The organism is uncultured Arthrobacter sp. (assembly GCF_902805515.1).
Lineage (GTDB): Bacteria > Actinomycetota > Actinomycetes > Actinomycetales > Micrococcaceae > Arthrobacter_D.
On record NZ_CADCTE010000090.1, the window covers coordinates 1 to 42,402 of the forward strand.

General features: G+C 64.2%; 46 protein-coding genes and 1 pseudogene. 18 read left to right on the forward strand and 29 right to left on the reverse strand.

Annotation, left to right across the window (positions count from 1 at the left end; all coding sequences use genetic code 11):
* Positions 1 to 96: 96 nt before the first annotated feature.
* The 5 genes from QZX79_RS07745 to QZX79_RS07765 form a co-directional block, all read right to left on the reverse strand.
* Positions 97 to 333: a hypothetical protein gene (locus QZX79_RS07745; RefSeq protein WP_294567141.1), complete on the reverse strand. Its 237-nt coding sequence runs from the start codon at positions 331 to 333 to the stop codon at positions 97 to 99.
* A 9-nt stretch (positions 334 to 342) separates the two neighbouring features.
* Complete coding sequence (locus tag QZX79_RS07750; protein ID WP_294567147.1) at positions 343 to 1,740, reverse strand: FAD-binding oxidoreductase; 1,398 nt, start codon at positions 1,738 to 1,740, stop codon at positions 343 to 345.
* A 429-nt stretch (positions 1,741 to 2,169) separates the two neighbouring features.
* Positions 2,170 to 3,594, reverse strand: a complete 1,425-nt coding sequence (locus QZX79_RS07755; RefSeq protein ID WP_294567151.1) for an NAD(P)/FAD-dependent oxidoreductase — start codon at positions 3,592 to 3,594, stop codon at positions 2,170 to 2,172.
* Positions 3,595 to 3,696: 102 nt separating this feature from the next.
* Positions 3,697 to 4,209 (reverse strand): GNAT family N-acetyltransferase, encoded by a 513-nt coding sequence (locus QZX79_RS07760; protein WP_294567159.1) that lies wholly within the window; start codon positions 4,207 to 4,209, stop codon positions 3,697 to 3,699.
* A gap of 84 nt (positions 4,210 to 4,293) precedes the next feature.
* The gene (locus QZX79_RS07765; protein WP_294567168.1) at positions 4,294 to 4,710 is read right to left on the reverse strand and encodes a GNAT family N-acetyltransferase; all 417 of its coding nucleotides are present in this window, start codon (positions 4,708 to 4,710) and stop codon (positions 4,294 to 4,296) included.
* A gap of 144 nt (positions 4,711 to 4,854) precedes the next feature.
* On the opposite strand from QZX79_RS07765, the gene QZX79_RS07770 reads away from it, so the two are divergent.
* The 4 genes from QZX79_RS07770 (at position 4,855) to QZX79_RS07785 (ending at position 8,177) form a co-directional block, all read left to right on the forward strand.
* Positions 4,855 to 5,700: a bifunctional 2-polyprenyl-6-hydroxyphenol methylase/3-demethylubiquinol 3-O-methyltransferase UbiG gene (locus tag QZX79_RS07770; protein ID WP_294567172.1), complete on the forward strand. Its 846-nt coding sequence runs from the start codon at positions 4,855 to 4,857 to the stop codon at positions 5,698 to 5,700.
* Entirely contained in the window at positions 5,697 to 6,095 is a 399-nt protein-coding gene (locus tag QZX79_RS07775; protein WP_294567177.1) for a hypothetical protein, read from the forward strand. Before QZX79_RS07770 ends, QZX79_RS07775 begins: the two co-directional genes overlap by 4 nt.
* Before the next feature lie 122 nt (positions 6,096 to 6,217).
* The gene (locus QZX79_RS07780) at positions 6,218 to 6,931 is read left to right on the forward strand and encodes a VOC family protein (protein ID WP_294567183.1); all 714 of its coding nucleotides are present in this window, start codon (positions 6,218 to 6,220) and stop codon (positions 6,929 to 6,931) included.
* Positions 6,932 to 7,025: 94 nt separating this feature from the next.
* Entirely contained in the window at positions 7,026 to 8,177 is a 1,152-nt protein-coding gene (locus tag QZX79_RS07785; protein WP_294567195.1) for a sorbosone dehydrogenase family protein, read from the forward strand.
* A gap of 61 nt (positions 8,178 to 8,238) precedes the next feature.
* On the opposite strand, the gene QZX79_RS07790 is transcribed toward QZX79_RS07785, so the two are convergent.
* The 5 genes from QZX79_RS07790 to QZX79_RS07810 form a co-directional block, all read right to left on the reverse strand.
* Positions 8,239 to 8,694 carry a hypothetical protein gene (locus QZX79_RS07790; RefSeq protein ID WP_294567198.1) on the reverse strand — a complete coding sequence of 152 codons (456 nt, stop codon included), beginning with the start codon at positions 8,692 to 8,694 and terminating at the stop codon, positions 8,239 to 8,241.
* A 78-nt stretch (positions 8,695 to 8,772) separates the two neighbouring features.
* The gene (locus QZX79_RS07795; RefSeq protein WP_294567208.1) at positions 8,773 to 9,444 is read right to left on the reverse strand and encodes a DNA alkylation repair protein; all 672 of its coding nucleotides are present in this window, start codon (positions 9,442 to 9,444) and stop codon (positions 8,773 to 8,775) included.
* A 157-nt stretch (positions 9,445 to 9,601) separates the two neighbouring features.
* Positions 9,602 to 10,144, reverse strand: a complete 543-nt coding sequence (locus QZX79_RS07800) for a DUF1349 domain-containing protein (RefSeq protein ID WP_294567211.1) — start codon at positions 10,142 to 10,144, stop codon at positions 9,602 to 9,604.
* Between the two features lie 627 nt (positions 10,145 to 10,771).
* Positions 10,772 to 11,305, reverse strand: coding sequence for a GNAT family N-acetyltransferase (locus tag QZX79_RS07805; RefSeq protein ID WP_294567214.1), 534 nt, complete (start codon positions 11,303 to 11,305; stop codon positions 10,772 to 10,774).
* A gap of 37 nt (positions 11,306 to 11,342) precedes the next feature.
* A complete protein-coding gene (locus QZX79_RS07810) occupies positions 11,343 to 12,395 on the reverse strand; it encodes a S66 peptidase family protein (protein ID WP_294567217.1) in 1,053 nt (350 codons plus the stop codon).
* A gap of 120 nt (positions 12,396 to 12,515) precedes the next feature.
* Between QZX79_RS07810 and QZX79_RS07815 the strand changes: the two genes are divergently transcribed.
* Positions 12,516 to 12,947: a hypothetical protein gene (locus QZX79_RS07815; RefSeq protein WP_294567221.1), complete on the forward strand. Its 432-nt coding sequence runs from the start codon at positions 12,516 to 12,518 to the stop codon at positions 12,945 to 12,947.
* Positions 12,948 to 13,036: 89 nt separating this feature from the next.
* Here the strand turns inward: QZX79_RS07815 and QZX79_RS07820 are convergent, their stop codons facing one another.
* From QZX79_RS07820 to QZX79_RS07830, 3 genes are all read right to left on the reverse strand, one after another.
* The gene (locus QZX79_RS07820; protein ID WP_294567224.1) at positions 13,037 to 13,759 is read right to left on the reverse strand and encodes a hypothetical protein; all 723 of its coding nucleotides are present in this window, start codon (positions 13,757 to 13,759) and stop codon (positions 13,037 to 13,039) included.
* A gap of 55 nt (positions 13,760 to 13,814) precedes the next feature.
* On the reverse strand, positions 13,815 to 14,735 hold the full coding sequence (locus QZX79_RS07825; RefSeq protein WP_294567227.1) for an aminoglycoside phosphotransferase family protein: 921 nt from the start codon (positions 14,733 to 14,735) through the stop codon (positions 13,815 to 13,817).
* 117 nt (positions 14,736 to 14,852) lie between these two features.
* Positions 14,853 to 15,287, reverse strand: coding sequence for a hypothetical protein (locus QZX79_RS07830; protein ID WP_294567230.1), 435 nt, complete (start codon positions 15,285 to 15,287; stop codon positions 14,853 to 14,855).
* Positions 15,288 to 15,755: 468 nt separating this feature from the next.
* Between QZX79_RS07830 and QZX79_RS07835 the strand changes: the two genes are divergently transcribed.
* The 4 genes from QZX79_RS07835 to QZX79_RS07850 all read left to right on the forward strand — a co-directional run bounded on the left by QZX79_RS07835 (position 15,756) and on the right by QZX79_RS07850 (position 18,770).
* Positions 15,756 to 16,625: a hypothetical protein gene (locus QZX79_RS07835; protein ID WP_294567233.1), complete on the forward strand. Its 870-nt coding sequence runs from the start codon at positions 15,756 to 15,758 to the stop codon at positions 16,623 to 16,625.
* 255 nt (positions 16,626 to 16,880) lie between these two features.
* On the forward strand, positions 16,881 to 17,471 hold the full coding sequence (locus QZX79_RS07840; protein WP_294567236.1) for an RNA polymerase sigma factor: 591 nt from the start codon (positions 16,881 to 16,883) through the stop codon (positions 17,469 to 17,471).
* A complete protein-coding gene (locus tag QZX79_RS07845) occupies positions 17,468 to 18,253 on the forward strand; it encodes a peptidase M56 family protein (protein ID WP_294567239.1) in 786 nt (261 codons plus the stop codon). Before QZX79_RS07840 ends, QZX79_RS07845 begins: the two co-directional genes overlap by 4 nt.
* Before the next feature lie 157 nt (positions 18,254 to 18,410).
* The gene (locus QZX79_RS07850; protein ID WP_294567242.1) at positions 18,411 to 18,770 is read left to right on the forward strand and encodes a hypothetical protein; all 360 of its coding nucleotides are present in this window, start codon (positions 18,411 to 18,413) and stop codon (positions 18,768 to 18,770) included.
* A 103-nt stretch (positions 18,771 to 18,873) separates the two neighbouring features.
* Here the strand turns inward: QZX79_RS07850 and QZX79_RS07855 are convergent.
* A pseudogene (locus QZX79_RS07855) lies at positions 18,874 to 19,086 on the reverse strand (EamA family transporter); the annotation flags it as partial.
* Between the two features lie 17 nt (positions 19,087 to 19,103).
* Here QZX79_RS07855 and QZX79_RS07860 point away from each other — a divergent pair.
* Together QZX79_RS07860 and QZX79_RS07865 are read left to right on the forward strand one after the other, a co-directional pair.
* A complete protein-coding gene (locus QZX79_RS07860; protein ID WP_294567313.1) occupies positions 19,104 to 19,247 on the forward strand; it encodes a hypothetical protein in 144 nt (47 codons plus the stop codon).
* A gap of 396 nt (positions 19,248 to 19,643) precedes the next feature.
* Complete coding sequence (locus tag QZX79_RS07865; RefSeq protein WP_294567245.1) at positions 19,644 to 20,309, forward strand: DedA family protein; 666 nt, start codon at positions 19,644 to 19,646, stop codon at positions 20,307 to 20,309.
* 47 nt (positions 20,310 to 20,356) lie between these two features.
* Here the strand turns inward: QZX79_RS07865 and QZX79_RS07870 are convergent, their stop codons facing one another.
* Complete coding sequence (locus tag QZX79_RS07870) at positions 20,357 to 20,845, reverse strand: hypothetical protein (protein WP_294567248.1); 489 nt, start codon at positions 20,843 to 20,845, stop codon at positions 20,357 to 20,359.
* A gap of 703 nt (positions 20,846 to 21,548) precedes the next feature.
* Between QZX79_RS07870 and QZX79_RS07875 the strand changes: the two genes are divergently transcribed.
* A complete protein-coding gene (locus QZX79_RS07875) occupies positions 21,549 to 22,907 on the forward strand; it encodes a hypothetical protein (protein WP_294567252.1) in 1,359 nt (452 codons plus the stop codon).
* A 120-nt stretch (positions 22,908 to 23,027) separates the two neighbouring features.
* Here the strand turns inward: QZX79_RS07875 and QZX79_RS07880 are convergent, their stop codons facing one another.
* The 3 genes from QZX79_RS07880 to QZX79_RS07890 form a co-directional block, all read right to left on the reverse strand.
* Complete coding sequence (locus QZX79_RS07880; protein WP_294567258.1) at positions 23,028 to 23,633, reverse strand: GNAT family N-acetyltransferase; 606 nt, start codon at positions 23,631 to 23,633, stop codon at positions 23,028 to 23,030.
* An 84-nt stretch (positions 23,634 to 23,717) separates the two neighbouring features.
* Positions 23,718 to 23,993, reverse strand: coding sequence for a hypothetical protein (locus tag QZX79_RS07885; RefSeq protein ID WP_294567261.1), 276 nt, complete (start codon positions 23,991 to 23,993; stop codon positions 23,718 to 23,720).
* 523 nt (positions 23,994 to 24,516) lie between these two features.
* Positions 24,517 to 26,433, reverse strand: coding sequence for a primary-amine oxidase (locus QZX79_RS07890; RefSeq protein WP_294567264.1), 1,917 nt, complete (start codon positions 26,431 to 26,433; stop codon positions 24,517 to 24,519).
* Between the two features lie 89 nt (positions 26,434 to 26,522).
* Here QZX79_RS07890 and QZX79_RS07895 point away from each other — a divergent pair, with 89 nt between their 5' ends.
* The 3 genes from QZX79_RS07895 to QZX79_RS07905 all read left to right on the forward strand — a co-directional run bounded on the left by QZX79_RS07895 (position 26,523) and on the right by QZX79_RS07905 (position 30,395).
* Positions 26,523 to 27,107, forward strand: a complete 585-nt coding sequence (locus tag QZX79_RS07895) for a TetR/AcrR family transcriptional regulator (protein WP_294567267.1) — start codon at positions 26,523 to 26,525, stop codon at positions 27,105 to 27,107.
* 92 nt (positions 27,108 to 27,199) lie between these two features.
* Positions 27,200 to 28,609, forward strand: a complete 1,410-nt coding sequence (locus QZX79_RS07900; protein WP_294567270.1) for an aldehyde dehydrogenase family protein — start codon at positions 27,200 to 27,202, stop codon at positions 28,607 to 28,609.
* 250 nt (positions 28,610 to 28,859) lie between these two features.
* On the forward strand, positions 28,860 to 30,395 hold the full coding sequence (locus QZX79_RS07905) for an APC family permease (protein ID WP_294567272.1): 1,536 nt from the start codon (positions 28,860 to 28,862) through the stop codon (positions 30,393 to 30,395).
* Positions 30,396 to 30,457: 62 nt separating this feature from the next.
* Here QZX79_RS07905 and QZX79_RS07910 read toward each other — a convergent pair whose 3' ends face one another.
* Positions 30,458 to 30,949, reverse strand: coding sequence for a hypothetical protein (locus tag QZX79_RS07910; RefSeq protein WP_294567275.1), 492 nt, complete (start codon positions 30,947 to 30,949; stop codon positions 30,458 to 30,460).
* Between the two features lie 315 nt (positions 30,950 to 31,264).
* Between QZX79_RS07910 and QZX79_RS07915 the strand changes: the two genes are divergently transcribed.
* Complete coding sequence (locus QZX79_RS07915) at positions 31,265 to 31,693, forward strand: hypothetical protein (RefSeq protein WP_294567278.1); 429 nt, start codon at positions 31,265 to 31,267, stop codon at positions 31,691 to 31,693.
* A gap of 253 nt (positions 31,694 to 31,946) precedes the next feature.
* Positions 31,947 to 32,837 carry an alpha/beta fold hydrolase gene (locus QZX79_RS07920; protein WP_294567310.1) on the forward strand — a complete coding sequence of 297 codons (891 nt, stop codon included), beginning with the start codon at positions 31,947 to 31,949 and terminating at the stop codon, positions 32,835 to 32,837.
* An 85-nt stretch (positions 32,838 to 32,922) separates the two neighbouring features.
* Here QZX79_RS07920 and QZX79_RS07925 read toward each other — a convergent pair whose 3' ends face one another.
* From QZX79_RS07925 to QZX79_RS07940, 4 genes are all read right to left on the reverse strand, one after another.
* Complete coding sequence (locus QZX79_RS07925) at positions 32,923 to 33,357, reverse strand: hypothetical protein (protein WP_294567281.1); 435 nt, start codon at positions 33,355 to 33,357, stop codon at positions 32,923 to 32,925.
* 188 nt (positions 33,358 to 33,545) lie between these two features.
* Entirely contained in the window at positions 33,546 to 34,724 is a 1,179-nt protein-coding gene (locus tag QZX79_RS07930) for a hypothetical protein (RefSeq protein WP_294567283.1), read from the reverse strand.
* A gap of 132 nt (positions 34,725 to 34,856) precedes the next feature.
* The gene (locus QZX79_RS07935) at positions 34,857 to 35,468 is read right to left on the reverse strand and encodes a cyanamide hydratase (RefSeq protein ID WP_294567286.1); all 612 of its coding nucleotides are present in this window, start codon (positions 35,466 to 35,468) and stop codon (positions 34,857 to 34,859) included.
* A gap of 63 nt (positions 35,469 to 35,531) precedes the next feature.
* Positions 35,532 to 36,242, reverse strand: a complete 711-nt coding sequence (locus QZX79_RS07940; protein ID WP_294567289.1) for a TetR/AcrR family transcriptional regulator — start codon at positions 36,240 to 36,242, stop codon at positions 35,532 to 35,534.
* 235 nt (positions 36,243 to 36,477) lie between these two features.
* On the opposite strand from QZX79_RS07940, the gene QZX79_RS07945 reads away from it, so the two are divergent.
* Entirely contained in the window at positions 36,478 to 37,464 is a 987-nt protein-coding gene (locus tag QZX79_RS07945) for an NAD(P)-dependent alcohol dehydrogenase (protein ID WP_294567292.1), read from the forward strand.
* A gap of 75 nt (positions 37,465 to 37,539) precedes the next feature.
* Here the strand turns inward: QZX79_RS07945 and QZX79_RS07950 are convergent, their stop codons facing one another.
* The 6 genes from QZX79_RS07950 to QZX79_RS07975 form a co-directional block, all read right to left on the reverse strand.
* Positions 37,540 to 37,782: a hypothetical protein gene (locus QZX79_RS07950; protein WP_294567295.1), complete on the reverse strand. Its 243-nt coding sequence runs from the start codon at positions 37,780 to 37,782 to the stop codon at positions 37,540 to 37,542.
* A gap of 54 nt (positions 37,783 to 37,836) precedes the next feature.
* On the reverse strand, positions 37,837 to 38,166 hold the full coding sequence (locus QZX79_RS07955) for a DUF4190 domain-containing protein (protein WP_294567298.1): 330 nt from the start codon (positions 38,164 to 38,166) through the stop codon (positions 37,837 to 37,839).
* 711 nt (positions 38,167 to 38,877) lie between these two features.
* Positions 38,878 to 39,798: an alpha/beta hydrolase gene (locus QZX79_RS07960; protein ID WP_294567301.1), complete on the reverse strand. Its 921-nt coding sequence runs from the start codon at positions 39,796 to 39,798 to the stop codon at positions 38,878 to 38,880.
* A 64-nt stretch (positions 39,799 to 39,862) separates the two neighbouring features.
* Positions 39,863 to 40,690, reverse strand: a complete 828-nt coding sequence (locus QZX79_RS07965; protein WP_294567303.1) for a DUF6282 family protein — start codon at positions 40,688 to 40,690, stop codon at positions 39,863 to 39,865.
* 2 nt (positions 40,691 to 40,692) lie between these two features.
* The gene (locus QZX79_RS07970; protein WP_294567304.1) at positions 40,693 to 41,541 is read right to left on the reverse strand and encodes a nitrilase-related carbon-nitrogen hydrolase; all 849 of its coding nucleotides are present in this window, start codon (positions 41,539 to 41,541) and stop codon (positions 40,693 to 40,695) included.
* Positions 41,534 to 42,402: glycine betaine ABC transporter substrate-binding protein (locus tag QZX79_RS07975; protein WP_294567307.1), on the reverse strand; the 869-nt coding region annotated here is incomplete at its 5' end. The genes QZX79_RS07975 and QZX79_RS07970, both read right to left, overlap by 8 nt.

Consider the following 42,402-nt stretch of genomic DNA (forward strand, 5'->3'; position numbering starts at 1 on the left):
AACCCGGCCGCCGATGGGGTGCTGACGACTCGCGGTCCGGTGTGCTTCCGCTGAGGCCAGCGCAACCGCTTCCCTGGCGGGCCCGGTCACGGGCAATCAAGGATCTTCGGGGCCCCCGCGGTCACTGTCCCGGTCCTTTCTCGGAACAGTGACCACGAACCAAATGATGCCCAGGTAGAACAAGGTGCCCACAACCACGGCCGGTACCGGGCCGAAGACGGCGTCCACCAGCAGGGCGATCGGCGGAGGGAAAACCAGGAGAAGCAGGCGCCCTGTGCTCAGTTCACGGCCGGTGATGTTCCAGTTCCGCTTACGTCCGTTGGGCTCCCGCATCTCTGGAGACTACAGTCCGCCGGACCCGCCCGCTGCGACAGGGCCCGAGAAAACGCCGCGGGGATCGTACGCTGAGCTCACTCCGGCGAGTCGGGCGCGGATGTCGGCAGGCCAGGAGCGCACGGCTGCCTCGCCCGCAGGCTTCGCCTGGAAATTGATCATCGTCTCGTCCGACAGCCAGGGAGCGAGACGGCCGGTGATACCCTCCATCACCCGGGGAAGGACCGATTCGAACAGACCCGGATCGGGAACCCCGGCCAGCAGGAGCGAGTAATCCGAGCTGCGTCCGCCAACTGCGCTGCCCCCGGGTACGTCGCGGCGGGTGGCGCCGCCGAGATGGCGGACCTCGGCCGCTACCACCGGGACGTCCACATCGGGGCCAACGGTTGCGAGGAGCGCCGCAGCGAAACCGGCGTCGGCGTGGGTCAGCAACCGCTGGACATTGCCGTCCCAGAGGGGGATGGGGTCGGTCGGGTCGTTGTGGATCGAGCCGATGTCTGCGGCTGCCATCTCACCGACAGCGTCGATGAGCGCCGGTGCGACGCCACACAGCGGAGCGAGCAGGCGCTGGCCCTCCGACGAGTCGCCGACATACGCCACCCTGAGGTGCAGTGCGGTCTTCCCGCGAAGGGGTTCCGGGATGAACTCAAGCGGGGGGAATCTGACGATAGCCACAGATGACGTAAGGGCCTCCGGCACGGTCTTCGTCCATTCAAGCCACGCCGTGAACACCGTTCCGACATGCTCGGGGTCGAAAAACATCGAACCGCCATAGAGGGTTTCCAGAGGCACGAGTTCGAGTTCCATGGCAGTGACGACGCCGAGGCCGCCCTTGCCGCCGCGCAGCGCCCAGAAGAGGTCGGGGGAGTGTGTGGCATCGGCATGGACAAGGTCGCCCTCGGCCGTGATGACACGGAAGGAACGGACCCAGTCGGAGGACATTCCAAAGGTGCGGGCGAGGGGCCCGACGCCTCCGCCGAGGACGTAGCCGATTGCTCCGACGCCGGTTGACGATCCAACGACGGGAGCCAGTCCGTGCTTGGCCGCGGCGGTAACGACGTCGCTGACTCGGTGGCCGGCCGCGACCGTGGCTGTCCGCGCCTCGGCGTCCACAGCCACCTCGCCCGCCAGCCTGGAGGTCGTCAGCATGAGCCCTTCGGTCACATTGACATAGGATCCGTGGCCCGTGGCGAAGACGGTCAGGGGCAGGGAGTTCTCCGTGGCGAAGCGGACGGCGGCCGCCACGTCGGCCTCTGACTCGGCTCCGACGACGAGGTCCGGATCGTGTGTGACGAGCACATTGTAGGCGGCGACCTCCGCGGCCAGGGCGTCGTCACCGCGTGCGAATACCGGACCGGAGATGAGAGTTCGCAGTTCATTGAGCTGGTGGGCTGATACTTCTGCCATGGGGGGCCTTTCAGGGATACGGGGGAATCTTCGGGGTGGAGCGTTCGGATGAGCAACGGTCGCCGGCCACCTGAGTGGCCGTCCGTCCGCGGAAGTAGCTGGACCTGGACGGCGGGTCCGGATGTCCAGACGGGCCCCATCGGACGGCTGCCATGAGGCGCCATAACGGTTTTGGGTTTGGAGGGTCCTGCGGACCCGGCTTGGCTCGGGCGCAACGGTCCCGCAAATTTTTGGCTACATGTTCAATTATACGGATAGTTTCCATGGAAGGTTCAATGGAGCCGGAAGTCGCCCAGCCGAGCAGTGAAAGCCGGGAGCGGGGAGGATGCAGGAGCAGGGGATGGGGCACCTGTCCGCTGCGGCCCGAGCCGATGAGCGGCCAGTTTCGGGGCCCAGAATGCGGGCCCAGAACGGGAGTTTGGAGGGCGCCTACGCCGCCTGGGCCGCCGAGCTTTCCTGCGCGTCGCTGCGTACGATGACGCCAATCACGTCGTTGAAGGCCTCGGTGGAACTTGGATGCGTGAAGATCGACTCCTGCAGCTGCGTCGCCGTGGTTCCGCTGCGTATCGCGAGGGCGACTACGTTGATCATTTCCTGCGAGTCGACGCTAAGCAGTGCCGCGCCAAGGATGAGGTCGGTGTCGAGGTCGATGATGAACTTCATCACACCTCGAATTTCTTCGACGATGTAGGCACGCGGCATGGCGAAGATCTCACCCACGTTCTGGCTGCCCACCTTGATCCTGTGTCCGGCGGCGCGTGCTTCCCTCTCGGTGAGGCCGACGGTCGCGAGCGGCGGTGAAATGAAGAGGGTGCGGGGGATGGAATGGCGGTCGGCGGTGCTGCGTTTGCCCTCGCCGATCAGTTGGTCGAGCACAATGCGGGAGTCATCGAGCGAGACATAGGTGAACTGTGGTCCACCGTTGACGTCGCCCAGGGCGAAAATGTGGGACTGGCTGGTTCGCAGAAACTCATCCACAACGACGGCGCCCCGCGGCGTGGTGCTCACGCCGGCCGCTTCGAGGCCGAGGTCCTTCGTTGCAGGTGCGCGGCCGGTTGCAGGGAGGACCGCGTCCGCCTCGACCGTGAACTGCTCGCCGTTGCGCTCGTAGGTGACGACGGCGCCGCCGTCGGCGTCGCTGATTTCGAGCACGTTGGCGTTCGTGACGATGTTGATGCCCTCGTTTTCGAGGATGGTGATGGCGGTCCGGGCGACATCGTCGTCCTCACGCCGAAGGATCTGGGAGGTCATCTCGAGGATTGTGACTTCGGAGCCAAAGGTGCGATAGACGGAGCCCAGTTCGAGGCCAAGGTATCCGCCACCGATGATGACGAGGTGGGCGGGCAGATCCGTCCGGTGAATGAGGTCGGTACTCGTGATGACATGGGCGCTGTCCCGGATACCCTTTATGTCCGGGATGATCGGCTGGGATCCGGTGTTGATGAGGATTGTGTCTCCCGTGACGGTCACCTGGCGGCCGTTGACGTCGACGTTCACGGTGTGCGGGTCGACGAACGTTCCCTTTCCCGTGAGGATGGTGAGGGAATCGTGGGCGTCGAGCACCTGGTAGTTGACGTCACGGAACGTTGAGGTGAGCTGGTGCACGGTGGTGACCGAGCGGCGGTACCAGTCGTCGGGAGAGTCCTCCTCCCGGCGGTTGTGCGCGTGGTAGACCAGCGCCTTGGTCGGCACGCAGCCGACGTTGGGGCAGGTTCCGCCATACATCAGCGGGGATTGCTCGATCAGGACGACCCGTTTGCCGAGATGACCGAGCGTCGACGCGGCAGTTTTCCCGCCCTTGCCGAAACCGATCACGATGACGTCCGCGGCGATGGTGCTCGGTGTGGTGTCCATGCTTCAAGGATGATCCTGGGCGGGACGAGCTCACTAGCATAATGCAGCTTATTACTGCCCGGGCTGACGTGTCGGAGCTGAGGGTAGGGAGGGCCCTCGGGGTCATTGCACTTGGAATTTGAACCCGCGGTGCGATCCGACAAACCCGAGTCGTTCGTAGAAGCGGTGGGCACCCTCACGCTCCTGATCAGAGGTGAGCTGTACGAGGGAGGCCCCGGTTGCTGCTGCCGCGGTCGTGGTAACCCAGCGCATCATCGCCGAACCTATGCCGCTGGAGCGTTCGATGCTGCGGACGCGCACCGCTTCCACCAGGAGCCGGGTGGCGCCGCCGCGGGAGAGACCAGGAATGCGGGTGAGCTGCATAGTGGCGACGGCATCGCCGCGGTCGTCCACGACAAGGAGGACCTCGTTGGAGGAGTCAGCTGTAAGCTCCTTAAGCGCGGAGAGGTACGCCGCGCTGTCCAATTCCACGAAGCGGTCTCCCCGGGCTGCGCTGATCGGGTCGTCGGAGAGGAGAAACATGAGCGCGCCGAGGTCGCTCTCAGCAACCCGCCGGAGCCTGAACGTTCGATGGTTGGTGGAAAGGACGTCGGGAAGGGGCAAGGCTGCGATCACAGCTTCAGCATTTCATGGACAATGCATTTCATAGACGATGCAATGCCACCTCCCGGGCACCGCGCAGTGCGTGTAGGCCAAGCGCTATCGGGTACGGGCCATCAGTCTGGTCGGGTCGGCAAGCGCGGTAAAGCCGAACTGGGCGTAGAGCCCGTGAGCGTCACCAGTGGACAACAGGATCCGACTCAGTCCCAGCGCTTCAAGATCATTCACAACCCCGGCCGTCAGCATCTTGCCGATTCCTTGTCCCCGCACTTCCGCTGCGACAAACACGTCACAGAGCCAGGCGAACGTCACCCCGTCGGTGATGACGCGGCCGTACGCGACCTGCGCGCCGGTCCCGGCGTCGTACACCCCGTAGTTGCGGGAAGCATCTATAGCCTCATCTTGGGTGCGGCGCGACCGACCCGTGGCCCAATAGGACTGCTCACTGAGCCACCGGTGGACGCGGCCGCGGTCGATCCGGCTGGTTGCCGTGGAAAAGAAGTACCTATCGCTCATGACAACACCCTAGAGGGGAGTGGTGGGCCGGCGGCCAACGTAGGGGCCGGTGCCGGGCTGCGGGTCCATGAAGGAGTTGCTCACGGGGTGAAGGATGACTCGCATTTGCAGGGGTCCTGGCTGTCCTCTGCATAGACTCGCGGAATGGATACGAGCCGGATTGCGATCGACTGGGCCGCTGCACGGGAAAGCAACCGTGCCAACTGGGAGGACCGGGTGCCCCTGCACGAAGAGGCATACGGGATTGAGCAGCTGGATGATCCCAGCCATTTGACCCCGGTTGTGCGCACGGATCTGGCCGCGCTCGCACCCTTCCTCCCGGGTGGAACGGTCTCCGGCCTGGACGTGTGCCATCTGCAGTGCCATATCGGTACTGACTCGCTCTCTCTGGCAAGGGCAGGCGCCCGGGTCACCGGCGTGGATTTCTCCCCGGCAGCCCTGCAATCTGCAGCCCGCCTGGCGGATCGGCTCGGCATTGATGCGACGTGGGTCGAAAGTGATGTACTCGAGGCCCGTGCCGCTGTGGCCGGAGACTTCGACCTCGTCTACACCAGCATTGGAACCATCAACTGGTTGCCGGACCTGGACCGCTGGGCAAGCCAGGTGGCGGCGCTCCTACGGGATGGAGGCTTGTTCTACATTCGGGATGGGCACCCTGCTCTCTACTCCATCGACGAGCACGCCGAAGGATTGCAGCTTCGCTACCCGTACTTCGGCGACGGGCAGGCGCAGCTCTGGGACGACGCGACCACCTATGCCGGAGACGGCAAGGTGGACCACCAGCGGACGTATCAGTGGGCGCATCCCTTGTCCGAGATCATCAACTCCCTCATTGGGGTGGGCCTTCAGATTCTCCGTGTTGACGAGGGCACATCGCTGCCGTGGAAATTCTCTCCCCGCATGGTCGAGGTGCCAGGCGGTTTCGCCTGGCCGATAGGCGAGCGCGACCTCGTGCCGTGCACGTTTACCGTCATTGCGCGGAAGCCGTGACTTTCACGATGCTCCAGCTTGAGCAGGCCCTCCGTCGGTCCTGGGGCGCAGACACGACGTGTCTCGATGCCGCCCGCCTCGCCCAGTGGAGGCCGGACGACCCTTCCCGCGGACAGTGCGGGCCAACCGCCCTCGTCATCCAGGACCTCCTGGGCGGTGACCTTCTCATTGCTGACGTCAACGGCGGGGGCGAGGAGGACGAGGTCCACTATTGGAATCGATTCCCCAGCGGCCTGGAGATCGACCTGACCCGCGAACAGTTCCAACCCCACCGCATCATCGGGGCGCCGCGCGTCGTCGTTCGACCGGCAGGCGGGCCGCGGGCGTACGCAGAGGAGTACCGGCTGCTTCGTGCAAGGGTGCTGTCCGCGCTCGCCGACCGCAGGATTGAGTGAGCAATGATCGGTCTACCCCACCAGGTACGGTTCCAGCGCCGTCGCCAATTGTCCGAAGGCGTGCGCGGACGTGATGCCCGATGGCTTGAGGCACCATCACCTGCGGGGTTACGGTGTGGATTATGTATTTGGAAAACCTCGTCTTCGACGCCGCCGAACCGCAGCGGCTGGGCCGGTTCTGGGAAGCGGTGATCGGCGGCGAGCGGCTCACCGACGGATCTGACGCTTTCGAGACGCGGCTGGCGGTCGAGGGCGGACCGGTGCTCGACCTGTGCTTCCAGCGCGTCGCCGAACCTCATTCCGATTCAACTCCCCGGCTCCATTTGGACCTCGCCGGTGGAGCGCGTCAGGCCGACGAGGTCGATCGGCTGCTCGCGCTCGGTGCACGGCACCTGGACATCGGCCAGGGCGACGTGCCGTGGGTGGTACTTGCCGATCCCGAGGGAAATCCTTATTGCGTCATGGAGGACCGTGATGCGTACGTCGGCACCGGCCCGATTGCAGGGCTCCCGCTCGACTCCTCCGATCCGAACCGCGACCTTGAGTTTTGGTCCTGGCTGACCGGTTGGACCCCAGGTCCCGGCACGTCCCTCCGCCATCCCTCGCAGCGGGGACCTCTCCTCGAGCTGTGCCCCGAAGTGCTTCCGAAGGGAGCCGAAAAGAACCGGCTTCACCTCGACATCCGGCTGGAGGGTGGAGATGATCCGGATGAGGTCGCGGCAGGCATCGCGAAGCGCGGCGGCCGGGAGCTCCACCCGGGCTGGGGTGACCTGCCGTGGCGGATCTACGCCGATCCATCGGGCAACGAGCTGTGCGTGCTGCCGGCGCGGTCGTAAGGTACTGCCACACGGGCAGTCACCCGGCCCTCAAGCCGGCCGCTCCCCGCCGACTTCACCGGGATGATCCGATCACCGATACCGCAGGAGCAGCATGAAGATCATGCATACGGCAACCCGGCTCGTCGTCTCTCTCACGACGGCGGCGCTCCTGACCTCCTGCACCGGCGCAGGGGACAGCTCCGCTCCCGCCGCCACCGCCGGACCTGCCGCCCCCACGTCATCGGCCTCGCCCGCGCCTGCCGCGACGGCAGGACCCGCGGCGGAACCCGGTCAGACAACAGGCCCGGACGGTCCCCGGGTCGTCTCTGAGGGGCTTGAAGCACCCTGGTCCGTAGTCCTCCTGGACGGGATGGCGTTGGTCAGTGAGCGTGACAGCTCCCGGATCCTCGAGATCTCCGCCGACGGCGCGCAGCGCGTCGCCGCGACCATCGAGGGAGTCACGGGCACGGGGGAGGGAGGCCTGCTGGGGCTGGCGGTGGATGCTGAGCGGCGACTGTACGTGTACTCGACCGCAGCCGACGGCAACCGCATCCAACGATTCCCCATCACCGGGGCCCCGGGAGCATTGGAACTCGGCGAAGCCGAAACGCTCCTCACCGGCATTCCGGCGGCGAGGAATCACGACGGCGGACGCATCGCCTTTGGCCCCGACGGCATGCTGTATGCCACCACCGGAGATGCCGGCCAACCTGATATCGCGCAGGACAGGACCTCCCTGGGCGGGAAGATTCTTCGGATGGAAGCGGACGGGAGTGTCCCTGAGGACAATCCATTCCCCGGCTCCCTCGTCTACAGCTACGGCCACCGGAACCCGCAGGGACTTGCCTGGGACGACGCCGGCACCCTCTACGCGGCCGAGTTCGGGCAGAACACCTGGGATGAACTGAACATCATCACGCCTGGATCAAACTACGGATGGCCGATCGTCGAAGGCATTGCGGGATCGGAGGAATTCACCGACCCCGTGCAGCAGTGGACGCCGGAAACGGCCAGCCCCAGCGGCATCACCCATCTCAACGGAACGATCTACATCGCGAACCTCCGCGGGCGGGTCCTTCGCGCCGTGCCGGTCGAGGACACCAGCACGTCAACCGACCTCTTTGCCGGCGAATACGGTCGGATCCGCGACGTCATTCCCGGACCCCAGAACACCTTGTGGATCCTCACCAGCAACACCGATGGCCGAGGCCGGCCCGACGCGGACGACGACCGCCTGATCAGTATTCCTCCGGCGCGGCCTTAAGGTCCGCCTCGGCCGCGTGGGCGTCCAGCAGACATCAGCCGGATCACTCCGGGATCGGAAATCACCCCTCTGGAGCGTGGGTAGCACTTCTTGTGTAATGCCTGGCGTTCCAGTAGGCCATCGCTGCGATTGCGCAGGCGGCTGCAATCAGCACCGGAGGGCTGTACAGGACTGCGCCCAGCATCGCGAACCCTGCATCCGCTATGGGTCTTGACGATAGGAACAGCGAGGCCAGATCGATCACCAGCGCAATCGCATAGGCGGCATAGAAACAGATCCGGGTGGCGGGTGTGTCCCGGTTCCGAGTGAAGGCCTTCGCCGTGAACTCATAGACCACGTATTTGAGCCCTACGATGCTGGCAGCGAAAGTCCCGACGAATACGAAATCGACATCCTCAGGGAATCGCCTGAGCGCGATATTCGACTGACCCTCGTAGACCCCCGCTGAGTGAAACCACAGGCCCGCCAACTGGGTTGCCGCAGCCAGGATGACGACGGCACCGTACCGAAGCACCACGCTACGCAATTCCTGTCGGACAACCATGACGTCAGTATGCCAGCGGGTGTCTATGAGAAGCGTTTTTGACGCCCGTCCTCACCGGCTCAATTGCCGACGAACCATCTCGTTGATCCAAATAGGAGCAAAGGGCGAGGTGCAGTTCGGCGGGGTCGGGTAGTCCTTCAGCACTTCGAGCCGCTCCCCGATGGAGATTGCGCGGCTTCGGTGGTTCTCGTGTGCGATACCGATCTGCGCCAGGGTGTGGTTCATCGCCCATTGCAGCCGGTCGGGAGCCTCTCCCATCTCAGCCTCGATGGTGTCGAGCAGACCGGGCAGGTCGAGCCCTTTTGGCTTCTTCACCACACGCTCGCTCGTCAGTGCCCATCCTGCGCTGGCGACGACCGGATCCGGGTCGTCGATCCATTCGACGCGGAGCCGCTCGGCGTACGGACTGACCTTGACCACGTAGTTGACGAACCAGTCCTGCACTTTTGGAGCGCCGGCCTCGCGCAGCATTGCGTCCAACTCATCGTGCCCGAACTCCTTCGGCCGGCAGATCAGGAGGGCCAGCAGGCGCGCGGCGGTGTCGCCCGTAGCCCACAGCCCGCGGGACAGGTCAGGCTGGGTCTTCAGCCGCTTCGCGATGCCCCGCAGCTTGGTGAGATTTACCCCGTGGTCATCGCCGTGCTTTTCGTTCACCGCGCGCATCCGGGGATCCTCGAGGGAGGCGAGTTCGGCCATTAGCTCGTCCACTGTCGTTCCAGTCATCCGTATCTCCGTCTGTTGTCGTGGCCGTCAGCCCTCGCCCTGACCATCATTGGACACGATGCCTCCCAGGAGGTCTCCATTTGATCGATTTTCTGACGGGGACCATGCCGAGCATCATGATCTTTATGCGATCAGTTCGCAAGACCGCCCCGTGTGGTCACGAGCCGTCCCGGACCCCGGTGAGCCTGTGCGTGTCGAAGGAGATCCTGCTGAACGTCGCCCTCGTTCCTTCTCCCGAGGGCGACTGGGCCGCGAAACCGATCTCGACGGCGGCGGGTGCCGGGTCGCCCATGGCGAAATACCGGACCATGCTCCACCAAAGTCCGTCGACGGAGGCGTGCAGGGCGAACGCCCGCCCGAGGCGCGAGATCCTCAGGAAGGTTCCCGAACGATCGATGGGCCAGCTGTCGCAGTCATCGGATACCCCGTCCCGGGTGACAACCGAAACCACACGGGTCGTGCCGCTGGGATCAAGCTCTGCGCACACCTTGAACCAGTTGAGCGGATCGATGTACCCGATCAGGACACCGGAGTCGAAGTCGCTGACGTAGACCGGGCTCACGAACGCGCTCAGGCGGAAATCTCCCGTCACTGCGGCGACGAACCGCTCGGCATTGAAGGTATGTGAAGACCCGTCGGGGTTCAGGAACATATCTGCTCCGGCATCGGCGGAAAGCACCGTATCCCGCCCGCGAATCACGGGACGGACCTGCGCACGGGGCCCTCTACCGGTCAACGGGAAGGGCAGGGGGTCAAGTATCAGTTCTCGGGTCTCGTCCACCGGTCAAATCTAACCTGTGGCATCGGGTTAGAATCCGCTGAACCCCACGAAAACGGACAAATACAGGGCGCAGCAACACCAAAGGAATGCCATCGCGGCGACTGCTACGCTGCCCCGCCAGGGTTCCTCTTTGAAGAGAATGCCGGGTTTCAAGCTTAGAAATATCAGGGCCAGAAACGGAGTGAAGAGAAGCACTGCAACGCTGACCATCAACGTTTGTGCCCAGAGGGGGGCGTCGACAGCAAACGATTGGTAGATCTTTATTGCGAACCAGGTACCAGCCAGCCCGGCAAACAGCAGGCTCGCCATCACTGCCGTAGTTCGGACGAAAACCACTTTCACAATCAGGTCCCCCAGCGGTCACAGCGAATTTCTCAATACGCTACCGGTGGAGAGCCCACGCAAGGTAATTGCATGCCTGAAAGGATCCGGAAGTATCTGCCGCTCATTGCAGCCACCGAATCGAAGGGTTGGCATAGTTAGGGCGGGTGCCGGCTGAAGGAAGCGGCCTCCTCGTTGAGCCCAGGAACCCATTGTTTCCGAGGATCACACCGTGCGGTCCCTGATGGCGGCATAAAGCAGCATGTCCCGGCGCACTCCAGCGATTTCCTGGTGACTTCGGAGAAGTCCCTCGCACTGAAACCCGCCTCGGTCCGCGGTGCGGACCGAGGCGGCATTCCAGGGTTCAATATAAAGTTCCACCCGGTGCAGTTCTGGAATGGTCCAGGCGAAATTCAGCAGTGCCAGCAGTGCGCGGCCGGCAATTCGCCGGCCACGCTCTCGGGGAATCACCGCATAACCGGTTTGGGCGCGGCCCTTGGTCAACTCTCTGGTCCACAGGCCCATCTGGCCCACGCAGCGGCTTGTCCCGGCGTCGGCGATAGCAAAGGAGAATCCCGTTCCCTCGCTGTGGCGCTGCCGTTGGCGTTCAACCCACGCCAGGGCCTCCTCAAGCGACGCGTGGGCGGGCAGGGTGCCGGTAGTCGGGACGTAGGAGTCGCGGGAAAGTTCCACGGCCATTCCGGCGTCCGCGTCGCGGAACCGGCGAAGGAGCACACCTGCGTGCCGCGGATCATCCACGGGCCATTCCGGTATCGCGAGACGGGCGTCCACTGTCTCAGCCGTAGTGAGCGGTGATCGTGCGGTCCATTCCATTCATCGTTACGGTCCCGCCGTAGGGCAGGATCCACTGCGGGCGGGTATGCCCGAAGGGGACCCCGACGCAGACGACCGCCCCGGGGTTGTAGCGGGTGATCTCCTCGGTGACGGTTTCCCGCTGGGCCGTTCGGAGACGGGAGCGCTCCGCAGCACTGGGCCGGTGCTCGAAGCCGCTGGTAGGGGGCCTTGCGACGAGTACCGCGTCGACGGCGTCAAGGATGCCGCGTTCGCCGAGCGCTCGGACCCACCGTTTCACCCAGTCTGCAGGTGGGAGCTCCTCACTGGTTTCCAACAGGAGGATTGACCCGTGGAGGTCCTCGACCGGCGGCAGCTGGTCGGCCAAAGCGAGCTGGTCGATGACCTCGAGGCATCCGCCCCAGGTCCTGCCCGACACCACCCGCTCCGGTCCGGCCCAGACCCAGGGTTCGGAGGGCTCCCTCTCACCGAACTCGACGAGCGCTCGAGGATCACGCCAGTCCTGGCCGAAGTCCTCGGATTCGCCCGGATCGGTGATGGCGAGCTCGCCGCCTGTCATGAGGGCGGCTTTCAGGGAGGCGAGGTGGACCTCGTCGATGCGTGGACCCGGACCGAGGTGGACCTGGGTGGAGCCGCCGTAGAAACCGCTGATACCGTGCGACCAGAGCCAGTTCAGCAGGTTAGTGTTGTCGCTGTAGCCGAGGAAGATCTTGGGGTCGGCGCGCGCGAGGTCGGGGTCCAGGTGCGGTATGACGGTGATCTGATCGTCGCCGCCGACCGTGGCGAGGATGGCGCGGATGGTGGGATCGGCGAAGGCCGCGTTGAGATCGGCGGCACGGTCCTCGGCGGATGCACCGAGCTGCCGCGTCGTCGGGAACTCCACGGGTACAAGGCCCGTCACCGCCGCGAAACGGGTCATGGCCTGGTCGTGGACCTCGGGAGCGAATCCCGGGGCCGCGAATGACGGCGACAGGATCGCCACCCGATCGTCCTCACGAAGTTTCGGTGCCGGTCTGGTGGGTCCCCATTTTTTCATCCCGTCAGTCAAGCACACCGGCGATGTTCACGGCTTCAGCCGCGCGGCGGATGCGGCCTGGCAAAAGTGGCCGTAGAGTCACCAGACGAGCGACAGCATGCCGGCGCTAGGGGGACGCTGATGAACGGTCACGCGGGATCACCCCAGCCACGCCGGGACCTCACCTGGGATGAACTGCCACCGAAGCGCCGTCGCTTCTGGGGGTGGCTCTTATTCCTGGTGTTCCTGGTCGCGCCAATAGCCCGCATACCGTTTGAATTTGCCGGGCTCCCTTCTTTCGCTGCCGCCATGGTGGTGTTGTCCGTGATCGTGCTGGTTCTGGTGCCCCTTGGGCGGGATGCCTGGCTCGAGCTGAAGCAACGCCGCGCTAGCGGCGAGGAACTTCCGCCGACTATCGGGCCGCGCGTCGTCGTCGGCTGGTCAATCACAGCGGTGGTCTTGTGGGGCCTCTTTGCGTGGGCGGTCACCTCGCATGGTCTGCTGTTTCCCCTACTTCCGCTCTTCGCTACGGCGTTTGCCGTGCTGCGGTTTCATCAGTGGCGGAGTCAGTAGGCGGGGAGGATCCTCAAGTGCGAAGGATGGCCGGCGTGGGTGGCCCGCGTGTGCCGGAGGCCCACCCATTCCCGAAGCGGCACGGGCAGCTATCCGCGGGACCTCGTTAGCCAAGTCAGGGCAAGGCCGGCGATTGCGGCAATGCCGGCAAAAGACGCTTCGAGTGACAGCCAGAACTCCGGAAGGGCGATCAGCAGGACAAGGAGGGCCACGCCCGCAGTGCAGTCCAGTGCAGCTCGCCAGGGGCGGCCGGAGTAATGGCCGAGCAGGAGCAGAGGCAAGGGCACAAAAACAAGCAGGTAGGCCCAAGGATTCGTCCAGAAAATCGCCGCGCCGAGAAGCAGCCAGGCGCCGGCCAGGCCGAGGATCAGCCGCAGGAGTCGGGGGAGAAGAGGAGCGGAGGACGGCGTGCCGGCAGCGTCAAGCGAGATGAATGCCCAGGGGGTGACCGCTGGCACCCACAAGCCGGCCCAGTAGCCTCCGCCGGTCGACCCGATGAGACCCAGCAGGATTCCCGGAAGAACAAATACGGCCACGGCCTTTGAAGGGGATTTGATTCCCAGGACGGATAATCCGATTGCCACATACATGGCGCCGTAAATCAGTCCAAGCCACATATTGGTATTGGAGCCGCCGACCTGACCGACATGAAAGAGCAGGAACATGCCAATGGTTTGAAGGAAGGTTGCACCAATGACCCGGAACTGTACTTCATCGGCTGCAGTGTAGGACGCACGCCGTTCTCCCGGCGCGCCTGTTGATGCATCACGTGTTGCCGGACCCATTCGGTCATCATTCCATGTGCTGCTCAAGGAGGAGCCCTGAATATCTCGGTCCTCACGCATCGGATGGATATGGGAAAGCACTTTAGAGAGCAGGGAGGGACTGGGACAGTTCCGGATCACCGAGGATGCGCGCGAGAGTACTTCGCCCCAGCGTGCTCATTCCCGGATTCGACCGCTGGTAGTACCAGACCAACCCCATCGCCTGCTGGAAGGCCCACGCTGCGCCACGCCACCACTCAAGGTCGGAGCAGGGCAGCTCCCGGCGAAACCACGCCCGTCCCTCTGCATCCAGCAGGTGCCATACGGCGACAAGATCGAGCGAGGGGTCGGCAGGAGCGAAACCGCCGCCATCGAGGACCCCGACCAGCCGCTCACCCTCGACCAGGAGGTTGCCGGGAGTCAAGTCACCGTGCGTCATGACGTCGGCGCCGGCGGTTGGCAGGATTCGAAATTCAGCCCAGAGGGCACGGAGCCGATCGGCCGGAAGGAGGCCCTCGCTCTCGCGGAAACAAATGTCCATCCAGTCATCGGAGTCCTGCAGCATTCCGCCCCGGCCGGTACCTGCGAAATGGCGCCCTCCGGTGCGGGCGGTTCGTAGCGCATGCACGAGGTCCGCGAGATCCTGGGCAAAAGCCTTGGAGTTGGCCAGACCGCCGGGTGTTGCCACGCGCCCGGGCAACCAGGTCTGCACCGACCACGGCAGGGGGTAGCCGTGGCCCGGAGCGCCTTCCGCAACGAACAAAGGCGTTGGAAACGGACAACTGGCCTTCAGCTCGCGCATTGCCGCTGCCTCACGCTGCAGTTCGGTCCGCATGGCGACCGGGTCAGCGGATCGAAGAGGGAAGCGCGCGGTGAGTTCGGTGCCGATCCGATAGATGGCGTTGACCGTCCCCTCCGCCTGGATGCGGCGGATCTGCTCGAGGCGCCAACTGGGGAACTGCTCGACGATCAGCCTGCAGGCTGTTTCCTCGTCGAGGAGCAGCTGATCATCGTGCATCACCATGCAGGCGACCTTAGCTGATTCCCTGGCCGGATCCGCGGCTCCTCCCGCTGGCCGACCCAAACCTCCCGGACGCGCGGCGGAACCCCGGCGGTAAGCGAAAGCCCGGGGCGGCGTGGTTCAGCGCAGAATGAGGTTCGGGTGGAGTGCAGCCCAACCCAGTTCGGCATACTCCTCGACGTCGTAGCCGTCCGGAGCAAGCATCACTTCGACTTCTGGGGTGGTGACTCCGACAGCAGGCGTAAGGGCGCCTTCAATGTATCCACCGCAACCGATGATTGCCTGGCCATTCTGATCGATGACCAGGCAGATAGACCGCTCGAACTCATCGGCGGGCCGGGCGATGTAATAGGAACGTCCGTCTTGCTCGGCCAGGTAGCGCATGGTGTCCGAGGCGACGATGCCCTCCGTGTCGAGGGATGCAGGCTTGTCCTGATCGACGGGCGCATTTTCGAGCACCGAGAATGAGGTGGTCGCACTGCAGCCGGCCAGAACCCAGACGAGTGCAAGGGCCGCTACCGCCCGTACCTGTCCGTGCTCATTCATGGATTTCACCCTGGTATCTCCGATTCGCCCGCACCTTCCCAATGCCCGGTCGCACCGGCGCTAGCCCGACCTAATCACGGCCGTACCATCAGGGAAACCGGTGGACGGGCCCGGATCGGTCATCGTTACAAGTTCGCAACCGGCCAAGGAAATATCGCCCTATTCAGTAGATTTCGCGGAGATCTACCCTGAGCGCGCTGATTATCGACGGCACGGATGCGAAACGGGCAGTGAAATCGGGCGAATACCGAATCGCGCGCGTCCCTCCACAAATGAGAATGCCGTTATTGCTTGTTTCGGTGACATAAGTAACCTACATTGAGCGGACAGCGACCTCAGGGGTATCAGAAGTATCTTTCGTCTGGCGCCTTTGAATACCCGGTCAGCGGATCACACTGTTTTGTTCTTGTGGGGGCCGTACGCTGCGCCGTCGGGGATGGCCCGGGGGATACTACGTGTTTCAGGAGACGCGCATACATGATCACTACTAAAAAATGGGTTGCAACGGGATCAACGGCGACCCTTATTGCCGGCGGGCTGTTCTTTGGTGCTCCGGCGGCTTCGGCTGCGCCTGGTGATGCTGCCTGTCTGCAGGCTTTCGTCCAGTTCAACGCCGCATTGAGCGCTGCGGGGATCGACGTGGCATTCGTCAACCAGCTTGAGGTCGCGACCGCGGCTGTTGTTACTGCCGGCGAGAACCTTGCCACCGTCACGGCGTCGCTGAACGTCGAGGGGCTGGCGGTTGAGGCCGAGACCACCGCATCGGCTGCCGCAGAGGCGCAGCGCCTGGTTATTGAGGCCGAAGCCGCGATTGAGGCCGCGGTGGAAGCTGCGGTCCTTGCCGATCTTGACGGCGACGGGGACCCGGAGAACGATCCGGCTGTGCTCGCAGCGCGCGCAGCGCTGATCCCGCTGGCTGAGCAGGAAAGGATTGCAGCCGAGGCCGCGGTCGCTGCGGAGGCTGCCTATGCTGCCGTGCTCGTGAACGCGGAGCTGGTGGCTGCTGAGGCCGCTTTTGAAGCGGCCGTCGTCCAGGTGGATGCTCTGATTGCACAGCTCAGTGGCAATGAAGCCCTCGCAGCGGAAATCCTTGCACTGTTCAAGGCGTTCTTGGCCGCGTGTGAGGCCGGCGCCATCGGAGTGACGCCGGTTGTCAACCCCACCGTACCGGTGACGGTCGTCCCCACCCCCACGGGCACCAACAAGGGCATGAACGTCCAGACCGCCGCCGCGACCGAGGAAAACAGTGCGGCCCTCGCCCTCATTGCCGGGTTGCTCGCTGCCGGCGTTGCCGTTCCCGTGGCCATGGCCGCACGCATGCGTCGGCTCGAGCGCGCCCAGCGCTAGCTCGTCGGTCTGTCCCGGCGCGGGCCGCGGTCCTCACATCGTGGTCCCGCGCCGGGGCAGTGCGCCATCTTTCACAATGTCTCCCCGCAGCCCCCTGAGCCCGGTCAGTCGACGAAGTTCGGGCCTATTTCTTTTTCAGCCGGATTTGTGGCCGGCGTTTCTCCGTCCATTCCGGGCGATTTCGGCGTCGCACAAAGATGTCGAAGGTTCATGCAACTTTCCGGTTCTGCGCGGACACTACAGGGTATGGGGGACATGAATCCTGATGACGGCGGCCTGTGGTCGCGCAGCGTGGCCGGTGATGGCGAGGCCTTCGGTCTGCTGTTCGACCGCCACCGCGACCGGGTGTACCGGCACGCCTACCGGTTGGCGCAGAACCGGCCCGACGCCGAGGACGTGAGCGCCGCGGCGTTCCTGGAACTATGGCGCCTGCGGACCAGGGTCAGGCTGGTGGAAAACTCGGTGCTGCCATGGCTGCTTGTCACCACCACTAACTGCGCCCTGAACCTCCGTCGCTCCAGGCGGCGTTACGACGCCCTGCTGCGGAGGATTCCGCACGCCCCAGCGGCGGCGGATCCGGCGGATATTGTCCTGAGCGACGACCCTTTTCACGGTGTCGACGAGCACCTCGCGTGCGCGTTGCGGGCGCTCAAACCCGTTGACCTGCAACTGATCACCCTGGTCGTGCTCGAGGGCTACGATCTCGCGTCGGCGGCCGGAATCCTGGGGCTGGGACCGGAGGTCGCGAAGACCAGGCTGCACCGGGCCCGGCACCGGCTCCGGGAGCACCTGCCCGGTCTCAACGCACCGCGACAGCTCACGCTCTTGGAGGAGGGTCAATCATGAACCTCGAACGGATGGACGACACCTTCGCCCAGAGACTGAGAAGCGTCCTGGTCAAGCAGGTCGACGCGTCCTCACCGACCCGTGTGCGGCGGCGCCGCTGGTGGGTTGGGGTGGGAGTTTTCGCCGGCGTCGGGCTGGTCGGGGGAGTGGGCGCGGCTACCGCCGGGTTCTTCACGGTGCCCGGTGCGGACATCGTCACCGAGGTCGCGGCCCCGGCGGAGGGAGTTCACACCGGAACGCAGACAGTGGATCTCGGCCCGGCTCCGGAGGGGGCAACCCATATCTCCATGGAGCTGGCCTGCCTGAGCGCCGGCACCCTGTACGCGGAGGGCGGGGCGTCCATGAGCTGCAGCCCCAACGCGATTGATGGGTGGGGCGGATTCACCATCGCTTTGAAGCCCGGGAAGCACTCGACCGAGATCCGCACCAGCACCCCGGAAATGCGCTACCGCCTAAGGGCCGCGTATGTGAGCCAGACGCCGACCGAATGGGCGGTGAATGAGAACGGGGATACCTACGGCGCTCCCAATGACAGGGGCGAGCCGGACCTTCTCTCCGTCATCGCTACCAACGGAAAAGTCGGCTACTCGTACGCGCAGGAACTGGATGAGGCGTCGGGCCGGACTGCCTCGGAGAAGTTCACCAGCCCGGAGGACGCCCGGGTCTGGCAGGAAGCGCGGCTGGGGAAGTCCTTCGCTGTACCGGTGTACGAGGCGGACGGCGAGACGGTGATTGGTGAGTTCGTCATTGAGGGCCCGCCGGACATGAGGGAGGACCCCTAGGAACCTGACCCATCGCCGCAGAACGGTCATGCTCGTCTATGCTGTCCGGTGACCCCTGTCATGCGGTGCGTGATGCGCGGGGAGATCATTCCGGTGAATCCACTCCGAGCCCTGCTCCAGTGTGGTGGAGCGGGGTCACTACAAGGGGGTATTGACGATGGACCAGTTCACTGCGGGCAGGTCGGATAACGTGCTGTATCTGAGGTGGACGTCCGGCGTCCACATTACGCACCCAGTCGCCGTCAAAGCCGCGCGCGACTTGGAGGTGCTAAGCGCAGGGGAGAACCTGCCCCTGATCGTGGAAATGGGCGGCATTGATGGACTGACGCTTCAGGCGCGTTTGGGCATGAATTCCTACCGCGGCTTTGCCCGGGTGGCGCTCATCGGAGACGGCCCCGTCGATGAAGTGCTCGCGGGCTTCGCCCATGCCTCCCCGACGAGCACCCGCTACTTCACATCCGAGGCTGAGGCCCTCGACTGGGTTAAGGACGCCGAAGTGCGTTCGTCCTGTGCCTGACGCTGAATTGATCCTCCAAACCCGCCGGTTGCGACTGCGGCCACTGCCCTCGATGACGATGGGATAGCGATGGCGCATCGGGACTGAAGCCGGCGGGCTCGTCCTAGGTTCGCTTCACGTCTTGGCTGGGGCCGACCCGCATTCGCACGGCGATCCCAGCGCAGGCGACGACGGCCAATCCTCCGAGAATTGTGGCTGTCGTAAGGTCTTCCCCGAGCAGCAGGGCGGCCCAGGCGATGCTCAGGACCGGTTGGACAAGTTGGATCTGGCTGACCTGCGCAATGGGGCCGATGGCCAGGCCTCGGTACCAGGCGAAAGGATCCTCACGCCGGCGTGATCGTCTCCCCGGGCACCGACTGGTTCCCTGCCGAACCGGCCGGGCCCTACCTCCGGCTGAACTTCGCCGGCCCCAACCCCGTGGCCTTCGACGAAGGCGCACGTATCCTGGGCCAGATCCTCAAAGGCAGCACCTCCTGAAACGGCGCCTCCGCTGATTTACGTTGATGGAGTTCAGCGAGGGCGGACGCAACTCGGGCCGCGCTCATTTTCTATCCCGAGGGCTCGGATGCGGGTGGGTTCCCGTCCGAGCCCGTAGGTCCGGCGCAGTGCGCCTGCTCCGGCGGACGGGCGTTCTGCGAATATCCGGGGTATGGGTGCAGTAGGGGCGGCGTGACGGTCAACCATTTCGGGTTCCTTATTTCCCTTTGATTTCCGGCGCTGGCAGGCCGTGAACTGGTAGGGGTGGTGCCCACCCGGACGAGGTCGGAGAGGTGCGGCCATTGACGTGGGAAGGTGTCCCACGCCGTCGTCCAATGAGGAATATCAGTCGTGGCGCCGCGCCTACCACGCTGTACTGGACGAAAGGGACGGGAGTTGCCTGTTTTGCAAGCGGCGTCGGGGTCGACCGAGGAACTGACTGGAATCGTCGGCTACGCAGCCCGTGCCATTGAGGCATTGGGGGCGTGGGGCGTCGGACTGTTGACCCTGTTGGAAACGGTCTTCCCACCGATTCCCAGCGAAGTCATTCTGCCGCTCGCGGGGTTCCTCACCCGGCAGGGTGAGATGAACATCGTGCTTGTCTTTATGACCAGCACGGCCGGAGCCTATCTGGGCGCCCTCCTGCTATATGGATTGGGGGCGAAACTGGGACTTGAACGTTCCATCCGATGGCTCTCAAAACTGCCGCTAGTGGATCGGGAGGACTTCGAGAAAGCCGCGGGCTGGTTCGAGCGCCACGGAAAGCCGGCGATCTTTTTCGGACGACTCCTGCCCGGGGTGCGGAGCCTCATTTCCCTACCGGCAGGGGCGGAACGGATGAACCTGCTGCCCTTCAGCATCTTCACCATCGCGGGCAGCGGCCTGTGGAACGGGGTCCTCATTAGCCTGGGCGTACTCCTTGGCGCGCAATACGAGCTCATCGACCAGTACTCGCAGTACCTCAACTACGCCATCTACGCGGGCCTCGCCGTCGTCATCGGTTTGCTGATCCGGCGACGAGTCAAAAGACACGCATCCAAAGCACCCGAATCGGCCTCTTAATGCGCCCCCGGCGCACGTCCGAGACGACAGCCTGCGCTCTGGTGGCTTCAGGCTATATCCAGCGGTGTGCAGAAATTGGGCATGCTGTTGGCGGTGCACAGCCGGTATTTTCCCGGGCGGATGCTGTCCGGGATGATGAGGGTATCCGGACCCGGTCCGGCGATTCCTATGTCCTCCCAGCCTCTGCCCTCGCCGTCGTCGACCGACCACCAGATCGGGGAGCCGGAGCCCTCGTAGGCTCCGGTCGTGGCGCTCAGGAAATATCGTGCATGCCAGATGTCCCCGTACTGTTCTTCCAAAACCCAGGCGATACCACGCTCCGTTTCCTGAGGGAACCGGATGCTGATGGTCTGTCCGGGGTTGGCTGGGGAAGCCGAGATTTCGAGAAGCTCAGGACGCATCTGCGCCGCGGGGTCATGCGCCCCAGGCCCTTTGGCCCCTGCCGGGCCGCAACCGGCCAGCAGCACCCCGAGGAGAATCACAACGGCTGCTGGGAGCAACTGCTTCAGTCGTGGTTTGGCAGGGTATCCGCTCACGGAATCGACCTCCTTCAGGGATGCTAGCCGCTCCGCGGAATAGCCGGCGGCTTCAGCGGGATAACGAATTGGCGGCTATTCAAGCGGGACCGCCAAATTTCCTGAGATGCGGGGGTGCCTATTCCAGGCATGAGGGCCTGCTTTTGGACTGACACTCGGGGGAGTTCATGAAGTGTGCCTACGCATCGATTGCCCTCGCAATCATCACCGTTCTAGGTCCCACTGGACCCTCAAGACGGCCTTGCCGTCCTTCGTTGGCCCCGCAGCCGAAGTACGACCGCCGCGCCGACGGCTAGTCCTGCGAGGGTCCCGGATATCCCTAACCGCCCGAGATCGGTGGGGAGCGGGTTCGGCACCAGATCGAGGACGAAAGCCACTGCCGCGAAGGCCGCTCCCATCAACAGCGGGAGGATGATCAGCAACACTGCGAGCACCACCGGTGACTTGTAGGGCGCGGTGTCTCTTTGCATCAACGAGCTTGCTTCGCGGAGCGAGGCTTGGAGACTCGGGAGGCCGCGTCGGTCGAAACGCGCGGATCTCCAAGGGTGCATCTGGCCATGAGACGCAGTGTAGCGGTTGATTCCTGCACCGGGAGGCTGTCGGAAGAGCGTCACACGGGCGTTCCGGCAGCGGAACGTTGGGGAAGTCTGCCATGGCAGGAGTTCATTTGCTATTGATAATCATTTGCATTTAGCCTGATGGCATGCCGATATCCCCCCGCATCGTTTTCCTGTCCACCGCCGTGGCCGCAGCCCTTGCTCTGAGCTCGTGCGCCACCCCCGGATCCTCCGCGCCCGACGCCGGCTCACCCGCGAATCCTGCATCGTCCCCCGCCGGGGAGCCGGGCGGAAACACCGACCGTCAGGAGGTGGATGCACTGGACCCGCGGGCGGTGCTGACCTTCGACGGCGGCCTGATGACGGTGGACACCGAGACCGGTGAGGTGGTCGCACAAACCGAGTCGGAAGGCTTCCTGCGGTTGAACAACGCCGGGGACGGCCGGCACCTGCTGATCAGCGACGGTGACGAGTTCCGCATCTTCGACAGCGGCCTGATTGCTGAGGGCCACGGGGATCACGACCACTACTACAAGACGGCAGCTGCCATGACCGGCGCCAGCATCGAGGCCCCCGAGGCCGCACACGTCGTCGCGCATGAAGGCAGGACCGCGCTCTTCGCGGACGGGACCGGAGGGATCACCGTGATGGATTCCACCGCCTTCAGCGACGGCAAGGTGACTCCCGACGAGTCCGAGGAACATTCCGCTGGCGCTGCCCACCACGGCGTCGCCGTTCCGCTCAGCAGCGGGGACCTGCTGCTGACCCAAGGCACCGCGGAGGCGAGCAACACGGTTCAGGTGGTCTCTCCCGAAGGCGACGTCGTGGCCGAAACCACCGACTGCCCGGGCGTCCACGGCGAAGCCACCGCCCAGCCCACCGATCAAGGAGATGTCGTGACCCTGGGCTGTGAAAACGGTCCGGTCATCTACCGCGACGGCGCGTTCCACAAAGTGCCCGTGGAAGAGCAGTACCAGCGTTCGGGCAACCAGTTTGGCAACCACGGCTCACCGATCGTGCTCGCCGACTACAAGACCGATCCCGAGGCCGAGCAGGAACGGCCCACCCGGATCGGGCTGATCGACACCCGCGCCGCGTCGATGACCACCGTGGACCTAGGCTCGCCCTACTGGTTCCGTTCCCTCGCCCGCGGGGCAGACGGTGAGGCGCTGGTTCTGACCTACGACGGCGAACTGAATGTTCTAGACGAGGAAACCGGCGCCATCATCCACCAGGTCAAGGTCACTGCGCCCTGGGAGGAACCGGAGGAGTGGCAATCAGCCGCTCCGGCCGTGAAGGTCGGCACCGACGGATTCGCCTACGTGACCGAGCCCGCCACCAAGAAGCTGCACGTGATCGACGTCGCCGCCGGCACCCTCGTCGACAGCTTCGACCTGCCCGAAACGCCTGTGGAACTCGCGGTCCTCACCGGGGAGGAGGAAGCACCGGAACACGACCATGCCGACGGCGAAGGCCACGAGCGGGTTGAGGAACAGGGCAAGTAGGCCAACCTTGGCCACCGCCATGTTCCGGCCGGGTGACCTACCGCGGCACCCGGCCGTTGACCCATTATGTCCAGGCCAACCCCTCACCCAGCGTCGAGGTACTGCCGTGCGGCCGGGTGATCAGCTGATCAGCGCGTGAACCTGGTCCATGAATAAGGACCGATCAGCGTACAGGAGCATTGTCGCCGTCGGGTCGGGATCATGGTTGTCCTGTCCCTGCCAGACCTGATGGAGCCCCGCTCGCTCGACTGCCTTTCGTGATCGTGTGTTGCGGGTCGCCACGACAGCCGTGATGGGCAGATCCGGCCGTACTGCCTGCGCCCGCTCCATACCAACTGCGGCAATCTCCTGGGCATATCCGCGGCCCCAGGCCTGTGGGCGCAGGCTGAAGGACAGGTTCCAGGTGGTGTTGGCCCAGAAGTTGCAGCCGCCGATACCGACCAGTTCACCCACTGAAGAGCCACTGAGGTGTCGTGCTACCCACAGCCCGTGCCCGTGCTCGTGCCATTCGGCGATCCGTCGCTGGAGAACTGCCCTGGTGTGTTCGATCGAGGGGTGGGCCAGCATGGGGTCAGCCTCCGCGAGGCGAGGGTCCGAGTACATTTCGAACAACTCGTCAGCGTCGTCAGGAGTGGGCCTGAACAATGCCAGCCGGCCGCTTTCGGCTTGCGCACCTCGGCCATTGGGGCGTGCGTCAATTTCCGCATCCGGCTCTTTTTCAGACATTCGTCCAGTATCCCCGGTGCAGCCGGCTCATTTGTTCCGGGCCAGGCGAAGGTACACCACCGACCTGGTCCATGGCGGGCCGGCTTACCTCTCGGAGGGCTGGGTTTCGCTGCGCCGTAGCAGTTCCGGCGCGAGGACCCGGATGACGACCGCAGCACCAATCAGAGTCGTACCCATCGGGATCAGTGCCCAGCGGATCAGTCCTGTGAGGAGGTCAATTGCTCCCACTCCGATAGCTGCCGAAGGGCCTACAGCCTCGGCAAGGAGCCCGACCAGCTGCGGGAGCAGCACGAGTACAAATCCACCGGCGACAATCAGGGCAATTCCCCACTGAACGCACTTCTTAGCTGCTGATTCCATTGTTCCCCCAATAAAGCAATCGTGTGTTTGCCGAGTGTAACGGTTAGCCGTTCTGGAAGTCGTCAATCAACCACCGGACCGCACCTGATCCGAGCCCCTCGCTCTGGTAATCACCCGTCTGGTAGGCCTCCATCACCCTTAGCCAAACCGCCCATCGGACCCAGTCGACGACGTCTTTCGACTCGGCATATGTGATCCACAGGCGATCTTCAGTGCTGCCTGGGAGCCAAACGCGAGCCCCATAACGAAGGCGGGGACTACCTTCAATGTTTTCGAACTGCGCGATCAGGAAACCGTGAACCACCTCGGCTGTGATCAGTCTTAGCCCAGTGGAGTTGGGTTCAAATCCAAATACTTCGCGTGTTGCTTTGAGGTAGTCCTCGGCCCGAGGCCCAATCGGCGAGATAGTCATTGACGCATTGTCGCCTGAAATCGGCATTCACTCGTGGACGGGCACCGATACGGGGTGGCCGCGGGGGTGAAGTGCGCCTTTTCCGAGGATGCCCCCGAATCTGCGCCGGGGCTAGCTGTGGCAGTGGCCGCCCGAAGCCGGTGCGTTCGGTGGGACATCAAGGACAGGACTGCGGTCGAAGAAACCTTCCGGCCGAAGCCTGAAGCCAACGGTGTCCACCGGCATGATCGGCCAGTCCTCCATGCGGGGAAAATGTGTAAGACCGAAGGTGTGCCACACCACGAGGTCCTGCCCGTCGATGTCGCGGTCCTGGGCCACATAGGCCGGCAGTCCGGCTCCGCCGACGTGCTGGTTGACGAAGTCGCCGGTGGGGTAGCGCTCATCCTCAGCGAACCGGGTCACCCAGAGGTCCTTGGTGGCGAAGGCCGCACGCCGGGCAATTGAAGAATCGGGGTCGGCAAGAAGGGTGGGCTGCCCCTGCGCATGCAGCTTGTAGGCGACGGGTTCCCCTAACCGGTTGCGGGACTCGGGGTTGGAGATCACCCAGGTACGGCCGTTTCGGGAGTCTGCCTCACGTACGCTCTCTGACTCTCTCGTAAGGGCAGTCCGCTTCCGCGAGAATGCGTTGCCGCGCGGATTGTCGTGCCCAAGGGGTTGCCGGACAACGTCTTCTTCCTCAACCCGGTTGGTGAAGCCGTCGACCGCCATATCGAGACGGGCGCTGAAGAGGTGCTGATGGAACGGGGCCCCCAGGCCGGGCGCGAGCTGGGACATGTTCGCCGATGCACTCTCGGAGTACGCGCTGGTGAAAACGACGCCGGTCGCTTTCGCCTCGAACTCGATGGTGCCGTCCAGATAGAGGTACCAGTAGAACCCGTAGTCGTAGTTGCCCACGGTGGTGAAAAAGGAAATGACGAGACGTCGGTTGCGGCGGGTGTAGTTGATCCCGGACCAGAGGTCGCTGTGCTTGGCGAGAATGCCCCAGTCCTCCTCGTGCATGCAGATCGCGTTTCGGATTTCACGCGGGTTTCCGAAGGCATCGCTGATCACCGGACTGAGGTAGGTGATGTCGCCCAGGCAGTCGCAGCCAAGTTCGAGCGAATTAGCGTACTGACCCACGAGGTACTCGCCGGTGTCAAAGTAGTTCTGCCACGACCGGACGGGCGACGGGTCGCCATACGGAACCACCATCTCCGCGATGGAGGCCCGCTTGATAATGGGCCGATCCCGGCCTTTGTCATTGAACGAGAGGTTATGCAGGACCACCCCCTCCCGGACATCAAAGCCGACGTCGACGCTCCAGTTCTCCCACTCGACGTGGTTGCCGTTCGTTACGGCGAAGCTCGGCCCCTCGGGCTGGGTGATACTGATCGGTTTCTGGCTGGTGCGCAGCGGCCCCGTCAGCTCGGGGTCCGTGTAATTTCCGTGCTCCTGCGGCACGGGCATAGGCCCGAGATCCAGAATCTGGGTGACCTCTCTGCTGACGACGTCGACGTAGGCAACCAGCCCGTCAATCGGGTGCGCCCACGCGCTGTCCGTTTCGTGCTCCTGGACGAACGCGAGCCCGCGGAGAATCCGGCGGCCCTTTTCCTCTGCGTATTCGAACACCCCCGCGGAAAGCGGTGCGACCCTGACGTTGGAGACGTCGAGATTTCTGTTGGCGAGGGCGGCCAGCCATCGGTCATCGGTGGACAGCAGCTCCTCCACTACAGCGAACTCCTCCTCGAGTACGGGGAGTTCACCGGTGGCCGAGGTGTCGAGCTCCACCGTGGAAAGCACCCGTCCGGTGGTTGTGGAGACGACCACATCCAGCGGAGCCGAGCCGGAGATGTCGTGAAGAAAGACTCGGAAGCGGCGGCCGTCGTCGCCTGCAGCAGATGCGCGGCCCGGATCAACGAGTCCGAGGTACGCAATTCTCCTGGTTGACCCGAGGAGCTCGTGGTCCCGAAGGATCTTCTGCACGTCGACGATTTCTTCGGCTGTGGCCAGGGTGTAAGAATTGGCGGTCGCTGTGGGGGAGGTAGTCATGGCATCCTCAGTCGGGGAGTTTTTCTATCTCCGTAGAATATGCGCGCTGTAGTGTGGATCACAAGGGTTCAGAGCAGGGAGAAAAACAAGTGCCGAAGATCGTCGACCATGACCAGCGTCGGTTGGAGCTCGTGGACGCCACCTGGCGGATCATCGCCCGGCGGGGGATGGAGGGTGCGACCATGCGCGACATTGCGGTTGAGGCCGGCTTTTCCAATGGGGCTTTGAAGCCCTACTTTCCCACTAAAGACGACCTGCTCACCTTCGCCTTTCGCCACGTCTTCAACCGCACCAACCAACGGATTGCCTTGTCCACCTTCAATCGGACAGGCACAACCGCCATTCGGGCCCTCGGTTTGGAGGTGCTGCCCGTTGATGAGGAGAAGGTCAGCGAAGCCCGCATCGTCATTCCGTTCTGGCAGAAGGCCATCACCGATTCGCACAAGATGGCCATCCACCGGGAGTCAATGGCGCAATGGCGCCTCGCACTGATGCGCCACCTCGGGGAGGCGCGGCAGGCGGGGGTTGTCACGACCGGTGTTCCGGATGACGTGATCCGGGAACAGCTCATGAATTTGTTCCTGGGCGCACAGATCACCGCCGCCCTAACGGGACCGGAGGAGAACCTTCCGTCCTATATCCACCAGCTGGATGGCTTCCTGACGAACCTGTGACGTCTTAAATTCGACCGTTGTGGAAAATCCAGACCGGGTCTACTCTGTAGCAAATGTGTCCTACGACACATCCGTCTACGAAGTGGAGCACCATGAAAACCTACGACGCGCTTCTCGCCTCGATCACTCGGGAATCGGGCCCGACCCGCACCATTCTGGATCCGGCAACGGGTGAGGCCGTCGGCGAGGCACCCGTCCACACCGTCGAAAATCTTGAAGCCGCGATCTCCGCGGCGGAAGCGGCCCAGCCCGCATGGGCAGCGCTCGGACACGAAGCGCGCAGTGAGGCTCTGCTGAAGGCTGCCGATGCCATCGACCGCGCCGCCGAGGAACTGGCCAACCTTCTCTCCCGCGAGCAGGGCAAGCCCCTCAACGGGCCCAACGCCCGTTTCGAGGTCGGCGCGTGCTCGGCATGGCTGCGCGCAGCCGCGACCACAGAACTGGAGCCCCAGACCGTAGCCGACGACGGCGAGACCTTCGCCCAGATCCACTACCGCCCCATCGGCGTGATCGGGGCAATCGGACCCTGGAACTGGCCGATGATGATCACCATCTGGCAGATTGCTCCAGCGCTCCGGATGGGAAACGCCGTCGTCGTCAAACCGTCGGAGTACACGCCCCTGAGTGTCCTTGCACTGGCGCACGTGATCAATCAGGAGCTGCCGGCCGGCCTCCTGACGGTAGTTTCAGGCGATCGCGAGGTGGGCGCGCGGATGACCGAGCACCCGGCAATCGGGAAGATCATGTTTACCGGATCTACTGCGACGGGCAAGGCAATCATCAGGTCCTCGGCCGACAGCATCAAGCGCCTAACGCTCGAACTGGGTGGGAATGACGCCGGCATCGTCCTGCCGGATGCCGACCCTAAGGCGATCGCGGAAGGACTTTTCTGGGGCGCCTTCATCAATACCGGCCAGACCTGTGCCGCGTTGAAGCGCCTCTATGTGCACGAGGACATCTATGACGACGTCTGTGAGGCGCTGACCGCCATCGCTGAGGTGATGCCAATGGGCGTCGGGCTTGACGAAACGAGCGTCCTCGGCCCGCTGCAGAACAGGGCCCAGTTCGACATTGTGACCCGCCTGGTGGACTCCGCGAAGGACTCCGGAGCGCGCGTGCTTATTGGCGGTAACCCGAATCCAGACCAGCCAGGGTACTTCTACCCGACGACTCTGGTTGCCGACATTGACAACGAGAACCCACTGGTGGCCGAGGAGCAGTTCGGCCCGGTCCTGCCGATCATTCGCTATAGCACCGTCGACGAGGCCATCATCAAGGCGAACGCCCTGGAGGTAGGCCTGGGCGCATCAGTGTGGTCCTCCGACGTGTCGGCCGCACGCGAGGTGGCTGCGCGAATCGAGGCCGGCACTGTGTGGATCAACAAGCACGGCGCAGTCGACCCCCGCGTCCCGTTCGGCGGCATCAAGCAGTCCGGCTACGGTCTGGAGTTCGGCGTTGAGGGCCTGAAGGCCGTGGCGGTTCCGCAGGTAATCAACGGATAAGAGCTTCACAAGCAAGCAAGCACGGAAGCGACGCGGAGCGGATCCGCAGCGCACCATCTCGGTGCGTTGTGTGTCCGTCCCGGGCTCTCCATCGGCGGAGCGCGGGCTGGTTGAGGTGACGGCGACCGAAGTCCGTCCTTCATGCTCCCACCAGGCAATTCATTGGCCGATATCCATCAGCACACCAACTATCCGAGGATTGTTGCGCCTTTCACAACGTCGTCGGGAAGGCTCATCGAGGAGACAGTTCATGGACAGAACCGAAACGATCGCCTCCGGTGGATCGAGCTCTACCAATGAATCAAGGACGACGCTGCGACGGGGGCGGCTTGGCGTCATCGGCGTTGTCTTCTTCGTCGTAGCCGCTGCGGCGCCTCTCGTCGGAATGACCGGAGCCGTGCCGATCGCCATCGTACTGGGAAACGGCGCGGCCGCCCCAGGCGCCTACCTGGTCGTCGGGCTGACACTTTTACTGTTCAGCGTCGGCTACTCCGCGATGAGTCAGCGCGTTACCAATGCCGGTGCCTTCTTCGCCTACATCGGCCGAGGCATGGGAACTCACCTCGGTCTCGGCTCCGCATTCGTGTCGTTGATCGCCTACGTCGCCATTCAGCTCGCTATCTTCGGCTTCTTCGGCGGCTTGATGGCCGGGCAGATCGGTGCCCTTGGCCTTGACCTGCCGTGGTGGTTTTGGGCACTGATCGCATGGGCGGTCGTAACCGTCCTGTCGCTGGCAAGCGTCGATGTCGGAGCGAAAGTGCTTGGAGCGTTGATGCTGTTGGAGGTACTCTCGCTGGCGATCACCGCCGCCGCGATTCTCATCGACGGCGGTCCCGAGGGTTACGACTTCGCGGCTTCCTTCTCGCCGCAGGCCATCCTGGCAGGCGGACTGGCCGGTTCGGCCGGGATCGCGTTTGCCTTTGCGTTTGCCTCCTTTATCGGATTCGAAGCCACGGCCATCTATGGCGAGGAATCGAAAGACCCGAAGCGAATCGTCCCGCGGGCCACCTACCTGGCGGTTGTGCTGATAACGGCTCTGTTTGCTGTCACTGCTTTCGCCCTCGTGACGGGCATGGGAGCGTCCAGGGCGGTCGAGGCCACGGTGACTTACTCGACGGTGGACGAAGTTCCGCTTGCCGATCCCGCCGCGGTCCTTTTCACCCTTGCCTCCGAATACGTTGGCGGATGGATGGCCACGCTCATGAGCATTCTTGTGCTCTCGAGCCTGTTTGCCGGACTTCTGGCATTCCAGAATGCAGCCAGCCGTTACGTCTTTGCTCTTGGGCGTGGCGGAGTACTTCCCAGCGGGCTGGCAAGGGTCAATGCCAAGGGCGCTCCCCAGAGTGCTTCACTTGCGACATCTGCCGTCACGGGCGCGGTCATCCTGCTCTTCACGCTCTTCCAGCTGGAGCCGATTTTGAACATGTTCTACTGGTTCAGTGGCCTGGCAGTGGTGGCGATTGTGCTGATCGAGGCGCTGGTCTGTCTCGCCGTTATCGCCTACTTCCGCAAGAACAAGGGCGAGGAACGCATTTTCACTACAGTAATCGCGCCGGTCGTGGCATTTCTCGGGCTCCTGATCGGTGAATACCTCCTCATGTCGCGCTTTGGCTTGTTGGCCGGCACAACCGCAGAGGGCGTGGATCCCTCGGTTCAGCCGTGGGGACTAAGCCCGCTGGGCTGGGTCCTGATCGCACTACCCTTCGTCGTCCTACTTGCCGGCTATCTCTTCTCACGCATTGCCGGACCCGAGAATGAAGAGTTCGTCCGTGACGAGTTGTCCTGAGCGGCCGCGGCGGTGCTGGGGGAGGGCGTGCCCTTAAGGTCGGGCGCGAGCGCGAAAGCGGATCAGCGCGTGATAGTGAGTGGCTCGCGCGGCTCCGCACAGGATGCCCGTTCCAGGCCCACAGTGCCCCGTGCTCGATTGTTCCTGCCGGTGTCGTCGCACCAGTCAACCTTGTACGGGGTCGCGGTGACGACCGCTTCTCCGACCGCCATCTGGGCCGGGACACGGAAGGTGTAGGTGAACGCGCCGGCATCGGTCATTGGAGCTGTCACGTTGATGACTTCAACACCTCGTTCATCGGTGACGACGACCTGAATCTGGGCAGTCTCGCCGTACCGGGGATTGCAGTCGGCCTCCGGCGCCGCGACGGTGACCATCTCTCCCGGCGTCGCGTCGGTTGGAGTGACCGAGTAGTCAGGCGGGAAGCAGGGCGGGTCGGCGGATGGGTAGGAGGAGCATCCCCCTGCGGCGGTGATCAATGCAGCCCCGACCACGAAGGCAAGGGCGATCCGCCCCTCGGTCCTGCTGCTGGACCACCCGAACCGAATCCTCATGCCCCCCATTGTGGTGCCGATTGGGCCAAGTTCCCCCGGTAACCGGAATTCGTTCCCGTACCGTTGCGCTTCCTGCAGGCCCGGCGGACGCTCCAGTTGGGTTATGGTTCTTGAACTGCCCATGGGGGGTGGGGAGCCGGGAGAACCATGCAATCGCGAATTCCGTTGAGCTGTGCCGTTGCTGCCACCATGTTCCTTGTGGGATGTGGTGTTGCTGCCGACCCGCCCGCGCGGTCCGCCTCTCCTAGGCCCATCGCGCCCGTGCAAGTATTGCCGGAGTCTGGGCAGCCTGGGGGCGATCGGTCCGATAGGACGATGGCGGGGGAGGCACCCCGGTTCATCGCTCAGGAGGATATGGCTGCGAACAGACTCAGGGCCGTTGAGGAATTTCCCGAAGAGCTGCCGGACGGTTTCTCATGGCCGACCGAGTCAGTTGGCACCGTCTCCCAAGATGAGGACGTTGTAATCGAAGAGGGAGTTGAGGAAGGCGCCGTCGCCGATTACTGGCTCTGTGCCTGGATGGCGGAATACCTTGGCGCGATCGATTCCGGTGATTCGGTGCGCGAGGATGTTGCCATGGCCGAGATCGAAAAGTACACGTCCCTGCCGATAATAAAGGCCGTGCATCAGAACCCGGAAGTGTTTGAGGCATCGGTGGTAGAGACGGCCCGCCGCGGCGAGACGGCGAATCTGCGAGAGTTCTTCAAGTCGTGCCGGGTGCAGAAGAATGCAGGAACTCGCTAGTTCTGTCGCCGAGGAGAGGGCCAGTCACCTAGGTGAGAAAGCCTCCGGCGGATTCCCCCATCGAACATTATCAGTCTTGACAATGTTCGCATCCGCGATAACGTGAATATATGGCCAGTTTGATCCTTCACGAAGGGCACCTGCGGGACCGCCTTTCAACCAGCGCCGCACATCCACTCGCAACTGTGGAGCCCGTCATGGACGCTTTGCATCGACTGCGGCCACTTGAGACGGGAACAGGGTCCGAAGAGTGATGGTCCTGTCGAAAAGACAGAGGTGCGGCTCCGCGGCCCGAACCGTTGCCCTCCCGCTGCTCCGTCCGAAGCGGGGCGCCTCCCCGGTGCAGCCCACCCGCTCGTCGCCGAAAGCCCTGTCCGCCACCGTCGCCGGCCCCGACGGTGCGCCGACGTGCATTCTCCTGCACGGAGCCGGCACGACGAGCTGGATGTGGCGGGGGTTGGTCGATCGACTAGAGGGAGCTGTCCGCCTGGTCATGGTCGACCTACCCGGTCATGGCCACAACGCCTCTCGGCCATGGGTATCCATCGACGATACGGTCCTGGCACTAACCCAGATCATCGACGAGACGACGGTTGACGGTACCGCACACGTCGTGGGGCTGTCGCTGGGCGGTTACCTCGCCCTCGAGATCACAGCCGCGCACCCGGAAAGGGTGCAGAGTTCCTTGGTCAGTGGCGTCAACGTACTCCCTTTTCCACGCCCCAGGCTGATGCGAGCCACCGGTCATCTGGTGGCCCCCTTCGTACGCAGCGGGGTGATGCTGCGCGCCAATGCGCGGTCGCTGGCCATCCCTCCTGAGGACTACCAGGGCTACGTCGCCGCCGCCCGGTCCATGGCCAAGGGCACATTCACCGCGATCGGCGAGGAACTCATGAACTATCGGCTTCCGGCCACCTCAGGCTCCCGTCCCACACGGGTCCTCGCTACCGCCGGGGCGAACGAGCACCCCCTCATCCTTGAGTCACTCGCGAAAATTGCGGCCGCTTTCCCCAACGCTCAATCACGAATTGCGCCCGCGGTCGGACACGCGTGGAACGGCCAAAACCCGGACCTTTTCGCTCAGACCGTATTGGCACACGTCACCGCCCAACCGCTGCCAATGGAACTTGCAGTAGCGCACTGACCAATCAAGGAAGCTGCACCCGCTGCGCAGCGGCCCCTCCGCTGGGATGAGGGCGCAGCAGCTCGGTGATCGTGGAGAACGGACTTCAGGCAGCAGAGCTCTTCGATGGTCGTCCCCGATGGACCGGGACGACGGCGGCCGCGATGCCGAGCAGTACGACCGCACCCAGCGTGGTGCCGAAAGCGACCAGTATCGCCCCTACCATCCACAGGCCAGTCTCATCACCGACGGCGGCCGTGCCGATCCACGCGAGGGTGAAGGAAGCGGGAAGGACCAGCACCGCGACACCAAAGGGCAGAAGCCGGTAGGCGAGCCCCGCCACCACGATGCCGCACAAAAATGCTCCGACTCCCTGCCATATCGCGTATGGTCCGGCCATTTCGCCGGTGGACGGGTCGAACTGGTACTCGGTATCCCATGCGAACCAGCCAACCCAGAGTCCCGCGGACAGGAGAGCGATCAGGACGACGGACGCCCATTGCCGTGCGGGGGATCGATGGTGGTTCCGCGTCAGGTGCATGCCTCACTGTAGGCATCAATCTCGCTTGGCAGGGTCCACACCGCCGAAAGCTAGCGCGAACGGCACTGACTGCCCCGGGAACTGGCCGGAGCCAAGGAACGATCCGCCGGGCGTGCCGCCAATCCGGGAACGCTGGCAGGAGGAATTGAGAAGTCAGCCCAGGACTGGTGTGAGGGCACGCCTACCGGCTACCGATTCTGCTGGTAACCCCCGTCGAGGGCGTCATCGATACAGCGGGTGCTGAAGCCCGGGTGACGTGTCCTGAGGTAGTCCTGCTGGGCCTTTGTCTCCTCTGGGGTCCAGGCAAAGTGGCTGCCCTCTTGAATGAGCTCGGTTGCCCTGACCCGGGCATCGTCCAAGGCCCCCGATGGATGAAGGTCTCCCAGAGCTTCGTGAAGTGGAATGGCGCCGAGGAACTGTCGCCGGCTGAACCGCTGGTTAAAGTACACCAGGGTGAACACCGCGTCCAAAAGGGGATAGGAGCGGGCCTGTTCGATGAGCGCGACGCGGTATTCCCTCTCGCTGTCCCGGTTGCGTTGAACCACGAAGGTTCCATAGGCGAGGGCCCTGCGGTACGTTTCGTGACTGAAGCCCGGCGCATCGGCGCTCATCGTCGAGATCACCGATTCCACGCTTTCGCCATCGAGATGGGTGGTCCCGTACCGCGAGGAGTTGGAGGCGAGGCGGTCGGCCCGCTCCTGAAGCTTCGTTAGTTCCTCTGGGCCAAGGTCCGGCACTCCGGCCTCGACGGCGACTCTCATGTGGTCGTTATATGACACCATGGCGCGCCGGTGGTTGTGCAGGACGATGACGAAGACCGCATCGGGTGCGGAGAGACCCCAGGATTCCTCGATCGCCTGCCGACGGATTGATTCCTCCGTTGCCTTGAGCTTGCGGGAGTAGTTGGGAGGTCTCGACGCTCCGGTGTATCCGAACGAGGACATCGTGTAACGCCTGCGTTTACCGATGGAGTTGTCCTCGACAGCGAAATACCCGTCGGGAAACGAGAGTCCGTCGCCCCAGGACCCGAATATGAGCAGCGCCTCGGCGGCAAGCTGATGCGCGGCATCCCGGATCGACCCCGATAGTCTCGACGCTTTGAGCTCGCTGCGCGCCGCATAGCGGCTTTTGCCGACAGCGGTGATGTGGATGTGAATCTCTGCCTCGCCGGACCCCGGGTTCACCGCCTCCCGCTTGAATGCCACGACAGGGATGGAGAGGCCACGCCACATCAGATGGAAAAGATCGCTGCCGCCCGCGGCTGACCCGTTGATCTGGCTGAACGTCGCATCGCGCCCACGGTCCACCAGCCGTGGACCACCGCCGCCGAGACCGGCCAGCCGCAGTTCTCCCTCAACTTCGAACACGATTTTCCCCCCGCCGCGACCCTGGTCGGTCACCCGCCCTCAGAGTACAAGCACCTGCTGAGGCGAACAGTTAGGTAGGACAAGTCGCCGCGGGGAAGAATCCCCGCCTGAAAAGGTCGCCGGCGCACTCGATTAGGCGCTTGGGTCTTGCTCCAGCGGATGATTCGCCAGCTTCGCGGCGACGCCGTCGTGCACGAGCCGGTGAGCCGCTGTGGCAGGCTTTCGCGAGGCCTGGTCCGTCACGCCCGCGGTGAACTCATCCGCGAGCGCGAGGCGCGGATACGCGGAGAGGACCTCCTGCACGAAGTCGTGTGGAAGGACGTCCGCTCGGGAGCCACTGATGTCCAGGCCCGTTGCGGTCTCCAGCAGGTATCCCTCCACATCCATTGCGGGATCCACCGACGGCCAGTTGTGCCGCACGATCACCTCGAGTGCGCGCTGTCGTCGGTCGGGCGGCCAGCCGGCGCCAGCGGTGAGCGCGACCGCCACCTGCCCGCCGGCTTCCTCGTAAGAGAGCGCTACGTTGTCAAAAGCGGGGACGATCCCGATGTCGTGCAGCATTGCGGAGGTGTACAGCAGCTCATGATCTACGTCCTGCCGTTCCTCGAGCAGGGCGAATGCCTCTGCCCACAGCCAGGATCGGATCACGTGATTGAGCAGCGCGGGAGAATGGTACGAAGCTGCCAGTTCGAGAGCGGCCCGGGCTGCCTGGGTGCTTGGAGCGGTGAAGTCGTGCAGACGCATAGAGACATCGTCGCAGACGAGCGCAAGCGACTCGGGAAAGTCGAAACGGCTCCGGGATCCGGATCAGTCCGTGCCCAGCGCCGCTTCCAGTCCGTCTAGGATCACTTCGAGTCCGTACTCGAATTCCTCGGTGTAGTCGTAGCCGGGCTTCAAAACGTGGGTGTTCACGAATTCCGCGAGATTCGGATACTCATTGGCGGGGAAGGGCTCGAACATGTGCTGCGCCATGGCATCCATGTCGGCATTGGTGTCGAACGGCATATTCATCCGGGTGAGGGCGAAGCCGTAGATGTAGCCATCCAGCAACGAGTAGGCGTGGGCCACCATGGCGATGTCGAAGCCGGCCGAGCGAAGCTTGCCGATCACCGCATCGTGGTGCCGCAGGTTCGCGGGCCCGGGCCGCAGGCGGGACTCCATCAACCCGATCGCCCACCGGTGTCGTGCAAGAGCATCACGGAGTGAGAGGGCCCGTTCCCGCATTGCGGGTTTCCAGCCGGCACCACCGAGGGGGAGTGCGATCTCGCTGAAGACGACGTCGATCATCGCATCGATGAGGTCCTCCCTGTTTGCCACATGGCGGTAGAGAGCCATCGGTGCGACATTCAGCGCCTTCGCGACATGGCGCATCGTCAGCCCCTCCAGCCCAGCTCCGTCGGCGTGCTGAACGGCGGCCTGCACGACCCGTTCCCTGGTCAAGGGTGTTCGGGTGCCCTCGGTATCGCTCGTCGCCACCGGCATTGACGTTCCTTCCTTGATCTGGAGTTGGTTCCCCATCCGCTACGCCCTCGCTGTGTACTTAGTACTCTATCAGATGTACGCTGTACGCACGACGCGGAGCCGCCCGCGTTCTTACAGGGAAAGGATCAGCCATGACGTCTCCGAACGGCACATTCTCCGAGGCTCCGGGAGGACCGCCGCCAGCCCCGCTCAAGCTGGACCTGCCCCCGGTCGGAGTCCGTACTCCATCCCCTGCCCAGCCAGCACACGCGCGGGTCGCTCCGGTTCCCGCATGAAGGCGATCACCAGCCGCGCCTATGGCGCACCAGACACTATCCGCGTCGAAGAGATTCCCACACCCGTCCCGGGAGCAGGCGAGGTGTTGATCCGCACCTTTGCCACCGTCGTTTCCGGCGCGGAATGCACCGCACGGGCAGGCCGGGACCCCTTCGCCCGGCTCTACTTCGGCCTGATGCGGCCCCGTTTTCCGGTCCTGGGAACCGGATTCGCGGGCGAAGTCCTGGCCGTCGGAAGTGCGGTGGCTAAGTACAGTATCGGCGACCAGGTCATGGGATCGGTGGGACCGAGGCTGGGAGCGCATGCCGAGTACGTCACTGTGTCCGAAGACGGCGTCATCGCGTTGATGCCTCCCGGTCTGGTGCCTGCGGACGCCGTGGCAGTCCTTGACGGCGCCCTCACAGCGCTGCCGTTCCTCCGGGACGCCGCCGGGCTGAAGGCCGGACAGTCCATCTTGATCAACGGTGCCTCCGGCGCGGTGGGTACCGCGGCAGTTCAGCTCGCCACACATTTCGGAGCAGCTGTCACCGCGGTCTGCAGCACCGCAAACCGTGAACTTGTGAAATCGCTGGGCGCCGACCACGTCATCGACTACACGGCGGAGAATTTCACGCAGACCACCCGGACATACGATGTCGTCTTCGACGCGGTGGGCAAGAGCTCCTACACACGCAGCCGGCGGCTCCTGAAGCCTGGTGGCAGCTACCTGACCACAGTTCCCTCCTTGCCCATTCTGGTGTGGGCTCTGGTGACCCGGATAATCGGCAGGACAAGGGCGGGTATCGCGTTCACGGGGCTTCGAAAGGCCCCGGCCATGGCTCGGGACGTCACCTTCCTAGGTGATCTGGCGGCGTCCGGACACCTCGTCCCGGTGATTGACCGGATCTACGGTCTGGACGACGCCGCCTCCGCGCATGCCCGCGTCGAAACGGGACGCAAAACGGGAAGTGTCGTCATCGCCCTGCAAACCGCGGGGGAGTAGGCTGCCTCAGCGAAGGCAGTGGTGATCCCAGCAGCACCGCGCGCCGGTGCGCCGAAGCCTGCCTAGCTGTCATACCTAAAAGCCGTCCTCCGGGTCCTCGAGCTTCCGGCTGGGGAGCTTGGTGCTCAGATACATGGCGAGCACCCATTGAGCCATTCCCCCAACCAAGAGGAAGATGACAAACGCTGGCTTCCCTCCTTCGGCCCAAAGGATCAGGCCGATCGTCAGCCAAACGAATGCACCATACCGGGACCCGTGCCGGGCAGATCGGATCAGGTTCTCACGCGTCTCCGCGGACTTCGGTTCGTCATCGGCCATGCGGGCTAGCTCCCACGCCTGGAGCATGCGCTCCTGAGGCGCCCCGCCAGCCGCCTAGACATTGCAGGTGTAGGTGATGCCGTTCCGCTCGTGGACTCCGTCGCCAAGTTCGGCACAGGTTTGAATGACGCTCGTGATACCGACGGTCAGGAGGGTGATCCCGGCGACGGTGATGGCAGCTCCAATGATGATCCCGGCAAGGGCAAAACCGTTTGTCATACCTGCCTTCCTTGACTGGACGAAGGCGATAATGCTGAGGATCAGCCCGATGACGCTCAATGGCCCCAGAATCGACAGGACGAATCCGGCGATACCTAGGGATCTGCCGGGATTGGTGCGTTCCTCTAGTCTCGATGATGGCGACTGCTGGTAGCCCTGAGTCATGCGAATTCCCCCATAAAGTGATCGTTTTTCTCTATTTGATGCTCAGATATGTCCCGGTATTCATGGAATTTACGGCGACCGATCCCCGGCCCGGCGCCGGCGTTCCGCCCGCCACCTGACAACGCCTCCAGCGATGAACACGGCGCCGCCGAGGAGGGAAACAACTGCCCCCCGCGGAATTCCCGGCAGGGTCAGCCACCACAATCCAATGAGGACGAAGACAAGCCCCAGAGACGCCAGCCACGAGCCCTGTCTGTCAATCTTCATGTCGTCCCCTGATCTCGGCAGGATGAAAACGGGCGGAATGCCGCTTCCGGTAGTTTCCCTGAAAATTCCACCTAAGTATGGTGCGCATCACGGTACGCCCGGACGCGAGTTCTGCAAAGGAATAAATCCGTCCGAAGTGATAGATGAGTGTTCTCCACAGGAAAACAGGTACCGGGGCGGAGTCTTACAGGAGCCGACCAACAATTCGGAGAAAGGTCTTGATTAGCCCGTCGCAGGATTTCAAGGCAATGTTTTTCGACTGCGACTACGACTGGGTTCTGGTGGAGCCGAGGCCGATCACAAATGCCACGGATCAGGCGGCCGCCTCGATTTCTGGAACTGGACATGGAGGGACGCGTAGGGGAGGGGCGCCGAGCCCAGCGGCATGCCGTGGGAAGGGCAGCGGCACCTGCTGCCACCGCCCTTCCGCAGTGAAGCGCCGGATCAGGCGGAGACGCTCCGGGCAGGGGAGGTGCTTGCCAGGAAGGCCTCGTCGAAGAACTCACGGAGCCTGTCGCACAGCACAACGAACTCCGGGTGGTCAACGAACATGAAGTCGTTGTGCCTGCCGTCGATGGTGTAGAGGGTCTTGGGGGAGGCGGCCGCGGCGTACAGGGACGACGCCTCATCGAACGGGTGCAGCGTGTTGCGCGATCCGTGCCCGATGAACAGCGGGGTCGGCGCAAGGTCCGCTACCACCTTTTCGACCCGGAGATCCATGATCGACTCGGTGAACTGGACCCGCGTGGGGTGGCCGAAGCCGTACACCTGGGACAGTTCCTTGCCCACGTAGTCCTCGGTTGCGGGATCGAGGGGGTAGTGGGCGAACGTGTCGGCCAGCCGCGATTCCCCCTCAAGGACACGCCGGGTGCGGTCTTGCTGCACCTCATCGACGATCCGGGTCCACTCGTCATAGGTGTGGATGGACTTCAGCCAGCGGGGCCCGTCGTAGAAGCCGTTGAGGGCCGCGACGCCGGCGACGTTGCCGCCCTTCTCCCCGGCGAGGATCACATTGGCGGCGCCCATGCCCCAGCCGATGAGTCCGATCCGGCGGTTGTCGACGTCCTCCTGGGACTGCAGGAAGGTCACCGCGTTGCGGATGTCCTCGACCTGCTGCTCGATCAGGACGGTCCCCTTCTCGCCCTCGCTGTCGGCCATGCCCCGGTAGTCGAAGCCCAGGCAGATGTAGCCGCGTTCGGTCATCTGGCGGGCGAACATCTTTGGGTAGAACTCGTTGAAGCCCTGGTAACCGGAATTCACAATGAGAGCGGGGTGTGGGCCGTCACCGGCGAGGCTGTCGGGGTAGTAGAGGGTTGCCTGCAGGCGGCTGCCTTCGCTGAAGAACGTTGCTTCTTTCTCGATCACTGTTTTTCCTTTATCTCGATGGGCGCACCCGGGGGCGGTGCGTTGTGGGTCGGTGGGGCGCCGGTCAGGCGGGTGTGAACAGGCCGGCGGGGGTCGTGGAGGCCGCCGCCTCCAGCCAGCTGCGGTCGAGACCTTCCGAGGCAAGGGTGTCGATGAGGAGCAGAAGCGCCTCGGGTGGGGGCGGGGAATTCGGCTGCCCGGCATCGGAGGAGAGGATCAGGCGGTGGCCTGCGGCCTCAGCGGCGCGCGCCAGCATCGCCGGCGTGCAGCCGGGTTGATGCAGCAGCTGGTAGGTGGTGATTTCGGCATACCCGCCGCGTTCCACCAGCGACCGGATAGCCGACGGGTCCAGCCCGGGCACTGTGTAGGAGGGGTGGGTGAACAGCACCCGGCGGATGCCGTAGAAGCGCGCCCGATCGCTGAGCCAGTTGCACTCGGCCCCGCTGAGGTGCCCGGTGGCGAGCACCGCGTCGTGGTCCGCGATCAGCGCCAGCACCGTTTCGGTGGCCTGCGTGGTGCGGGTGTCGACCGGGGGAATGGCATAGGAATGCGGCGCCAGCCGCGGTTCCTGGTGGCACAGTCGAGGCAGGTCGGCGGTGTGCTGGGTGTGGGCGTCCGCCGTGGGCATCCAGATGACCCGGCCCCCCGAGGAGAGCGTGGCGGCCACCGCGCTGGGGTTGATGCCGCCGCAGTGCTGGTTGAGGGCGATCCCCCCGTACACCTTCTGTCCCGTCAGCCGGGCTGCGGAATTCGCCCGGCCGACGGTGGACTCGTAGTGCGCCTTGAGCACGAATCCGGAGAAGTCGGCCAACGCGAACGCCTCGGCGACGGCGATGTCATCACCGATGCGGTCCAGGACATCCGGACCTGCATGGACATGGGAGTCGAACACCCTTACAGCTCCTCTGCTGCAAGCTGCGCGGCTTCACGGGCAATGATCTCCGCGCGTGATTCCTGCAGCAGCGGCCACTGGCGCCGAAGCCGGCGCAGCTCGCCGAGATCGAGGTCGCAGGTGAGTTCTCCGGGCTCGGAGCCGAGCTGACCGAGCACCTCCCCCGAGGGGTCGATGACCCGCGACCCGCCCCAGAAGTCACGCTCGTTCTCCCGGCCGGAGCGGTTGACGAACACCACGAAGGACTGAAGAACGACGGCGGCATGCAGCAGGATGATCTCCCAGGCGCGTTCGGTGGAGATGCCCACGGTGCTGGTGGCACTGTTGACCGTCACCACCAGCACCTCGGCGCCGCTGTGGGCCGCAAGCCACGGCACCGCCGGCTGCCACGCGTCGTTGCAGATCAGCACCGCGAGCCGGGTCTCCGCCAGGTCGTGGCAGAGCAGCCGTCCGCCCGGGCGGAAGTGCTTGCGCTCTTCCCAGCCCCGGTACGTGGGCAGGTACATCTTGCGCTGGATCCTGGGTTCACCGCCGGTCAGCAGGGCGGCACTGTTGAACGTGTGGTGGCGGAAGGCCTCGGCGAAACCCGCTACGACCGCCGGGCCGTGTCGGCCCAGGCGCAGCAGCCGCTCATCGTCGGGCTGGATCGGGTCGATGTCGGGCACCTCGCTGAGGTGGTACCCGTGCGTCGCGAGCTCCGGGGCGACGACGAGGTCGCAATCGGTACCCGCCTGCACCAGTGCGTCAAGGCGGGCCAGGTTGCCGTCGACGTCGCCAAGCACCGGATCGGTCTGCAGCAGGCGCACCCGCAGCCGGTCGGCTCCGGGCGGCATGGCCAGGTGGTCACTCACCAACGAACCCTTCCTTGACCAGCCATTCGGTGGCGGTCTCTTCGGGCGTGAGCCCGTCGACGTCAACCTTGGCGTTCAGGGCCTGCATGGTCTCGTCATCGAGCGCCTCGGCAACCGGCGCGAGCACCTCTTCGATCCCCGGATTCTCCTTGAGTGCCTCGGCGCTCACGGAGACGGAGGGGTTGTAGGCCGTAAAGAACTTCTTGTCGTCTTCGAGGACCACAAGGTCGAGCGCGGCGATGCGCCCGTCGGTGGCGAACACCTCGCCGAAGACGCAGGGGTCGGCTTTCTCGATGGAGTTGTAGATGGCGCCGGCGGCCAGCTCGGAGACGCCGTTTCCGGGGAGTTCGAAGCCGTAGGCTTCCTGCAGCCCGGGCCATCCGTCGTCGCGTCCGAAGAACTCGGCTGCTCCGCAGAAGCTGGCGCTGGCGGCGTCGTCCGAAACGAGCTTCGCGTAGTCGGAGACCGTGGTGACGCCGAGTTCTTCGACCTTCGCCCGGCTGCCGGCGACGGCGTAGGTGTTGTTCGCCGGCGCGGGCTCCAGCCAGGAGATCGAGTTTTCCTGCTCGTCACGGTCCGCGACCGCCTCATAGAGCTCCTGCGGATCGGCGATAGGCTCGGTCTCGCCCAGATGGGTGATCCAGCCGGTCCCGGTGTACTCCCAGTACAGGTCGATGTCACCGCTGAGCAGGGCGGAGCGGACGGTGCTGCTTCCGGACATCCCGCAGGTCCGCTTCACCTCCGCGCCGGCGGACTCGAGCGCCTGGGCGGTCACCTCGCAGAGGATGAGCTGTTCGGTGAATTCCTTGCCGCCGACACCGATCTCCGCACCGTTCAGGTCACCGAGCTCCGCCAGGGAAC

What these genes read in the sequence shown, in the direction of transcription:
- QZX79_RS07925 (WP_294567281.1), bottom strand. Translation starts at nt 33,357, where the DNA reads ATGCACCTGACGCGGAACCACCATCGATCCCCCGCACGGCAATGGGCG.
- QZX79_RS07845 (WP_294567239.1), top strand. Translation starts at nt 17,468, where the DNA reads ATGAACCTCGAACGGATGGACGACACCTTCGCCCAGAGACTGAGAAGC.
- QZX79_RS07940 (WP_294567289.1), bottom strand. Translation starts at nt 36,242, where the DNA reads ATGGGGAACCAACTCCAGATCAAGGAAGGAACGTCAATGCCGGTGGCG.
- QZX79_RS07770 (WP_294567172.1), top strand. Translation starts at nt 4,855, where the DNA reads ATGGATACGAGCCGGATTGCGATCGACTGGGCCGCTGCACGGGAAAGC.
- QZX79_RS07915 (WP_294567278.1), top strand. Translation starts at nt 31,265, where the DNA reads ATGGCGGGGGAGGCACCCCGGTTCATCGCTCAGGAGGATATGGCTGCG.
- QZX79_RS07785 (WP_294567195.1), top strand. Translation starts at nt 7,026, where the DNA reads ATGAAGATCATGCATACGGCAACCCGGCTCGTCGTCTCTCTCACGACG.
- QZX79_RS07890 (WP_294567264.1), bottom strand. Translation starts at nt 26,433, where the DNA reads ATGACTACCTCCCCCACAGCGACCGCCAATTCTTACACCCTGGCCACA.
- QZX79_RS07850 (WP_294567242.1), top strand. Translation starts at nt 18,411, where the DNA reads ATGGACCAGTTCACTGCGGGCAGGTCGGATAACGTGCTGTATCTGAGG.
- QZX79_RS07950 (WP_294567295.1), bottom strand. Translation starts at nt 37,782, where the DNA reads ATGGCCGATGACGAACCGAAGTCCGCGGAGACGCGTGAGAACCTGATC.
- QZX79_RS07880 (WP_294567258.1), bottom strand. Translation starts at nt 23,633, where the DNA reads ATGTCTGAAAAAGAGCCGGATGCGGAAATTGACGCACGCCCCAATGGC.
- QZX79_RS07745 (WP_294567141.1), bottom strand. Translation starts at nt 333, where the DNA reads ATGCGGGAGCCCAACGGACGTAAGCGGAACTGGAACATCACCGGCCGT.
- QZX79_RS07795 (WP_294567208.1), bottom strand. Translation starts at nt 9,444, where the DNA reads ATGACTGGAACGACAGTGGACGAGCTAATGGCCGAACTCGCCTCCCTC.
- QZX79_RS07835 (WP_294567233.1), top strand. Translation starts at nt 15,756, where the DNA reads ATGATCACTACTAAAAAATGGGTTGCAACGGGATCAACGGCGACCCTT.
- QZX79_RS07765 (WP_294567168.1), bottom strand. Translation starts at nt 4,710, where the DNA reads ATGAGCGATAGGTACTTCTTTTCCACGGCAACCAGCCGGATCGACCGC.
- QZX79_RS07935 (WP_294567286.1), bottom strand. Translation starts at nt 35,468, where the DNA reads ATGCGTCTGCACGACTTCACCGCTCCAAGCACCCAGGCAGCCCGGGCC.
- QZX79_RS07815 (WP_294567221.1), top strand. Translation starts at nt 12,516, where the DNA reads ATGAACGGTCACGCGGGATCACCCCAGCCACGCCGGGACCTCACCTGG.
- QZX79_RS07840 (WP_294567236.1), top strand. Translation starts at nt 16,881, where the DNA reads ATGAATCCTGATGACGGCGGCCTGTGGTCGCGCAGCGTGGCCGGTGAT.
- QZX79_RS07945 (WP_294567292.1), top strand. Translation starts at nt 36,478, where the DNA reads ATGAAGGCGATCACCAGCCGCGCCTATGGCGCACCAGACACTATCCGC.
- QZX79_RS07875 (WP_294567252.1), top strand. Translation starts at nt 21,549, where the DNA reads ATGCCGATATCCCCCCGCATCGTTTTCCTGTCCACCGCCGTGGCCGCA.
- QZX79_RS07755 (WP_294567151.1), bottom strand. Translation starts at nt 3,594, where the DNA reads ATGGACACCACACCGAGCACCATCGCCGCGGACGTCATCGTGATCGGT.
- QZX79_RS07920 (WP_294567310.1), top strand. Translation starts at nt 31,947, where the DNA reads ATGGTCCTGTCGAAAAGACAGAGGTGCGGCTCCGCGGCCCGAACCGTT.
- QZX79_RS07750 (WP_294567147.1), bottom strand. Translation starts at nt 1,740, where the DNA reads ATGGCAGAAGTATCAGCCCACCAGCTCAATGAACTGCGAACTCTCATC.
- QZX79_RS07900 (WP_294567270.1), top strand. Translation starts at nt 27,200, where the DNA reads ATGAAAACCTACGACGCGCTTCTCGCCTCGATCACTCGGGAATCGGGC.
- QZX79_RS07825 (WP_294567227.1), bottom strand. Translation starts at nt 14,735, where the DNA reads ATGGTGATGCACGATGATCAGCTGCTCCTCGACGAGGAAACAGCCTGC.
- QZX79_RS07910 (WP_294567275.1), bottom strand. Translation starts at nt 30,949, where the DNA reads ATGAGGATTCGGTTCGGGTGGTCCAGCAGCAGGACCGAGGGGCGGATC.
- QZX79_RS07955 (WP_294567298.1), bottom strand. Translation starts at nt 38,166, where the DNA reads ATGACTCAGGGCTACCAGCAGTCGCCATCATCGAGACTAGAGGAACGC.
- QZX79_RS07810 (WP_294567217.1), bottom strand. Translation starts at nt 12,395, where the DNA reads ATGAAAAAATGGGGACCCACCAGACCGGCACCGAAACTTCGTGAGGAC.
- QZX79_RS07780 (WP_294567183.1), top strand. Translation starts at nt 6,218, where the DNA reads ATGTATTTGGAAAACCTCGTCTTCGACGCCGCCGAACCGCAGCGGCTG.
- QZX79_RS07885 (WP_294567261.1), bottom strand. Translation starts at nt 23,993, where the DNA reads ATGGAATCAGCAGCTAAGAAGTGCGTTCAGTGGGGAATTGCCCTGATT.
- QZX79_RS07905 (WP_294567272.1), top strand. Translation starts at nt 28,860, where the DNA reads ATGGACAGAACCGAAACGATCGCCTCCGGTGGATCGAGCTCTACCAAT.